Source organism: Plantibacter sp. CFBP 8804, assembly GCF_014841225.1.
In the GTDB taxonomy this organism is placed as follows: domain Bacteria; phylum Actinomycetota; class Actinomycetes; order Actinomycetales; family Microbacteriaceae; genus Plantibacter; species Plantibacter auratus.
Map to the genome: position 1 here is coordinate 108,628 of NZ_JACYTU010000007.1, position 55,890 is coordinate 164,517.

Sequence of the window (55,890 nt, forward strand, 5' to 3'; positions counted from 1 at the left end):
GGAGAACGCGAGGTGGAGTGGCGTCTCCAGCGTGTGGACGGTCGCCTTCGGCGTGGTGCCGATGCGGGTGCCGTCCTCGGCGAGCAGGACGACGAGTTCTTCGGGTACCGACATACGTCCATTCTCCCCGACGATCGGGGCGAACGCGAATGGACAGCTAGCGTACTAATCTCACCGCTCCGTGAAGTAGCCTCGTGATATGGAGACCCACCACGTCGTCGACGTGCCCTATCGACAACAGCATCAGGTCGAGGATGCCCTCGAGCGTTTCCTCGAACTGGCGAAGACGCAGGCGGTGTCGTTCGGCGGCGCCGGCTACCTGCGGCTCTGGGAGACCATCGAACGCAGCATGGCCGGCGGCAAGCGGTTCCGTCCTCGGATGGTCATGACGGCGTACGAGGCGCTGGGTGGCGAGGACATCGTCGCGGCCGCCCACGTCGCCGCCGCCTACGAGCTCCTGCACACCGCGCTGATCGTCCACGATGACGTGATCGACCGCGACTTCGTCCGGCGCGGCAGCCCCAACGTCTCCGGCAGCTACCGCGACATCGCGCAGACCGCGGGCATCCCGCTGCCGCTCGCCGAGCACCGCGGCATGTCCGTCGCCGTCATCGCGGGCGACCTCGCCCTGTCCGCGTCCTACCGTCTGATCGACCGCGCCGGGAGCGCCGACTCGGTCCGCACCCGCCTGCGCGAGATCCTCGACGACGCCATCTCCGCTTCGGCAGCCGGTGAGCTCGCCGACGTCGACTTCACGGTCGGCGGCGTCGTCCCGACGGTCGACGACATCATCCGCATGGAGCGCCTGAAGACCGCCTACTACTCGTTCGAGGCGCCACTGCAGTCGGGCGGCGTCCTGGCCGGTGCTCCGGAGGCGACGATCGACGCGCTCGGGGCCTTCGGACAGCAGATCGGCATCGCCTACCAGATCATCGACGACGTCCTCGGCGTCTTCGGCGACTCGAAGACGACCGGCAAGACGACGATCGGCGACCTCCGCGAGGGCAAGTTGACGGTCATGGTGGCGTTCGCGGCGGAGCAGCCCGAGTGGCACGCCGTCGAGCACCTCTTCGGCGACCCGGACCTCGACGAGGAGGGTGCCGCCGTCCTGCGCGACGTCCTCACGACGACGGGCGCCCGCCAGCACGCGACCCTGCTCGCCGGTGACTACGCCAACCGCGCCTGGGAGCAGCTGGCCTCGCCGAGCATCCCGGCGCAGCTCCGCGACGAGCTCCGCCCCATCGTCGCCACCGTGCTCGAGCGGTCGCGATGACCGCAGCAGGGGACGGGACCGGGCGACCGGCCGACGACGCCTCGGCAGTCGGCGACGCACGACAGCTCTACGACCGGGTCGCGCAGGAGACCGCCAGCATCGTCATCCGTCGGTACTCCACGTCCTTCGGTCTGGCGGCCAGACTGCTGGGTGGCGACATCCGCCAGGACGTCGAGAACGTGTACGCGCTCGTGCGCATCGCCGACGAGATCGTCGACGGCGTGGCCGCGGCAGCCGGGCTCGACCCCGAGCGGGTCCTCCGCATGCTCGACGCCCTCGAGCAGGACACCGAGGACGCGATGGAGACGGGGTACAGCAGCAACCTCGTCGTCCACGCCTTCGCCATCTCGGCGCGGTCCGCGGGCATCGAGGCCGACCTCACCCGTCCGTTCTTCGCGTCCATGCGCGCGGACCTCTCGCGCACCGTCCACACGCCGGAGACGTTCCGCGACTACGTGTACGGCTCCGCCGAGGTCGTCGGGCTCATGTGCCTGCGGATCTTCCTGCGCGGCCACGACGTCGACGACGCCCAGCGCGCCGCGTTCGTCGTCGGCGCCAGGAGTCTCGGTGCCGCCTTCCAGAAGGTCAACTTCCTCCGCGACCTCTCGGCCGACCACGACGAGCTCGGGCGCAGCTACTTCCCGGGTGTCGCCGTCGACGAGCTCACCGAGGCGCAGAAGCACAGCCTGCTCGACGACATCGAAGCCGATCTCGACCGCTCGGCAGCGGTCCTCGGGCGGCTGCCGAAATCGAGCCGTCGCGCGGTCGCGCTCGCCCAGGAGCTCTTCTCCGAACTCGCCCGGCGCATCCGGACGACGCCGGCCTCGGCACTCGTCCGCACGCGTGTCCGGGTGCCCGACCCGGTCAAGCTCCGCATCGCCGCCGGCGCGCTCGCCGGCCGCACACCAGCCACGACCGGCACCACCGCCTCCATCCCGACGATCGACGAGAGTTCGCAGTCATGACCACCTCCCACAACCGGACCGTCGTCATCGGCGGCGGCATCAGCGGTCTCGCCACCGCAGCCCTCCTCGCCCGCGACGGCCAGCGGGTCACGCTGCTCGAACGACGTGAGGTGCTCGGCGGCCGCGCCGGCACCTGGGAGCAGGACGGCTTCACCTTCGACACCGGCCCGAGCTGGTACCTCATGCCGGAGGTCTTCGACCACTTCTACCGGCTCCTCGGCACCTCCGCCGCCGAGCAGCTCGACCTCGGGCGACTCGACCCCGCCTACCGCGTCTACTCGGAGGGCCGCGACGGGCACCTCGACCTCGCCGCCGACCGGGCCGGCAACCTCGCGCTGTTCGAGTCGGTCGAGCCCGGTGCCGGCGCGAAGATGGACGAGTACCTCCGCAGCGCGAAGGAGACCTACGAGATCGCCATCCGGAGCTTCCTGTACACGACGTTCGAGTCGTACCGGACGCTCGCGAGCCGAGAGGTCCTCGCCCGGATGCCGAAGCTCGCGAAGCTCCTGACGGAGGACCTCGACACCCTCGCCGCGCGCACCGTCTCGGACGTCCGCCTGCAGCAGATCCTCGGCTACCCGGCCGTATTCCTCGGCTCCTCGCCCTTCGAGGCGCCGAGCATGTACCACCTCATGAGCTACCTCGACCTCGAGGACGGCGTGCTCTACCCGCAGGGCGGCTTCTCGCGGATCATCGACACGATCGCCGAGCTCGCCCGCGCCGAGGGTGTGGAGATCATCACGGGCGCCGAGGTCACCGGCATCACCACGATGGCCGCCGGCCGCCGAGCCAGGGTCGACGGCGTCAACTACCTCGACGCCGACGGTCGTCGGCAGCTGCTCCGCGCCGACCGCGTCGTGTCCGCCGCCGACCTGCACCACACCGAGACGACGCTGCTTCCCCGCGAACTCCAGACCTACCCGGCCGAGTACTGGGAGAAGCGCACCGCCGGTCCCGGAGCCGTGCTCGTCATGCTCGGCGTCCGTGGCGAGCTCCCGGAGCTCCTGCACCACAGCCTGTTCTTCACGGCCGACTGGCGCGACAACTTCGGCCGCATCTTCGGCGAGGAGACGAGCGTGCCCGACCCCGCGTCGCTGTACGTCTGCCGTCCGAGCGCGACCGATGCGGGCGTCGCACCGGACGGCCACGAGAACCTGTTCATCCTGGTGCCGGTCCCGGCCGATCCGTCCATCGGTGGCGGTGGAGACGCCCGGGTCGCGGAGATCGGCGACGCCGCCATCGCGCAGATCGCCGAGTGGGCCGGCGTCCCCGACCTCGCCGAGCGCATCGTGGTGCGTCGCGACGTCGGACCGGCCGACTTCGCGACCGACCTCAACGTCTGGAAGGGCACCGCCCTCGGGCCGGCGCACATCCTCTCGCAGAGCGCGATGTTCCGGAGCGGCAACGTCAGCAAGAAGGTCGACGGCCTGTTCTACACCGGTGGCTCCACCATCCCGGGCATCGGTCTGCCGATGTGCCTCATCAGCGCGGAGCTCGTCGTGAAGCGCATGCGCGGCGACATCACCACCGGCCCGATGGCGGAGCCGCTGCGCGCGCGCGCCGAGGCGACCGGCTGATGGGTCTGCTGTACCTGCTGGCGCTGCTCGTCTCGATCACCGGGATGGTCATGCTCGACCGGCGGTTCCGGCTGTTCTTCTGGGCCGACCGACGGCGGGCCGCGATCATCCTGCCGATCGGCGTCGTGTTCTTCCTCGTGTGGGACCTGCTCGGTATCGGCACCGGCATCTTCTTCCGTGGTGAGACCTCGTTCATGACCGGGCTGCAGGTCGCGCCCGAGCTGCCGATCGAGGAGGTCTTCTTCCTGACGCTGCTCTGCTACCTCACGATGAACCTGTTCGGTGCGGCGCGACACACGCTCGGCCGGGTGTCCCGCCGGACGACCGGCGCCGCCGAGGTGAGCGGACGATGACCTACTGGGCCCTCAACGCATGGTTCCTCACCGTCGTGGCGGTCGTCGCGCTGCTCGCGGTCGTGCGGCTCGATCGCCGTCGTGCAAGCGGACCGCGATCCACCGGTCTGACGGCGGGCACCTGGCTGCTCGCGGTGGGCGGTGGGCTCGTCGTCCTCCTGCTCATGACCGCGCTGTTCGACAACATCATGATCGGCATCGGGCTCGTCGGCTACGACCCCGCACTCATCTCCGGCGCCTTCATCGGCATCGCGCCCCTCGAGGACTTCGCCTACGCCATCGCCGCGGCCGTCCTGCTCCCGTCGCTCTGGGTGCTCCTCGAGCGCCGAACCCCTGCTCCCGTCTCCCCATCCCCGTCCCAGGAGGACCCGGCATGAACCGACTCGGCCAGCTCGTGCTGTCCTCCCGACCGCTGTCGTGGATCAACACCGCGTACCCGTTCGCAGCGGCGTACCTGCTGACCACGCGCGAGCTCGACCTCACCTTCTGGCTCGGGACGCTGTACTTCCTCATCCCGTACAACCTCGCGATGTACGGCATCAACGACGTCTTCGACTACGAGTCCGACCTGCGGAACCCGCGCAAGGGCGGCGTCGAGGGCGCGGTCCTGGACCGCCGGATGCACCGGCTGACGATCTTCGCGGCGATCGTGACGAACGTCCCGTTCCTCGTCTACCTCGTCGTCATCGGGTCGCCGCTGTCGTGGCTCGTCCTCGCGATCAGCGTGTTCGCGCTCATCGCATACAGCGCACCCGGCCTGCGGTTCAAGGAGCGGCCGTTCATCGACTCGCTCACCTCGAGCACGCACTTCGTGAGCCCGGCGGTCTACGGCCTCGTCCTCGCCGGTGCGGTCTTCACGCCCGCGCTCTGGGCGCTGCTCGTCGGCTACTTCCTCTGGGGGATCGCCAGCCACGCCTTCGGTGCGGTGCAGGACATCATCGCCGACCGGGAGGGCGGGATCGGCTCGATCGCGACGGTGATCGGTGCGGCGGCGACCGTCCGGTTCGCCTTCGTCGCCTACCTGGCCGGTGGAGCGCTCATGCTCGTGACCCCGTGGCCCATCCCGCTGGCCGGCCTGCTCGCGCTGCCCTACGCCGCGAGTGTGCTGCCGTTCTGGAACCTCCGCGAGGAGGACGCCGAGCGGGCCAACGCGGGCTGGAAGCGGTTCCTCCGCCTCAACTTCCTGACGGGCTTCCTCATCACGATGCTCATCATCTGGTACTGGTTCCTGACGTCCTGACCGGAACCCGCGACCCTGTCTCAGGAGTCCCCGGGCGCGCCGCCGAGGTCACTTGGCGCCACGCCCGGATCCTCCTGAGAACGGGTCGTCAGTCGAGAGTCAGAGCTCGAAGGAGAAGCCGAGGTCCTCGGGGTACTCGCCGAGCTCGGTGAGGCCGGTCGCCGCGCGCTGCAGGGCGGCGAGGGTCAGACCGAGGGTGCCGGGGCCGAAGCTGACGCGTGAGACGCCGAGTTCGGCAAGGCGCTTGAGCGGGACCGCGCCGGGGTAGCCGATGACGGAGATGCGTCCGTGCACCTGCTCGATCGCCTTGGCGACGAGCTCCTCCGTACCGAGTCCGAGGAAGAAGACGACGTCTGCACCGGCCTCGAGGTAGGCGTTGGCGCGCGCGACGGCCTCGTCCCACGCCTCGGGGTCGCCGGCGAGGGTGTCGACCCGGGCGTTGATGACGAGCGGGATGCCCGCGTCCTCGGCTCCGGCGCGAGCGGCGGCGACGCGTGCCGCAGCCTCCTCGATCGGGAACTGCGGGGCCTTCGCGGCACCGACGGAGTCCTCGAGGTTGATCCCGACGGCACCCGACTCGACGATGAGGCGGCGGACGTTCTCGCGAACACCGGCCGCGTCGGACGCGTACCCCTTCTCGAAGTCGATCGTCACCGGCAGGTCGACGGCGCCCACGATGATCTTCGCGGCGGCGATCGCCTCGTCGACATCGAGGCCGCCGCCGTCTTCGAGCCCACGGACGTTCGACACCGAGTGGCTCGCCGAGGCGAGGGCGACGACGCCGGGGGCCTCGGAGACGACCTTCGCGGTGATGGCGTCCCAGACGTTGGTGACGATGAGCGGGGAACCCGGCTCGTGGAGGGAGTTGAGGAGGACGGCTTTGGCATGCTGATCAGTCATGTCCGCAGTCTGCCAGCGGACGTCGGCCGCCCAGCCGACAAGCGTCGAGAATTCAGGGAACGTTCGGGTTGGCTGCGGTTCCCGGCTCCTGTGGGTCGCTCCCGTGACGCAAGACGATGGCGCTCCGTGCGTCATCCCACGCCGCCGGTGAACCGGGCGGGCAGGATGCCGTGCGTATCATTGGTGGCCGAAGGAAGGCGTTCCCATGACGAAACCGCCGACGGTCTACGACGTCGCGCACCACGCCGGCGTCTCCATCGCCACGGTCTCGCGGGTGCTCAGCCGCCCCGACGACGTGAAGCCGGCCACGCGAGACCGCGTGCTCGCCTCGGTCGGCGAACTCGGGTACGTCCCGAGTGGAGCCGCGCGGGGGCTCGCCGCACGCCGCACCGGCGTCATCGGCCTGTTCTTCCAGGGGCTCGACGCGATGGACGACCTCGGGGACATCGCCCTCGAGGGTGACGAGGCGGCGGCCGGGGGAGCGCGCATCGTCCGCGACATCCCGGAGCGGACCGACACGCGGACGCTCAACCTCTACTTCGACGAGGTGCTGCGCGGCTGCGAGCTGGAGTCCTGGCGGAGCGGGTTCGCGCTGCTCGTCGGTGTCGGACGCGGATCCACGGCGACGCAGACCGTGCGCGACATGGCGGGTCGGGTGGACGGCCTCATGGTGCTGGCCGGGAGCGCGAGCGAGGAGGAGCTCGCGCGCCTGTCACGTCACGTCCCGATCGTCGTGATGGCGGGGCCCCGGCGCGGCGACGACCTCGACCACGTCTCGGTGAGCAACGCCGAGGGGATGCGCACGCTCACGGCGCACCTCATCGACGACCTCGGCGCCCGAGAGCTCGAGTACGTGGCCGGAAGCCACGGCTCGCCCGACGATGCGGAGCGCTGGAGCGGGTTCCGCGCGGCCCTCGCGGACCGGTCGCTCGAGGCCCCCGAGGAGCCGACCCTCCGCGGCGACTTCACGCGGGAGGGTGGGCGACGGGTCGGTCGGGAGCTCTTCCGACGCGACGGGCTGCCGCGGGCCGTCGTGTGCGCAAACGACCAGATGGCGCTCGGCGTGATCGACGCCGCCAGGATCGCGGGGGTCGCGGTCCCGGACGAGCTCATCGTCACCGGATTCGACGGCATCGACGCCGGCCGCCTGTCCGCTCCGCGGCTCACGACGGTCCGGCAGCCGATGGAGACGCTCGGCCGGGTCTCCGTGCAGGCGCTCGCCCGTCGCCTCGCCGAGCCGAAGCTGCCCGCGATGTCCGTCCGACTCCCCGTCGAGGTCGTCCTCCGCGAGAGCTCCGAGTCGATCACGTCCTGATCATCGCCTCCCCTCGCGTTCACAATTCAGGAAGCCCGCGGCGTGCCGCGACGCGTCCGTCCGCCATGAGGCCGCCGCACCGAGGCTCTCCTGAATTGCGAACAGGAGCGGATGTCCGACACGGGTTGCGCCGGGCAATGTATGCGCTTACACTCAACCGGTACAGACTTCAGCAAGGACGGTGGCGATGACGCACACGACGCACGAGCGGACCAAGGTCCGCAGGCGCAGACGACTCGGAGCAGCGGCGATGATCGCCGCGGCGGCCTTGCTCGTCTCCGGCTGCAGCATCCAGATCAAAAGCGAGCCGGATCCCTCGATCCCCGCCGACACGATGCTGCTGGCCTCCGACAAGGGCACCCCGATGCTCGAGCGGAACTTCAACCCCTACCTCGTGAACAAGCGCTCGGCTTCGAGCTACATCTACGAGCCGCTCGTGATCATCAACGTGCTCGACGGCAAGGAGACGCCGTGGCTCGCCGAGAAGGTCGACCTCCCGGACGCCCGCACGATCGACTACACGATCCGCGACGGCGCCACCTGGTCCGACGGCGAGGCCTTCACCCCTGAGGACGTGAAGTTCACCTTCGACCTCATCAAGCAGTACCCGACGCTCGACCAGAAGGGCGCCTGGCAGCACATCGACACGATCGAGGTGAAGGGCCAGCACGTCATCATGCACCTGCTCGACGACGACGCCCCCGCGGCCGACATCGTCTCGCAGACGCTCATCGTCCCGGAGCACATCTGGAAGGACGTCAAGAGCCCCGACACCTGGCGGAACCCGAACCCGGTCGGTACCGGTCCGTACGTCCTCGGCAACTACACCTCGCAGCAGTACACGATGGACAAGAACGAGACCTACTGGCAGGCCGACAAGATCGAGGTCAACCACCTCGTGATCCCCGCGGCCACCGGCGAACTCGACATCGTCACGAAGGGCTTCGACTGGGCGTACTCGTTCCTGTCGAACGTCGAAGGCACCTGGGGTGCGGCCAACGACCACAACAAGTTCTGGTTCCCGCCGGGAGGCGTGATCGGGCTCGTGCCCAACATGGACGTCGCCCCGTTCGACAACGTCGACGTCCGCCGCGGCATCGCCCTGGCGCTCGACCGCGACAAGATCGCCGACGCAGCGACCGAGGGGTACCTCGGTGCCGCCGGTCAGTCGAGCCTCATGCTCCCCAACCAGGAGGACGAACTCGACCCGACCCTGCCGAACCAGGGCATGATCACGCAGGACACCGCCGGTGCCCTCGAGGCCTTCGCGGCCGCCGGGTACACCCAGCAGGGTGGCAAGCTCGTCGACGCGGCGGGCAAGCAGTTCAGCTTCTCGATCACGACCGCCAACGGCTACGCGGACTGGCTCCGCGCGGTCCAGGAGGTCCGCAAGGAGCTCGGCGCCCTCGGCATCGACGTGCAGATCAAGCAGCCGCAGCCGCCGGGGTACCAGCAGGCGATCCAGAGCGGCGCCTTCGAGGTCGCCATGGGTGGCATGGGCAACGGCATCATGTTCCAGGGCTTCAACAACAGCTTCAACAGTGAGTTCGCGAAGCCGATCGGCGAGACGACGTCCAGCAACTTCGGTCGCTACCGCAACCCACAGATGGACCAGCTGCTCGCCCAGTACAAGGAGACGACCGACGAGGCGACCCGTCTCGGGCTGAGTCACCAGATGCAGCAGATCGTCTACAGCGACTTCCCGGTCATCGGCATGTACTACGGCGGACTCTGGGGCCTCTACAACGACAAGAAGTTCACCGGCTGGCCCGATGCGGACAACCCCTACGCACCGCTGCAGACCTACGACCAGACCCCGCTCCTCGTGTTCACGCACCTCAAGCTCCGGAAGGACGGTGAGTGACCGTGTACATGGTGCGCAAACTCGGCCTCTTCGTCCTCACCCTGTGGGCGGCGGTCACGCTGAACTTCCTCCTGCCGCGGCTCATGCCCGGCTCCCCGACCGACGCCGCGATCGCGAAGCTCGCGCAGAACGGCCCGGTCTCCGCGGCCACGCGTGCGGCGATCGAGGCCCAACTCGGTGTCCCCGGCGGCAACCTCTGGGAGCAGTACGTCACCTACCTCCACCAGGTCGTCACGCTCGACTTCGGGGTCTCGTACACCTTCTTCCCGCAGTCGGTCGGCGAGCTCATCTGGCAGGCGTTCCCGTACACGATCATCCTGCTCGGGATCGTGACGATCGTCGCCTTCATCCTCGGCACCCTCATCGGGGTGCTCGCGGCCTGGCGGCGGAACACCTGGCTCGACGCCCTGCCGACGCTGAGCGGCACGTTCGCCAGCACGTTCCCGTACTTCTGGACCGCGCTGCTCCTGCTGTTCTTCGCCGGCTACGTCCTCCACTGGTTCCCGACCTCTGGCGCCTTCGGCCCGACGGCTTCGCCTGCCTTCACCTGGGACTTCATCGTCGACGTCGCGTACCACGCGGTGCTGCCGGCGCTGACGATCCTCGTGACGAGCCTCGGTGGCTGGATCATCGGCATGCGCAACGCGATGATCAACACCCTCGGTGACGACTACGTGACCTTCGCCGAGGCGAACGGTCTCCGTGGTCGCACGGTCGCCATCAAGTACGCGGCCCGCAACGCGATCCTCCCGAACCTCACCGGCTTCGGGCTCGCGCTCGGCGGCGTGGTCGGCGGCTCGATCCTCGTGGAGCAGGTGTTCGGGTACCCGGGCATCGGCTTCCTCCTGTTCAACGCGGTGATCGGACAGGACTACCCGCTCATGCAGGCGCTCTTCCTGCTCATCACCGTGAGCGTGCTCATCGCCAACTTCCTCGTCGACATCCTGTACGGCGTACTCGACCCAAGGACCCGCCGATGACCACCACACAGCACGTCAAGACACTGCAGTCCGACCAGGCCGTGCGTCCGCCGAGGAAGTTCGCCTTCGTCGGTCGATCGGCGGCGACGCTCTGGGCCAACTGGAAGTCCCGCCTCGGGCTGATCATCCTCGCATTCTTCATCCTGGTCGCGATCTTCGCCCCGGTGCTCGCACCGTACGGCGCGAGCCAGGACGGGTTCCCCCGGAACGCCGACTCGAGTCCCGAGCACTGGTTCGGGACGACGGCGGCGGGCGAGGACGTCCTCAGCCAGCTCATCTACGGCTCGCAGATCAGCGTCACGGTCGGTTTCATCGCCGGCATCCTGTCGACGATCGTCGCCGTGCTGATCGGCCTCAGCTGGGGATACATCAAGGGCTTCGGCGCCGAGGTCGTGAACTTCATCGTCAACCTGTTCCTCGTGGTGCCCGGCCTGCCGCTCATGATCGTCATCGCCGCGTACCTCCAGAACGGTGGGCTCGTGATGATCGTCGCGGTCATCGTCATCACCGGGTGGGCGTGGGGTGCCCGCGTGCTCCGCAGCCAGACGCAGTCGCTGCGTTCGCGTGACTTCGTGACCGCGGCCCGCTTCTCCGGCGACCGACCGTTCCGCATCGTGTTCAACGAGATCCTGCCGAACATGACGTCCCTCATCGCGGGTGGCTTCTTCGGCGCCGCGACGAGTGCGATCCTCGCGGAGGCCGGCCTCGAGTTCCTCGGCCTCGGCGACTCGTCGATCGTCAGCTGGGGCACCATCCTCTACTGGGCGCAGAACTCCAACGCCCTGCTCACCGGACAGTGGATCCTCCTCTTCGCCCCCGGTCTCTGCATCGCGCTCCTCGCGATGAGCCTCACCCTCATCAACTTCGGTGTCGACGCGATCAGCAACCCGCGCCTCCGTGAAGGGAAGTCACGATGAACGCCGTCAACCTCCAGGCCGAGAGCGCATCCGCGCCGGCAGCCGGGACCGGAGCGCTCCTCGAGGTCCGCGACCTGTCCGTCGTCTACGAGTCCGTCGGCGCCGCGCCGGTCCAGGCGGTCGACCACGTGTCGTTCTCCGTCGGTGCCGGTGAGTTCATCGGGCTCGTCGGCGAGTCCGGCTCCGGGAAGTCGACGCTCGGCTTCGCGGCCACCCGCTTGCAGAAGCCGCCGGCCCGCATCAACGGCGGGCAGATCCTCTTCGGTGGCAAGGACATCCGCGAGCTCGGCGACGAGGCGCTCCGCGAGCAGCGTCAGGGCGGGTTCGCCATGGTGCTGCAGTCGGGCATGAACGCACTCAACCCGGTCCGCACGATCCGCAACCACTTCGTCGACATCTTCAAGGCGCACGGGCACGTCTCCCGCGACCGCTGGGACGCCCGGATGGCCGAGCTGGTCGGCAAGGTCGGGCTGACGCCGCAGGTGCTCGCGCGCTTCCCCGGCGAGCTCTCCGGTGGCATGCGCCAGCGCGTGTCCATCGCGCTGGCCCTGTCGCTCGAGCCTCGCCTCATGGTGTTCGACGAGCCGACCACCGCGCTCGACGTCCTCGTGCAGCACGCGATCATGGACACGATCACCGAGCTGCAGCAGGCCGAGGGGTTCACCGCCATCCTGATCAGCCACGACCTCGGTGTCGTGCTCGAGGCGACCCAGCGTGTGCTCGTCATGCACGAGGGCCGCATCGTCGAGGACGCCCCGAGCCGCGACATCCTCGAGCGTCCGCAGGACCCGTACACGCGGATGCTGCTCAGCCACTACGCGGACCCACGCGCCGCGGTCGTCGAGCTGCCTGGCTTCCCCTCGCGGGCGAACCGGGGGACTGCTCCGGTGTCCGGCACCACGACGAGCGTCCCGACCGCGACGAGCGCGAGCTCCGAGTCGGGCAAGGCCTCGTCGCGCGCCGGTCGCTCGGCCGAGTCGGCGGTCATCGTCGACGCCGTCTCGAAGGTCTACCCGCCGCCGCGCCGCGGTGAGTCCGCGGTGACGGCCGTCGACGACGTGTCGTTCACGCTCGAACCCGGCCAGTCGCTCGCGCTCGTCGGGGCCTCGGGCTCCGGCAAGTCGACCATCGCGAAGCTCATCACGGGCATCGAGAAGCCGACGTCCGGTGCGGTCCGCTTCGGCGACCTCGACGTCGCCCAGCTGAACCGCAAGGGCATCCGGAACCTGCACAAGAACGTGCAGATGATCTTCCAGGACCCGTATGCGGCGCTCAACCCGCTGCACACGGTCGAGTACACGCTCACCCGGCCGGTGGTGAACTTCACCGGGCTGAAGGGTGACGCGGTGCGCAAGCGCGTGCTCGAACTCCTCGAGACGGTGGGCCTCTCGCCCGTCGAGCAGTTCGCGGCGAAGCTGCCCCACCAGCTCTCCGGTGGACAGCGGCAGCGCGTCGTGATCGCCCGGGCGCTCGCGAGCGACCCGCAGGTGCTCATCGCCGACGAGCCCGTCTCGATGCTCGACGTGTCGCTGCGTGCCGGTGTGCTCGCACTGCTCGAGGACCTGCGCGAGCAGTGGGGCGTCTCGATGCTCTACATCACGCACGACCTGCTGTCGGCGCGACTCGTGACCGACAACATCATGGTCCTCAACCAGGGTCGCGTCGTCGAACGAGGCGAGACCGCGCACGTCCTGCAGCACCCGCAGGATCCGTACACGATCCAGCTGCTCGACGCCGTCCCCAACCCGGCCCGCGCCAAGCGCTGACGCCCGTCCCGTCCCTGCGCCCACCCCTCCCGGTCCCTGCGCCCACCCCTCCCGGTCCCTGAGCTTGTCGAAGGGCCACACCCCAACATGAAACAGGAGCAACACCCGTGCTGACCTTCCCCGACGGCTTCCTCTGGGGCGCCGCCACCGCTGCCCACCAGATCGAGGGCAACAACATCAACAGCAACTGGTGGGTGCACGAGCACGAAGCCGGGACGAACATCGTCGAGCCCTCGGGCGACGCGATGGACAGCTATCACCGCTACCGCGAGGACATGCAGCTGCTCGCCGACGCCGGGCTCAACACCTACCGGTTCAGCATCGAGTGGGCGCGGATCGAGCCCGAGCGCGGCATCGTCTCGCGTGCCGAGGTCGACCACTACCGACGCATGGTCGACACCGCGCACGAGCTGGGACTCAACCCGGTCGTCACGCTCATGCACTTCACGGTGCCGCGCTGGTTCGAACGTGACGGGTTCTGGCGGGCGAAGGACGCCGCCGACCTCTTCGCGCGGTACACCGAGCTGACCCTGCCGATCATCGGCGAGGGCGTCGAGCACGTCTGCACCATCAACGAGCCGAACATCGCCGCGATGCTCGCCGGTGGTGAGGACGCGGCGAACCTCGTCGCGTACGGCCTGCCGAACCCGGACCTCTTCGTGGCCGACGCACTCCTCGAGTCGCACAAGCGCTCGCGCGAGGTGCTCTCGCAGGTGTCCGGCCTGAAGTCCGGCTGGACCATCGCGACGCAGGCGTTCCGGTCGAACGGTGAGCCGGGCTCCGACGAGATGCTGCGCGAGTACGGCTACCCGCGTGACGACTGGTACCTCGAGCAGTCCGCCGGTGACGACTTCCTCGGCGTCCAGGCGTACACGCGCACGTTCATCGGGCCGAAGGGTCCGCTGCCCGTCGAGGACGGCGTCGAGACGACGCTCACCGGTTGGGAGTTCTACCCGCCGGCCGCCGCCGAAGGTGTGCGGAGCGCCTGGGAGCTGTCGGGTGGGGTGCCGATCATGATCACCGAGAACGGCATCGCGACCTCAGACGACACCCGTCGGATCGACTACACGGACGGCGCCCTGCGCGAGCTGCACGCCTGCATCCAGGACGGGATCCAGCTCGAGGGGTACCTCCACTGGAGCGCGCTCGACAACTACGAGTGGGCGAGCGGCTTCCGGCCGACCTTCGGCCTCATCGCCGTCGACCGTGAGACCTTCGTGCGCACGCCGAAGCCGAGCCTCGCGTGGCTCGGGAACGTCGCGAAGGCGAACGGCCTCACGGAGTAGCGGAGGTTCGCAATTCAGGACGTCTCCGGCGTGTCCGTCCCCGGAACCCGCTGACGAGTCGCGCCACGCGACGGGTCTCCTGAGTTGTGAACGGAGGGACCGCAGGTTGTGTGTGTCCGCAATTCAGGACGCCTCCGGTGCGGCGCCTCCGATTGCGGTCCGGTTGGCCGCGACGCGCGGTACTGGTCCTGAGTTGTGNGGTCGGCTGGGGTCCGCATGGGCGGAAGACGCCGGCGGCCGGTCAGCGCTCGCTGCGAGGGCCGCGACCGAAGCGACCACGCGGGCCGTGTTCGTGCGCCGTGTGCTCGTCCCGGCCGAAGGCTCGGGCGATGCTCTCGAGGCTGGCGAGCGTCGTCGCGAGGTCCTCGGGCGAGACGGCGTCGGCGACGGTCTGGCGGACCGCGTCGACCTTGGTGCGGAGCGCGTCGTGCGCCTCGCGACCGGCGTCCGTCAGGGTGATGCCGTCGGCGTCGACGATGACCCAGCCGCGCGCGGCGAAGTCCATGACGATGTCCGGGGTCGAGCGACGAGGACCGCGGTGGTGGCCGTGGCCAGGGCCGAACGGTGCGCCGCCGGAACGGTGATCACGACCGAAGTCGGGACCGAACTTGCGGCCGCGGCCGAAGGCTCGGTCGTGAGCGGGGTGGCCGTGCTCGCGGCCGCTGGGACGCTCGGCAGAGTCGGCGTCAGCCGTCGCCTCGGCGGTGCGCTCGGGGTGACCGAAGCCGCGACCGGGGCCGAACCCGCCGCGGCGGCCGAACCGTTCGGGGCCGCGCGGTCCGCGGCGGTGTGGCGGGAGCGCGGCGTCGATCTCCTCGATGCTCGACGCGCCGGAGGCGATGAGCTCGAGCGTGCGCCAGCTGCGGCGGCCGAGGCCGTCCTCGGCGAGCACCTCGTGCATCGAGTGCTTGACCGCGTGATCGACGGTGCGGAGCCAGAAGCCGAGCGGGCGCTCGGCGGACTGGGTGGTGGACTGCTCTGGGTGAGTCGTTGGGGTGTTCATGGGTGGTCTCCTTATTTGCATGCTCTGTTACATGTAAATGTATAATGACATGTATGTCCGATGATCGTCAAGCGCAGCCCAGCGAACCCACAGCAACCGACCCGGTGGAGATGATCGAGCAGGCCCTCGTCCAGATCCGACGGGACCAGTCAGGTCGTCGCTTCGGCGGACGCGGTGGGCGCGGTGGGCCCGGTCATCACCACCACGATGAGCACGGGGGCGGTCATCGGCACGACGCCGACGGCAGCGCTGAGGACGAACGCGGGCGTGGGCGCGGTCCGGGCTTCGGACCCGGCTTCGGTGGGCCTTGGGGTCCTGGCGGTGGCGCCCGTCACCCGCGCGAGCAGGCGATCGCCCAGGCGGCTCGGTTCCGGATGCTGGACGCGCTCGCTCGTGACGAGGCGGCCGGTGGCATGGGGATCAGTGCGCTCGCGGAGTCGATCGGCGTCGACCAGCCCCGCGCGAGCCGGCTCGTGGCCGAAGCGACGAAGCGCGGCGAGGTCGCTCGCGCGGTCGACCCGAACGACGGTCGACGCAGCGTGCTGCAGCTGAGCGCCGCCGGCCGCGCGGTCCTGCAGGAGGCGCGCCGGGGTCGACGCGACGCGGTCACGACCGCGCTCTCGGGGTTCACGCCCGGGGAGGCGGCCCAGTTCGCCGCGTACCTCGAGCGCTTCGTCGCCGCGTGGCCTCGCCCCGACACCGACCGGTAGCTCGCCCGCCTGATCCTCGACTCCGGGTTCGCAATTCAGGAGCATCCCGGTGGGTCGAGCTGGATCATCCCCTCGGTGGCCGGACGCGCCAGCATGCGCCTGAGTTCTGCACAATCGGACCCGTCCGGTCCATGCGGTTCGCAATTCAGGAGGAGTCAGGCGTGTCGGTCTGGGGATGGCCGTCTCGCGGCAGAACCGCCAGGGCGCTCCTGAGTTGTGAACCGTGAGGCGGCATCGGGACCCCGCCCTCGCTACTCGGGGCGGAGGCGGAGCTCCTGCATCCCGCCGTCGACGGCGATCGAGGTGCCGGTCGTCGAGCCTGATCGCGGGCTCGCCAGGTAGGCGACGGCACCGGCGACCTCGGTCGCGGCGACGAGTCGGCCATGCGGTTGGCGTGCCTCGAGCGCGGCGCGCTCGGCGGCCGGGTCTGGCGCGCTGTCGAGCAGCCGGCCCACCCACGGGGTGTCGGCCGTGCCCGGGTTCACACAGTTGACCCGGATGCCCTCGCGCAGGTGGTCGGCGGCCATCGCTCGCGTCAAGGACAGCACGGCCCCCTTCGTCGCCGTGTAGAGCGCGCGCTGGGGGAGTCCCGCCGTCGCGGCGATCGACGCGGTGTTCACGATCGCGGCCGACGGCGACTCGCGCAGGTGCGGGAGGGCTGCGCGGGTCACGCGAGCCATGCCGACGACGTTGATGTCGAAGACGCGGTGCCACTCGTCGTCGTCGTTCGACTCGACGGTCCCCTGCGCGCCGATGCCGGCGTTGTTCACGACGATGTCGAGGCGGCCGAACCGTGCGACGACGGCGTCGATCGCCGCGCGGACCGACGCGTCGTCGGCGACGTTCGCCCGCACCGACAGGCGGGTGGCGGAGTCCTCGTCGGGCGAGGGGTTCAGGTCGAGGATCGCGACGCTCGCACCATCGGCGGCGAGACGTTCGACGATGGCGGCACCGATCCCCGAAGCGCCGCCGGTGACGATCGCGACGAGTCCGTCGAACTCGCCGGTGTCTGCGGCGCTCATGCGCGGGCTCCGAGTGCCTCGGCCGGCTTGGCAGCCGGCGCGATTCCAGGGACCGGGTCGACGAACCGCTGTCGCTGGCGGCCGAGGCCCTCGATCTCGACCTCGCAGACGTCGCCCGGTGCGAGGTAAGGGAACCGGCCGGAGAGTGCGACGCCCTCGGGTGTGCCGGTCAGGACCAGGTCGCCGGGTTCGAGCTGCAGGTACTGGCTCAGGTGCCAGATGACCGTGGCGACGTCGAAGATGAGGTCGGCCGTGCTCGAGTCCTGACGCGGTTCGCCGTTGACCCAGCTGCGGAGTCGCAGGGCGCCGGCGTCGACCTCGTCCGGCGTCACGAGCCACGGGCCGGTCGGGTTGAAGCCTGGAGCGCACTTGCCCTTCGACCACTGCCCGCCACTCGCCGCCATCTGGAAGTCACGCTCCGACACGTCGTTCGCGGTGACGAAGCCGGCGATGCGGCCGAGGGCGTAATCAGGGCTGTCGAGGTAGGAGGTGCGCTCGCCGATGACGACGCCGAGCTCGACCTCCCAGTCGGTCTTCGTGCTGCCTCGCGGGATGCGGACGTCGTCGTTCGGGCCGACGACCGTGTTGGGCGTCTTCAGGAACATGATCGGGATCTCGGGAGGGGCGGATCCTGACTCCGCCGCATGCGCCGCGTAGTTCATCCCGATGCAGACGACCGCACTCGGCCGGGCGATCGGAGCGCCGATCCGGAGCTCGTCGGCGCCGTCGAGGACGGGGAGCGCACCCGACTCGAGGGCGGCACGAACCTGATCGACGCCGCCGCCGGCGAGGAACGCTCCGTCGATGTCGGGGGTGATCGATCGGAGGTCGTAGGCGGTGTCGCCCGCGAACACGACGGGGGTCTCCCCGTCCACGGGGCCGAGTCTGGCGAAGCGCATGCTGGTCCTTCCGGTTCCGCCGGTGCCCGCGTGCGGACCCGGCTCCGTAGCCGATAACGTCTGAACTCTACCGCCCGATCCCGCCGTTGCAACAGGTGATTTGGTCCACGCTGAGCGCATTGACAGCCCAGACATCGGATGTCTAAGCTCGGTGGCACCAGCCCGAAGGAGCATGCCGACGTGAGTACCATCATCGGATTCGAGACGCACGACGTCCGGTTCCCGACCTCGACCACCCTCGACGGCTCGGACGCCATGAACCCCGACCCCGACTACTCCGCCGCCTACCTGCGGCTCGTGACGGACGCGGACGACGGCCACGAGGGCCACGGCTTCGTCTTCACGATCGGACGCGGCAACGACGTCGAGGTCGCAGCGATCCACGCCCTCCGGGAGCACCTCCTCGGTCGCGAGGTCGAGCCCGTGCTCGACGCCCTCGGCGCCTTCTGGCGCGAACTCGTCTACGACTCCCAGCTCCGGTGGCTCGGTCCCGAGAAGGGCGTCATGCACATGGCCATCGGTGCCGTCGTCAACGCGCTCTGGGACCTCAAGGCGAAACGCGCCGGCCTGCCGCTCTGGCGACTACTCGCCTCGATGACGCCGGAGGAGCTCGTCGAGCTCGTCGACTTCCGCTACCTGAGCGACGTCCTCACCCCGGATGACGCCCTCACGATCCTCCGACGCGCCGAACCGGGACGGGAGGCCAGGATCGAGGCCCTGCTCGCAGCCGGGTACCCTGCCTACACGACCACGCCCGGGTGGCTCGGCTACTCCGACGAGAAGCTCGACCGCCTGTGTCGCGAAGCGGTCGCTGACGGATTCACACAGGTCAAACTCAAGGTCGGCGGGAACGTGGAAGACGACGTCCGTCGCCTCGCCATCGCCCGGAACGCCGTGGGACCCGACATCCGGATCGCCGTCGACGCCAACCAGCGGTGGGACGTCGCGGAGGCGATCGACTGGATGTCGCGACTCGCCCCCTACGACATCGCCTGGATCGAGGAGCCGACGAGCCCCGACGACATCCTCGGCCACGCGGCGATCGCCCGCGGCGTCGCCCCGATCCCGGTCGCGACCGGCGAGCACATGGCCAACCGCATCATGTTCAAGCAGTTCCTGCAGGCCGACGCCCTCCAGGTGCTTCAGATCGACTCCACGCGGGTCGCCGGCGTGAACGAGAACATCACGATCCTCCTCCTGGCCGCGAAGTTCGGTGTCCCGGTCTGCCCGCACGCCGGTGGCGTCGGGCTGTGCGAAGCGGTGCAGCACCTCTCGATGTTCGACTTCATCGCCGTGTCCGGGAGCGAGGATGGACGCATGATCGAATTCGTCGACCACCTGCACGAGCACTTCGTCGAGCCCGTCGAGATCGTTGCCGGCCGATACCGCGCGCCGCTCGCCCCCGGCGGCGGTTCGGAGATGCTCGCGACGTCGATCGCCGAGTTCACCTTCCGGGGCGCCGGTGCCTGACCTGCTCGTCCCGCGGCTCGCGTACGGCGCCGCCAACCTCGGCAACCTCTACCGCGAGCTCAGCGATGAGGAGGCCTGGGCGATCCTCGATGCGGCCTGGGAACACGGCGTCCGCTTCTACGACACGGCTCCGCACTACGGCCTCGGTCTCTCCGAGCGTCGGCTCGGCGCCTTCCTGCGGACGAAACCGCGCGACGAGTACGTCCTGTCCACCAAGGTCGGCCGTCTCCTCGTGCCGAACCCCGCGGGGGAGGGTGCGCTCGACACCGACAACGACTTCGTCGTCCCGGCGACCGTGCGGCGCGAGTGGGACGCGAGCGAGGCCGGCGTGCGGCGCTCGCTCGACGAGTCCCTCGAACGACTCGGACTCGACCACGTCGACGTGCTCTACCTTCACGACCCGGAACGCAACGATCCGGAGTCCGGGATCTCCGAGGGGATACCGGCGCTCGCCGCACTCCGCGACGAAGGACTCGTCGGGGCGGTCGGGATCGGGTCGATGGACGTCGCCGCTCTGCTCGCCGCGGTGCGCACGGGCCTGACCGATCTCATCATGATCGCCGGTCGGTACACGCTCGCCGAGCAACCGGCGGCCGAGGAGGTGCTGCCAGCGTGCCTGGAACACGGCGTCGGTGTGGTCGCCGCCTCGGTGTTCAACTCCGGCCTGCTGGCCCGTGCCGTCCCCGACCGCGACGGACGCTACGAGTACGGTGCCGTCCCGCCGGAGGTGTTCGATCGCGCCGTCGACATCGCCGAGATCTGCCGTCGGTTCGAGGTCGAACTGCCGGCAGCCGCCCTCCAGTTCCCGCTCCGTCACCCCGCCGTGCGGACGGTCGCCGTCGGTGCCTCGCGGCCGGAGCAGATGATCCAGAACGTGGAGCGCTTCGAGGCGCCGATCCCCGAGACCTTCTGGACGGAGCTGCGCACCAGAGGGCTGCTCGGCTGATGCGGACGATCGACGCGCACCTCCATCTGTGGAATCGCGCCGACGGGTATCACTGGCTCGCTTCGGCCGACGAGTCGCTTCGCGAGGACTTCACGCCGGAGCGCGCGGCCGCGGAGCTGCGGGAGGCCGGCGTCGATGCGGCGATCCTCGTCCAGGCCGACGACACGGAGCTCGACACGATGTCCATGCTCAGCGCATCGGACGCTTTCAGCTGGGTGGCCGGCGTCGTCGGCTGGGTGCCGATCGACGACGCGAAGCGGGCTGAGGCCCTGCTCGACCGTTGGGGAGTGCATCCACGATTCCGCGGCGTTCGTCAGCTGCTGCACGACGATCCCCGGGACGGCCTGCTCCTGGCAGCACCCGCGCGCCGGTTGGCGGCGGTCCTCGCGGACCGGGGGCTTCCGCTCGACCTCCCGAACGCCTTCCCTCGGCTGCTCCGTGACGCCACCGGCCTCGCGCGGCTCGAGGAGGGGCTGACGATCGTCGTCGACCACCTCGCGAAGCCGCCGCGCGACGATGAGGCCTTCGAACGATGGGCGACCGAGCTGGCCGCGGCGGCGGCGTCACCGAACGTGGTCGCCAAGGTGTCGGGCCTCAATCGAGCCGGTCGGCCGTTCGTGGCGGCCGACGTGCGTCGGGCCTGGGACACCGCACTCGCCTGCTTCGGGCCCGAGCGGTTGATGCTCGGCGGCGACTGGCCGATGACCGTCACGAGCGGCGGGTACGGTGCGGTCTGGCACGAGCTGTTCGGTCTCGTCGATGAGTTGTCGCCGGCGGAACGCGATGCACTGCGTGGCGGGACGGCGACGCGCGTCTACCGGCTCGACCCCCGCGGGCCGGTCGGCGACGGACTGACATGATCGGGCAGACGGATGGACACGGAACCATGACGAGGAGGTCACCATGCTGACAGGGATCGACCCGGTGCTGAGCGGCGAACTGCTGCTGCACCTGGACGCGATGGGACATTCGGACGCGGTGGTGATCGCCGACGCGCACTTCCCCGCCGCCCGGCTCGGCGAACGCGTCGTCGTGCTGCCGACGCTGTCGACGCCGGAGGTCCTCCGAGCGGTGCGCACGGTGATCCCGCTCGACGACGAGCCCGTGCTCGACCTCATGACGAGTGCCGACGGTACGGTGCTCGACGTCCAGCGGGAACTCATCGCCGCCGCCGGCACGACCGAGGACGCCGTGCGCTTCGTCGACCGGTTCGCCTACTACGACGAGGCCGCCACGGCGTTCCTCATCATCCGCACGGGCGAGACCAGGAAGTACGGGAACGTCACCCTGCGGAAGGGGCTCGTGCTCCCGGGCGCCTGACCCGACCGCGGGCTGCGGTCGCTCACCAGCAGAGCGCGACGATCGCGGCACCGACGACGGCGTAGATCCCCGACAGGACCTGCCGACCGCGGGTGCGGGGTTCGACGGCTGTCTCGACCGTCGCCCCGTGCTCGTCGAGGGTCCGCTTCGGCTTGGGTGCGTGCCAGGGGAGTGTGTTCCAGCGGAGTGCTGCGCCTGCGAGTCCGAAGCCGACGATCGCGACGGCGAGGACCCACGCCCAGGACCAGACGCCGACCGGCGCGGCGAGGGCGCGGACGAGGGCGAGGATCACGATGCTGTCGACCGCGTCGACCACCAGTCGGTAGCGCTCGGTCGCCGCCCAGCGTCCCGTACTCCACGCGTGGACGACCTGGAGGGCGAGCACCCACGCGACGACGAGGGCGACGACGGCGGGGATCAGGATCTCGATCATCGTGCTGCTCCGATCTGCTCGAGGAGGGCGACGCCGGCCGCATCGACCGACTCCTGGGTCGCTGAGACGAGGACCACCGTGGTGCCGGTCGCCGGCACGACGCCGACGAAGGACGCGAAGCCGCCCGTGGCGCCGTTGTGCCACACGAGGTCCTCACCGTCGATCGCCTTCCGGTCGGTGATCCAGGCCCAGCCGATCTCGCGATCGCCGAACGCCGCTTGTGGGTCGAGCGCCTCGATGCCCGGCGCGCTGCCGTCGGCCAGTCGTTCCGCGAAGCGCGCGAGATCCTCCGTGTCCGAGCGGATGCCACCGGCGGGCCCGATCGCCGTACCGGTCCATGCGGCGGCCGTGCGTCCGCCGGCGGTCTCACCGAGGAGGTCGCGGTCGCCGAGCTCGGCCGCATCGCTCACGGGGCTGGTCGAGTCGAGCCCCATGGGACCGGTGATCCGTTCCTCGAGGAGGTCGGCGTAGCTGGTGCCGGCGGCCGAGCCGAGGGCTGCACCGAGGAGTTCGAAGCCGAGGTTGGAGTAGGTACCCTTCGGGGTGTCGAGGGATGCGGACCGCGCCTGCTCGAGTAGCTGGTCGAGGTCCTCGCCGTAGGGGTTCGCCGTCGTGAGCGCGAACCACGTCGAGGAGAGGATCGTCGAGAGGTCGATCGGCAGCCGGGGCAGGCCGGAGGTGTGGGTGGCGAGCTGCTCGAGGGTCACGTCCGCCGCGGGCGCGTCGCCCAGCTCGAGGAGCTCACCGAGCCTGGTGTCCGGGGTGACCTCGCCGCGCTCGATCGAGTCGGCGAGCAACAGTCCGGTGAAGGCCTTGCTCACCGATCCGATCTCGAACCGGGTGTTCGGCTGGGCGCCGATCGTCGCGGTGCGGGTGCCGTCCGGGGTGACGACGACGGCCAGCAGGGCCTTACGGTCGGGGCCGGCGAGCTCGCGGACGGTGGCCGCGAGTTCGGCGTCGCCGGTGGCTTCGGGGGGAAGCGTCGAGGGCCCTGGCCGGAAGGCGAGGCCGATCGCGAGGGCGACAGCGGTGCTGACGGCGGCGATGACCCAGACCCGTCTGGGTCGGGACGTGCTGCGTGGTGTGGCGGTCATGCGGGGTCCTTCCTGGGGTCCGTGGTCATTCCATGGCGGCGACGGCGACGAGCAGCGGGACGAGTCGCATGGGCGGGACCGCGACCCGTCCGCGGCCGGCTGGTTGCAGCCAGCCGGCGGCCGTCAGGACGCGGACGTGGTGGTAGACCTGGCCGGTCGTCCCGATGCCGTCGAGTTCGCCGAGGTCCGCGAGTGCGGAGGTGCCGTTGGCGACGGCCAGGAGCAGCTGCAGCCGGACGGGGGAGCCGATGGCTGCGAGTCGCGATGCCGCCGTCGCGAGTGGACCGGAGCCTGCTGATTCCACGGCGTCGGGGTCGTCGCCGAGCGCGAGGAGGTCGTCGGTCGCCCTGGCGTACTGCCACTGCACGGGTCCGCCGCCGGCGACGACCGATCCGGTGAAGAGGACCGCCCCGTGCTCGAGCTCGGCCGTCCGCAGTTCGAGCCCGCGGAGCGCCCAGAAGGTGTCGTCGGCATCGCCCGCCGCCGCTGCGGACGGAACGTCATCCGGTCGCTCGGTGGTCGTGTCGTCGTCGGCCGGTCGGGCGAACACGGCGGCTTCGAGACGCGCGAGACGTGCCTCGTGATCGCCGGGGTCGATGGTCGTCATGACCCAAGTGTACAAATATCGTAATTACGAAATCAAGCAGGTAGACCCACGGTCTGAGTGGTGGAGCCGTGCATCAGGCCCGCGAGCTGAGCCGCCCCTGCTTCGCGTGCACCGGGATCAGTAGTCCGAGGCCGATGAGCAGCACGAGTACGATCCCGAGGATCCCCCAGAACTGCGCCCCACCGAGCGTGACGAACAGTGCGAAGGCGGTCGGCGCGAGGAAGGACACGGCCCGGCCCGTCGTGGCGTAGAGGCCGAAGACCTCGCCCTCGCGGCCCTCCGGGATGATGCGCGCCAGGAACGAGCGGCTCGCCGACTGGGCGGGGCCGACGAACAGGCACAGCATGAGGCCGAAGATCCAGAAGATCGTCGCGCCGCCCTCGTGGAGGAAGAACACGGCGCTTCCCGCGATGACGAGGCCGATGAGCGACGCGACGATGACGGGTTTCGGCCCCACCTTGTCGTCGAGCAGGCCGATCGTGATCGTCGCGATCCCGGCGACGACGTTGGCGGCGATCGCGAAGATGATCACCTCGCCGGGTGAGAAGCCGAAGGTCCCCGCGGCCAGGACGCCACCGAAGGTGAAGACACCGGCGAGCCCGTCGCGGAACACGGCGCTCGCGAGCAGGAAGTAGAGCGTCTGTCGGCTGTCGCGCCAGAGTTCCGCGATGCTCTTGGCAAGGACGCCGTAGGAGGCGAAGAACCCGACGTGCGGCCGGGCGACGGCCTGGGGTGCGTGGTACTCGGGCACCGCGAACAGCACGGGCAGGGCGAAGATCCCGAACCATGCCGCAGACACGAGCATCGCGACGCGGACGTCCATGCCGTCTTCGCCGGTGACGCCGAAGAGTCCGACCTCGGGGGAGATGAAGCCGAAGTACACGATGAGCAGCAGCACGATGCCGCCGATGTACCCCATGCCCCAGCCGAGACCGGAGACCTTGCCGATGGAGGTGGGCGTCGACACCTGGGCGAGCATCGCGTTGTAGTTGACGCCGGCGAACTCGAACACGATGTTGCCGACCGCGAGGAGGACGAGGCCCAGCCAGAGGAAGTTCGGATCGGGGGCGACGAAGAAGAGGAGCGCGGTGATCGCGACGACGACGTAGGTGTTGAAGCCGAGCCAGAACTTCCGCCGCCCGGCGGAGTCCGACCGCTGGCCGACGACCGGCGCGAGGATCGCGATCAGCAGCCCGGCGGCGGCGAGCGCCCACCCGAGGGACGCCGACACTGCGGCCTCCTCGCCGAAGGAGTCGCTCGTCAGATAGACGGTGAACACGAAGGTGGTGACGACGGCGTTGAACGACGCCGAGCCCCAGTCCCACAGGCTCCACGCGAAGATGCGACCCTTCCGGCCCGCCTGCGCCTTCACTGCGGCGACCTGCGAGGTGTCGAGGTCGACGGTGGCCGCTGCGGCGTCGGGGGTGACGAGCGGTGGTGGCGGGAAGTTGCGGGGCCGGGATCCGAGACGCGGGGCCTCGTCGCCGTGCCCGCCTGTCCGGCCGGTGTCGTCGGTGCCACCTGGGGGAGTCGTGCTCATGGACTGAGGCTAGTGCCGCGTGGTGAACGGGCGGTAGCGCGGAGGCCCGGCGTTGCAGTCGACGACACCGAACTCTACATTTGATATTTCAAGGACATCGAGCGCAGCAGCCCCGATGCTCACGACCGACCTGAGCTGGTGGAGACACCGTGCCTGAACGACGAAAGACACTGCAACGATGAGCCTGGAAGCACGCGATCTCTCCTTCGGCTATTCGCCGCGTCGCCGCGACCCGGTCCACGTGTTGCGGGGGGTGAGTCTTTCTGTAGCCGCCGGTGAGTCGTTGGCGGTCGTCGGGCCCTCGGGATCCGGGAAGTCGACACTCCTGCACTGCCTATCTGGTCTCCGAGCTCCGACACGTGGAAGCGTCGTGGCGTTGGGGACGGAGCTGTCATCCCTGACCGAATGGGGTCGTTCCCGATTCCGGCGGCGGTCCGTCGGCTTCGTGTTCCAGGACTACAACCTGATCCCCTCCATCAACGTGCGGGACAACCTCGCGTTGCCAGCGCTCTTCGCCGGTCGCGCAGCCGGGCGTCAGGCGGTCGCAGATGTCGCCGCGGACATCGGAATGGCGTCGCGCCTCCGGCATCGCCCGGACGAGCTGTCAGGCGGTGAACGGCAGCGCGTCGCGATCGGCCGGGTGTTGCTGTCCCAGGCTGAATTGGTCTTCGCCGACGAACCCACCGGTGCACTCGACACGTCGTCAGGACGAGTCGTGCTCGACCTCCTGTTCGGATCGCTCGGTTCCGAACGCACGATGGTGATGGTGACTCATGACCTCGACGCTGCTGCGCGTGCGGATCGTGTGCTGGTCCTCTGTGACGGTTCCGTCCACGCCGAGCTGACGTCCGCCACCCCGGAAGCGCTCTTGTCCGCCATCGAAACGGCCCGCGCGGACAGTGTCCATACGTCCGTGGAAGCATGACGATGGCCGGTCTCGTTCTCCGCACACTCCAGCAGCAGTGGCGGGTGTGGATCTCCCTGCTCCTGTTCCTGGCACTCGCGAACGCGCTCCTTGTCAGCGTGGGAGTGCTCGTGGAGGTCGCCGATCGGCTGCCCGTCCGGGAACAGCGCATCGTCCGGAATCTGAGCACGCCGATGTACGGGATGGCCTCGCTCGCCGTCCTCGTCATCACCTCCAGCGCGGTCTCCTTGGCGGTGCAACTCCAGCGTCGACCGTTCGCGACTTGGAAGCTCGCGGGGATGTCGTCAGTGCGGATCGCCGGCGTCCTGGTATCGCAGCTGATCGTGCTCGGGACCGTGGGCGGAGCGCTCGGGCTGCCGCTGGCCCTATTGGTCGCGCCGCGGTTCACCGCCTGGGTCCTGCAGGCCAACGCGGTCACCGCGATCGTCGTTGCCCCGGCGAGCACGCTGGCGCTCCTGTCGACCTGGGCACTAATCATCGGCATCCTGTTGCTCGCCGGTCTGCGAGGCGTCGGCTCGATCCTCCGGGTACCGGCGGTCGACGCGGTCCTGAGCGCAGATGTCGTCCGCAGTCGCCCGACCGCGTTCAGGCTCGCGCTCAGCCTGGTCATCTCGGCGGCGGTCCTCGCAATGGCGGCCGGAATGGTCGGCTCGGCGAGCGGCGACGTGTCCAGTCGGCTCGGGCTCCTGGTCGGCCTCGCGATGCTCCTGTCGTTGCTGATCATCCCGCTGATCGCGCTGCACGTCTCGCGGGTCACTGCGCTGTTCCTCGCAGCGTGGACGTGGATCGTCCCACGTCGATGGTCGACCGCTTGGTACCTCGCGCGTCGCGGCTGCGCCTTCCGCTTGGACCGTGTAGGCGTCTCCCTCGTTCCGCTCTACGTCGCGGTCGCCCTCGCGAGTTCGATCTACACCGTGTTCGAGACCGCCGATTCCGCCAGGAGGGCGGCCGGGCTTGTGCCCGCCGGCGAGCACGGTATCAACCACTCCGGCGTCTGGACCATTCTCGGTCCGACGGTCGTCCTGGCGATCGCCGGCACCGCGACGGTCGTGGTGATGGCTGCTCGTGAGCGAACGCACGAGCGGGCGCTGCTGGCTGTGGGCGGCGTCAGTCACCGCTCGATCGTCGGGGCCGGCATCGTCGAAGCCTTCATGTATGCCGTGACCGCGACGTTTCTCGGGCTCCTGACGGCAGCGGCTGTCTCAGTGGTGGAGGCTGAGGCGTTCGGTCGCCTCGCAACGGGGGCGCGCCCCGTGCTCGCCGTCGTGCCAGGCCTCGCAGTCGGCGCTGCAGGTTTCTGTGTGCTGGCCGCCGCCCTCGCTTTGCCCGCGGCGCTGGAGCATCGTCGGTCGGCGGTGGACAGGCTCGCTCGCTGAAGGTTCGCTGGGATGCGGAACGGGCCCGGGAATAGCTTCGGGCACCCCGCGTTGGACTTGAGCGTACGACACTCAAGTTTGAATCCAGGAGGTTCACGTGCCCGAAGACTTCACCCAGGGCGGCGCAGCAGCAGACGGCGGATCGTCGTCGTTCGACGACTTCCTCGCCCGATACCTCGAGGGCGAGCGGGCGCGTTCGGCGCGGACCATCGACCTCAGCCGCTTCCTCACCGCGCGGACGCAGGAGATCCTGCAGCGCGCCGGCCGGTTCGCGCTCGAGCGCGGCCAGAACGAGCTCGACGCGCTGCACATCCTGCGCGTCATCGTGAGCGAGGAGCCCGCGAAGGACGCCGTCGCGCGCCTCGGCGTCGACCCGAAGGTCATCGCCAAGGCCGCCGAGCAGCGCCTGCCGCAGGCGTCCTCGCCGAGCGTCAAGGACCCGGCCATCACGCCGTCGGCCCAGCGCGCACTGTTCCACGCCTACCAGGTGGCCCGCGCCGCCGGATCGACGTACGTCGACCCCGAGCACCTCTTCTTCGCCCTCGTCATCAACCAGGACTCGCCAGCCGGTGAAGTCCTCGCCCGCGCCGGCGTCACGGCGGAGGCGCTGACCCAGGGCATGCGCCAGACCGTCGGCGACCCCGGCGTCGCCACCGACGACCAGGACGACCGCGATGCCGACGACCTCGACTCGGACACCCCGATGCTCGACCGTTTCGGCACCGACCTCACGGCGCTCGCCGCCGGCGGATCGCTCGACCCCGTCATCGGACGTTCGGAGGAGATCGAGCAGACCATCGAGATCCTCTCCCGACGCACGAAGAACAACCCCGTGCTCGTCGGCGAGGCCGGCGTCGGCAAGACCGCGGTCGTCGAGGGGCTCGCCCAGGCGATCGTCGACGGCGGCGTCCCGGAGCAGCTGCGCGGGAAGCGCGTCGTCTCACTCGACCTGCCGGCCATGGTCGCCGGAACCCGCTACCGCGGCGACTTCGAGGAGCGCCTCACCGGCCTGCTCGACGAGATCGCAGCCAACCGCTCCGAGCTGATCGTCTTCATCGACGAGGTCCACACCGTCGTCGGCGCCGGAGGTTCCGGCGAGGGCGGCATGGACGCCGGGAACATGCTCAAGCCGCGTCTCGCTCGCGGTGAGCTGCACCTCATCGGTGCGACCACGCTCCGTGAGTACCGCGGGATCGAGAAGGACCCGGCGCTCGAACGCCGCTTCCAGCCCGTGCGCGTCGGCGAGCCGTCGATCGAGGACGCCGTCCTCATCCTCGACGGTCTCCGTCCGGCGTACGAGGAGCACCACGACGTCCGCTTCACCGACGACGCCCTCCGCGCCGCCGTCGAGCTCTCGGCCCGCTACCTGCCCGACCGCGTCCTGCCCGACAAGGCCATCGACCTCGTCGACCAGGCCGGAGCCCGGCTGCGGTTGCGGCTCGGGAAGGCGGTCGACGTGAGCGCCCTCGTCGAGGAACTCGCGACACTCGAGGCGTCGAAGAACGCTGCCGTGTCGGCCGAGCACTACGAGGAGGCCTCGCGCATCCGCGATGAGATCACCGCCGTGCAGGCGAAGCTCGATGCCGCCTCCAACGGCCCCGGCGCGCGCACCGACCGCGACGCCGTCGTCGACGAGGCCCAGATCGCCGGCGTCGTGTCCCGCGCCACCGGCATCCCGGTCAGTCGGCTCACGGAGGGCGAGCGGGAACGTCTCGCCGGCCTCGAGGACGAACTGCACGCTCGCGTCATCGGCCAGCACGACGCCGTGACCGCGGTGTCGAAGGCCGTCCGTCGCAACCGCACGGGCATGGGGGATGCGAACCGACCCGTCGGCAGCTTCCTGTTCCTCGGCCCCACCGGCGTGGGTAAGACGGAGCTCGCGAAGGCGCTCGCCGGATCCCTCTTCGCTGACGAGCACTCGGTGATCCGCTTCGACATGAGCGAGTTCGGCGAACGCCACACGGTGTCGCGACTCGTCGGCGCCCCTCCCGGGTACGTCGGGTTCGACGAGGCGGGCCAGCTCACCGAGCGCGTGCGACGCAACCCGTACTCGATCGTGCTGTTCGACGAGATCGAGAAGGCGCACCCGGACGTGTTCAACCTACTCCTGCAGGTGCTCGACGACGGTCGCCTGACCGACGGTCAGGGGCGGACGATCGACTTCCGCAACACGGTCGTCGTCATGACGTCGAACCTCGGCTCCGAGTTCCTGGCCTCCCGGTCCGGTGCGATGGGCTTCGTGGCCGGCGGCGCCGACGACCCGACGGGCTTCGGCTCCGAGGAGGCGCTGCGTGCCCGGGTCATGGGCAAGCTGCGCGAGGCGATGCGTCCGGAGTTCCTCAACCGCATCGATGAGATCGTCCTCTTCCGCAAGCTCGACCAGCAGCAGCTGCAGGAGATCGTCGGGCTGATGCTCGGCCGCACGACCGAACGGTTGGCCGCGCGCGGTGCGTCACTCGAGACGACGCCCGAGGCGCTCGCGCTCCTCGCGGAGCTCGGCTACGAGCCGGAGTACGGCGCGCGCCCCCTGCGTCGCCTCATCCAGCGTGAGGTCGACGACCGCATCGCCGAGCTCGTCGTGAGTGGTGGGGTCGGCGACGGCTCGACCGTGCACGTCGACGCGGTCGGCGGGAAGATCGTCGTCACCGAGCGCTCCGTGGTGGTGGCGGAAGCCGCCTAAGCCGGGAGATGGATCGACAGGCTCAGGGACCGGACCTCCGGACCCTGGGCCTGTCGCCGTTCCGGCTGGCCGCCGCGCAGGCAAACTGGCCATCCGCTGGGAGTTGAGCCAGGCGGACTCAACTTTCTTGACGTCGAAACCGGGCCTCGGTAGCATTGAGTCATCGGGGCTCAAGTCTCGACGTCACACCAGCATCACCCCATCAACCAGCTCGGTGCCGAGCTCGTCGAGTCGGCCGGACGCCCACAGCATGCCGCCCGAGTCGACGAGTTCCGAACCGGCAGTCAACACAAGGAGAACCAACACATGGCACGTGCAGTAGGCATCGATCTCGGTACCACCAACTCGGTGGTCGCCGTCCTCGAAGGTGGAGAACCCACCGTCATCGCCAACGCCGAGGGCTTCCGCACCACCCCCTCCGTCGTCGCATTCACCAAGGACGGCGAGGTGCTCGTCGGTGAGACCGCGAAGCGCCAGGCCGTCACCAACGTCGACCGCACCATCGCGAGCGTCAAGCGCCACATGGGCACCGACTGGAAGTTCGACGTCGACGGCAAGAAGTACACGCCGCAGGAGCTGTCCGCCCGCATCCTCGCGAAGCTGAAGCGCGACGCCGAGCAGTACCTGGGCGACACGGTGACCGACGCGGTCATCACCGTCCCCGCCTACTTCAACGACGCCGAGCGTCAGGCCACGAAGGAGGCCGGTGAGGTCGCAGGCCTCAACGTGCTCCGCATCATCAACGAGCCGACCGCTGCAGCCCTCGCCTACGGCCTCGACCGCGGCAAGGAGGACGAGCTCATCCTCGTCTTCGACCTCGGTGGCGGTACCTTCGACGTCTCGCTGCTCGAGGTGGGCAAGGACGACGACTTCTCCACCATCCAGGTCCGCTCCACCTCCGGCGACAACCGCCTCGGTGGAGACGACTGGGACCAGCGCGTCGTCGACTACCTGATCAAGCGCTTCAAGGACTCGACCGGTGTCGACGTCTCGGGCGACAAGATCGCGAAGCAGCGCCTCAAGGAAGCCGCCGAGCAGGCGAAGAAGGAGCTCAGCTCCTCGATGTCGACCTCGATCCAGCTCCCGTACCTCTCCCTCACGGAGAACGGCCCGGCGAACCTCGACGAGACGCTCTCCCGCGCGAAGTTCGAGGAGCTCACGCAGGACCTGCTCGAGCGCACCCGCAAGCCGTTCAACGACGTCATCGCCGAGGCCGGCGTGAAGGTCTCCGACATCGCGCACGTCGTGCTCGTCGGTGGATCGACCCGTATGCCCGCCGTCGCCGAGCTCGTCAAGAAGCTCACCGGTGGTCAGGAGCCCAACAAGGGCGTCAACCCTGACGAGGTCGTCGCCGTCGGCGCCGCCCTCCAGGCCGGCGTGCTGAAGGGTGAGCGCAAGGACGTGCTGCTCATCGACGTCACCCCCCTGTCGCTCGGTATCGAGACCAAGGGTGGCATCATGACGAAGCTCATCGAGCGCAACACCGCGATCCCCACGAAGCGGAGCGAGACCTTCACCACGGCCGACGACAACCAGCCGTCCGTCGCGATCCAGGTCTTCCAGGGCGAGCGCGAGTTCACCCGCGACAACAAGAACCTCGGCACCTTCGAGCTGACCGGCATCGCGCCGGCTCCGCGCGGTGTGCCGCAGGTCGAGGTCACCTTCGACATCGACGCCAACGGCATCGTGCACGTGTCCGCCAAGGACAAGGGCACCGGCAAGGAGCAGTCGATGACCATCACCGGTGGCTCGTCCCTCGGCAAGGAGGACATCGAGCGCATGGTCCGCGAGGCCGAGGAGCACGCTGCAGACGACAAGGCCCGCCGCGAGCAGGCCGAGGTCCGCAACAGCGCCGAGCAGCTCGCCTACTCGATCGACAAGCTCATCAAGGAGAACGACGACAAGCTGCCCGAGGACGTCAAGACCGACGTCCAGGCCGATGTCGACGCCCTGAAGAGCGCGCTCGCCGGTGAGGACGAGGACGCGGTGAAGACCACGTTCGACAAGCTCAACGAGAGCCAGGTCAAGCTCGGCGAGGCGATCTACGCCCAGGCGCAGGCCTCCGAGTCCGCCGCAGGAACCGAGGCCCCGGCCGAGGAGGCGACCTCCGATGAGGACGTCGTCGACGCCGAGGTCGTCGAGGACGAAGACGACAAGGACAAGAAGTAACCATGACTGACGAGAACCAGAACCAGAACCAGGACGATCCCATCATCCGCGACAAGCGGCGGATCGACCCGGAGACCGGCGAGGTTCGTCAGCCTGGCACCGAGGGGGCTGACGCCGACGCGTCGGCCCCCTCGGGCGCACCTGCCGAATCCGCCGGCGCCGACGCACCGGCCGCCGACGACGAGCTGACCGTCGAGGACATCCTCAACGCGGCGCCCGAGGAGCCCGTGCAGGGCGGCGACCTCTCCCCGGCCGAGCAGCTCGCTGCAGAACGCCTCGGCGACCTGCAGCGCGTCACGGCCGAGTACGCGAACTACCGGAAGCGCACCGAAGCCGGCCGCGAGGTGGAGCGCGAGCGCACCACCGGCGAGGTCGCCAAAGTCCTGCTGCCGGTGCTCGACGACCTCGACCGCGCTGACAAGCACGGCGACCTCGAGGGCGACGCCCCCTTCACGCAGATCGCGGCTAAGCTCCGCGGTGCTGCCGAGAAGCTCGGGCTGAAGCCGTTCGGAGCGGTCGGCGAGACCTTCGACCCCAACGTGCACGAGGCCATCTTCCAACAGCCCACGCCGGGCGCCGAGGGCGAGACCGTCCTCGACGTCGTGGAGACCGGGTACCACCTGGGCTCCACCCTGCTGCGCGCCGCGAAGGTGGTCGTCGCGGTCCCGGCGAGCTAGCCATGGCGAGTCAGGACTGGTTCGACAAGGACTTCTACAAGGTCCTCGGCGTCAAGAAGGACGTGACGCCGGCGGAACTGAAGAAGGTCTACCGGAAGCTCGCCCGGCAGTACCACCCGGACTCCAACCCGGGTGATGCGAAGGCCGAGGCGAAGTTCAAGGAGATCAGCGAGGCCCACTCGGTCCTCGGCGACCCCGAGCAGCGCAAGGAGTACGACGCCGTTCGTGCCATGGGCGGTGGAGCACGCTTCACCGCCCCGGGTGCCGGTGGCGGCCAGGGCGGCTTCGAGGACGTCTTCGGGACGATGTTCGGTGGGGGCGGTGGTGGTGGCGGTCGCCAGAGCTACAGCTACCAGCAGGCGCCTCCCGGGTACGAGGACATCCTCGGCGGCATGTTCGGCCAGGGTGGCTTCGGCCAGACCTCCGGCGGTTTCCGCGGCTACGGCGGACCCACGCCGGGCCGCGACATCACCGCGCACACGACGATCGACTTCATCACGGCCACGCAGGGCGACACCATCTCCCTGCAGACCTCCGAGGGACGCACCATCAAGGTGAAGATCCCGGCGGGTGTGTCGGATGGACAGAAGATCCGCCTGCGCGGCAAGGGGCAGCCGAGTCCGGACGGCGGCGAACCCGGCGATATCGTGGTCACCGTGAGTGTCCGCAAGCATCCCGTGTTCGAACGCGACGGCCTGAACCTCCGCGTCACCGTGCCGGTCACCTTCGTGGAGGCCGCGCTCGGCGCCACGATCGAGGTTCCGACGCTCGGCGGCGACCCCGTCAAGCTGCGCGTCGCCCCCGGTACGCCGAGCGGCCGCGTCCTCCGCGTCAAGGGCCGCGGTGTCGCGACGACGAAGGGCACCGGCGACCTCTTAGCCGTCGTGCAGATCGTCGTCCCGGCGCATCTCGGCGGCGAGGCCAAGGAAGCACTCGAACGGTTCCACGAGCTGGAGCCGAAGGACAACCCCCGCGACGAGCTCATCGCTCGGGCGCGGGGCTAGCAGCCAGCAGCACACGGAAGGGCAGGGAGCATGGACGAGCATTCGCCGGTCTTCGCGATCGCGATGGCTGCCGAGCTCGCCGGCATGCACCCGCAGACCCTTCGGCAGTACGACCGGCTCGGGCTCGTGTCGCCGACGCGGACCGCGGGGAAGTCACGCAGGTACTCGATGCGCGACATCGCCCAGCTCCGTGAGGTGTCGAGGCTCAGTGCCGAGGGCGTCAGCCTCGAGGGCATCTCCCGCATCCTGACCCTGGAGAACGAGGTCAGCTCGCTCCAGGGTCGGGTGCGGGAGCTCGAGCACGCGCTCGCCAACGCCCTGCTGCGTACCCCGGGTAACCGGGTGTTCGCCGCCGGTATGGAGGGGAGCGTCGTCCCGATGCGGAGCGGTACCCGCACCCGCCGCCGGACCGAGGTCGTCGTCTGGCGGCCGTCGCTCTCCGAGTAGCCGACCACAGCGCACTCGTCGCCGTCATCCCGCGTGGATGACGACCACGGGTGCGCTGTCGTATGGGTGCGCGCCGCGTAGGGTTGGGGCATGAGCGCGCAGCCCGTGGTGACGAAGCCGGACCCGGCGCAGACCGCACCCGCGACGGCTCGGCGGCGGCGCGGCGCCCGGCTGACCGGACTGACCGCCTACCCGCTCATGTACTTCGGCGTCATCGCGGGCGTGCTTCCGCTGCTGACGCTCGTCGTGATCGGCGCCCCCATCCTCGTCGGCGTCCTGCTCGGTGCGGGCGAGGCCGAATGGGTCGACGGCTTCTCGCGCGTGTTCGGGTTCATCCTGCTCTTCCTGACACCGCCGTTCGGCGCCTGGGTGTGGGGGTACGTCGCGCTCGGGGTCGTCGCCTTCCTCGGTGGCATCGCCCTCAGCCTGCGGATCCTGCGACGTCACGGCGTGCGTCGCGCCGGAGCCGTCACGCACTGGGGCATGTGGGCCACCGTCCCGCTGCAGCTCATCTTCGCGGTCATCAGCCTCGTGATCGTGTTCGGTGCGATCGCGTCCGTCCGCGCCGAGGACGCCAGCGGCCTCGAGACCGTCCGTGCCTTCGGCCAGGGCGTCGCCATCGCCACGGTCGTCAACCTCCTCGTCTCCGCCGGGCTCGGCGTCCTCGTCTTCCCGGCCGTCCTGCGAGCCGTGAAGGCGGAGAAGCCGGCTCGACGCGCCCGTCGACGCGGCTGACCACTGGACGGTGTCGGTCCCCGGGAGCAGAATCGCTGCATCAGCCGGTCCAGGCTGTGTCGCCGCTCCAGAAGGGAAGCAGCCATGTCCACGCCGCCGATCGCCGTCGATCCGCCCTCCATGTACACGAGCCCCGCCTTCGCGCAGGGCATGATCCTCCCGGCCGGCCCGACGCTGTTCATCGGCGGGCAGAACGGCGTCGACGCCGAGGGCGCACTCCTCGACGGCCTCGGCCCGCAGACGGAACAGGCGCTCCGGAACGTCCTCACGGTGCTCGCCGAGGCCGGTTCCGGGCCCGAGCACGTCGCGAAGCTCACCATCTACCTCGCGCCAGGGATCGATCCGTCCGACGGCTATGCGGCGACCACGGCGGTCTGGGGTGGTCGCCGGACCGCGGTGACGGTCGTCTCCGTCGCCCCGGCACGTCCGGGAGCGCTCGTCGAGATCGACGCCGTGGCGGCGGTCCCCGCGTCCTGACCGCGCGAACCCGTGCGGACGACCCGCCGGTACGCTGAGGGGATGCCCGAGTTCTCCTTCGACGCGCTGCGCCGGTTCCCCGATCACGAGGCACCCAACCTCTTCGCCGTCGACGCGACCGACCGGCTCCTGCTCGACGAAGCGTCCGAGGCCCTGGCCGGGCGGGTGCCGACGCCCGGCGAGATCGTCGTCGTCGGCGACGCCTACGGGGCGCTGACCCTCGGCGCCATCGCGCTCCTGGGGGCGACCGACGTCCGGGTCCACCAGGACGCTGCCGTCGGAGAACGGGCCCTCGCGGCCAACGCCGAACGGCTCGGCGTCGACGGCGGCTTCCGCAACCTGCCGCTCGGCGAGGAGCTGTTCACGGGCGCATCACTCGTCCTCGTGCAACTCCCGAAGCACCTCGAAGCACTGCACGAGATCGCCGCCGCCGTGGCCCGTTGGAGCGCCGCAGACGTCCGCCTCCTGGCGGGTGGCCGGGTGAAACACCTGACGCCCGCGATGAACGAGGTCCTCGGTCGGAGCTTCTCGACCGTCACCGCGAGCCTCGCCCGGCAGAAGTCCCGGGTGCTCCGTGCGAGCGACCCGGTGACCGCCGCCGTCGAGGGAGCGCGTGACGAGGCTGACACCACGGCCCCGACCGCGCTGCGCACCGAGCACCATGCCGACATCGGCCTGACCATCGCCGCCGCCGGCGCGGCGTTCGCGGGCACGAAGCTCGACATCGGTACCCGCTTCCTGCTCGAGGCGCTGCCGGAGATCGCGCCCGACGCCCGGACGGCCATCGACCTCGGCTGCGGCACCGGCGTCCTCGCGGTGTCGCTCGCCATCGCCCGACCCGAGCTTGCAGTCATCGCGACCGACCAGTCCGCTGCAGCGGTCGCCTCGACCACCGCGACCATCGCGGCCAACGACGACGCCGACCGCCGGCTGGCCGAGCGCATCACGGTGCTCCGCGACGACGGCCTGTCGATGCAGCCGGACGCGTCAGCCGACCTCATCGTCCTGAACCCGCCCTTCCACAGCGGGACCACCGTCCACACGGGCGTCGCCCACGACCTGTTCGCCGAGGCCGCGCGTGTCCTGCAGCCGGGTGGCACCCTCGCCGTCGTGTGGAACTCGCACCTCGGCTACCGGGCTGCCCTCGAGCGGCTCGTCGGTCCGACGACGCAGTTCGCGCGCAACCAGAAGTTCACGGTGACGATCTCGCGCCCCCGGGCCGCCGGCGAGCCGCGTCCGTAACTCCTGCGGCTTGGACCACTCAGCGAGCAGCGGCCGCTCGAGCACCGGCATCGTCGACGGTCCGGACGGGCGTTGCAGGAGTTGTGGACGTCAGACGGCGTTCCAGAGGCGCTCGATGCGCTCGCGGAGCGCGGTCTCCTCCGGGGACTCGTCGGCGTACTCCGAGGCGTCGATCGTGATGGTGTCCGCGGCGTCGAACCACCAGGTCCCCGACTCACCGTCGACCCCGATGCTGGTCCACGTCCCCGGAGCGACGCCCGACTTGACCAGGCCGATGGCCGTCCCGAGCGTCGTGTCATCGCCCGCGTGGAGTTCGACCTGCAGGCGACCGACGCTGCTGTCGAAGGAGAGCAGCGAGCCCATTGCGGTCAACTGCTCGACCAGGGCGAACAGCACGGTCGCGTCCTCGCGAGCGCCACGCACGGAGAACGTGCCAGGGGAACCGCTCACGACGGGGCCGTCGATGCCGAGCGACTCGACGACCGATGCCTCCGGCAGGGCGTCGAGGACGTCGAGGGCGGTGCGCCCGGCGCCCGGGTCCGCGACGGTGATCCCGAGGCTGTCACTCGACGCCGCGATCGCGGTCACGCCGGGCACCGCGCCGAGAGCCTGGACGACCGGCAGCATGTCCGCCGACTGGACGCCGTCATCCCAGGTGACGATGCCGCCCTGGATCTCCACCGCGACATCCGCCGGAACCGCACCCGTCGCCACCGCGGTCGCGGCGGCCACGTCGTCGACGCTCGCGATGCGGAGGTCGATCGTGTCCGGGGTCAGCGTGGCGCCGATGACCTCGAACTGCTCGGCGACGGCCAGGTAGGCGGCGCGGGTCGTGCCGGGGTCGCCGCTGACCGTCGCATCGTCGTCAACGCCTGAGGACATGGAGAACCGCGCGTCCCCGTCCCAGTTGGGGAAGCCGGGGGGCGCATCGTCGGCATCGTCCTCGCCGGGTTCGGCCGGGTCGACACCGTCATCGCTGCGGCCGGTGACGACCGCGGCGGTGTAGGCGGGCGTCGCGTCGGCGGTCGCCCTGGCCAGGTCGTAGGCGGCGAGGAAGTCCTCTCCGGGACGCGCCACGAGGGTGAGCGAGGCCGCGCGCGCACCGTCGGTTCCAGCGGAGGCGAGCTGCAGCTCGCCGCCCGGCACGCCCTCGTCCTCGAGCGAGGCGAGCAGCTCCAGCTGGGTCGCGTTGTCGGCTCGTCGGTCCAGGACGGACAGGGTGAACCCGCGGACGGTGAGGTCGACGCCCTCCCACGTCGCTCCGCCGCTCCGCTTCGCCTGCTCGTTCAGGAATCCGCCGATGCGGTCCACGATCGCGCTCAGTCGATCGTCGGTGACGTCGTCGCCCAGGAGCACCGACGCCGATGCCGTTCCGCTCCACGGCAGGGTGTTGCTCCCGGTCGTGTCGACATCGGCCACCTCCGGGACATCGTCCAGGAGCTGCTCGAAGTCCCGTCCGGCGGCGGAAGCCGCGTTCACGTCGCCACAGCCCGAGAAGCCGAGGACGGCTGCCATGGCGAACAGCGCCGTGGCGACGGTCCGGATCGTGCGGTTCTGCGGCATGCGTCCACCCTAGGAGCCGCACGCCGCAGCCCGCGTCGGGGTGGTCCCGACGTCTCAGGTGCGGCGCCGAGTGTGCCCGTATGCTGGCCCGATGTCCGAGCCGTCCACCCCCGCAGACGGAGCACCTCGCGGCTCGCGCCGCCGAGATCAGCACGATCTCACCGCGGTCGAGCGCTGGATCGACGACCGGGCCAACCGGCTCCTGCGCGACGCCCCCGATGGCGGTGCGCGGGCGAAGGCCGTCGAGTTCCTCGTCTTCGGGGCGAAACAGGCGTGGGCGTGCATCTTCGGCGCAGCGATGCTCGCGGTCATCGTCGCCGCCCGCCTCTGGTACCCGGACGACGTCTGGCTCGCCCGGAACGACGCGCTCGTCGTCGCTGCCATCGTCATCCAGGTGGTCATGATCGTCACCAGGCTCGAGACGGGCCGCGAGCTCTGGGTGATCGTCCTGTTCCACGTCGTCGGGACGGGCATGGAACTCTTCAAGACCGGGGTCGGATCGTGGGAGTACGACGGCGGCGGGGTCCTGCACCTCGGTGCCGTGCCGTTGTACACCGGGTTCATGTACGCGGCCGTCGGGTCGTACATGGTCCGCGTGTACCGGCTCTTCGACCTCCGGTTCGACCGCTATCCACGGGTGTGGCTCACGACGATCATCGCCGCCGGCATCTACGTCAACTTCTTCAGCCAGCACTACGTTTTCGATCTGCGATGGGTGCTGCTCGCCGCCGTCCTCCTCGTGTTCGCACGGACGATGATGCACTTCCGCGTGTTCCGTCGGACGCACCGCATGCCCGTGCTGGTGGCGTTCCTGCTCGTGGCCTGCTTCATCTGGATCGCCGAGAACATCGGGACGATCACGGGCGCCTGGCTGTACCCGAATCAGGAGGACGGCTGGCAGCTCGTCCCGCTCACCAAGCTGGTGTCGTGGTTCCTCCTCATGATGATCTCGGTGGTGATGGTCACCTGGGTGTACCCGCCCAAGCGGCCCGATCGCCTCCCGACCTGAGCCGCCTACTGTCAACGGTTGCTGAAGGCGGTGCGCTCACCGGGTAGGGTTCGGGAGTGAGCGGCCCGAGCCCGGTGATCGCTCGTCCCCTTCCGGAGAGCAGCCATGGCCCAGCGTCAGCCCCAGGACCCACGCTTCCGTGATCGTGGCGGCGCTCGGCCGGTCCCCATGCAGTCGGGTCCCGTTCCGGCGGGCCAGGCCCGCCCTGCCCCGGCTCGACCTGCCGCCGCTCCACGGCCCGCATCACCGGCCGTCGGCATCTCCGTCCCGGCCGCGGCAGCCGCACCCCTGCCGCGGGCCAACCATCTCTTCGCCGGAGCGCAGTTCGCGTTCATCGCCTCGATCGTGATGCTCGGGCTGTACATCGGCCTGACGTCGACCTGGACCCTGCTGGAGCCGGACTTCCTCATCGGGCTCTCCCTGACCGCTGCGGCCACGTCCCTGCTCTTCGCCGTGCCGCCGTCAGGCAAGCTCCGTGGCCTGCTCGTGCTCGTTCCGACCATCGACATCCTCGCCGTCGGGTTCTTCCGCGACACCCTGCCGAACCTGCCGACGTCGGGTCTCCTCATCGTGATCCCGGTGCTCTGGCTCGCGGGTGGGTTCGGGGTCTCGGCACTGCCCGTACCGGTGTTCGGAGCGATCTTCGTCTCCCTGGTGCCGGTCGCGCGCGCCGGAGCGTGGCCGACGACGCCTGGCGGGTGGGGTGCGATCTGCATCCTGCCGGCCCTGGTCCTCATCATGACCGTCACCGTGCACCTGGCCGCGCGCCAGCTCCGCGCCCACGAGGGACGGGCGCGCATCGCGCTCGCCGCGGCGACGGAAGCGGCGGCCGTCGCGACGACGGTTTCGGAATCCGTCGACGCCGCCGTCGCCTTCTTCCGGCCCGACGGCACGGTGGCGCTCCGGAATGAGGCCACGTACGAGCAGGCCCGACTGGCGGGGTTCGACCCCAAGACCCGCGCCGGCGTCCACGTCTACGGACCGGACCGGAAGACCCGGCTGCGGCCCGACGAGCAGGTCATCAACCGGGCGCTGCGCGGAGAGAGCTTCCGCGGCGATCTGTACTGGGTGGGGGAGCCGGGCGACCAGCGCGCCATCATCGGGAACGCGCGACAGGTGCACACCGACGACGGCACGTTCGTCGGCACCATCACCGTCGGTCACGACGTGACCGACCTCGCGAACGCGGTGGCGCTGCGGGAAGCGTTCCTGATCGACGTGTCCCACGAACTCCGCACCCCGTTGACGTCGATCATCGGCTACCTCGACCTCCTCACCGAGGGACATGACCTGCGGCAGCTCGGGCTCGAGCGCGAGGTCTCGACGATCCAGCGCAACGCGGAGCAGTTGTACGCGATCATCGGCGACCTGCTCGCGGCGGGCGACGCCGAGATGCGGGTGCGGATCGCCCTCACCGACGTCGCCGACATCGCCCGGCAGAGCGTGGGAGCGATCCTGCCGCAGGCGTCGGAGGCCGGTGTCGTCGTCCGAGCCGAGGTCCCGCCGCACGTGGAGCTAGAGGGCGACGGTGGACGGCTCCGCCAGGTCCTCGACAACCTGCTGTCGAACGCGGTGAAGTACACCCCGCGAGGTGGGCGCGTCGTCGTGACCGTCGCAGTGGACGGTGAGACCTGCACCGTGAACGTCGCGGACACCGGCATCGGCATCTCACCGGACGCCCAGCGGCAGCTCTTCGACCGCTTCTTCCGGGCCAGGGAGGTCCGCGACGACGCGCGGCCCGGCGTCGGCCTCGGGCTGTCGATCGTGAAGTCCATCACCGAGGCGCATCATGGCTGGATCACCGTGTCCAGCCGCCCGGGCCGCGGCTCCACCTTCACCGTGACCCTGCCGCTCCGCCAGCCGCGGGCCGGCGCACCGTCCGCTTCCTGAGTCGGACCCCGGCAGGGAGGCGCTGCGGCACGCATCGTGGGAGGCTTGGAGGATGGCGCAGATCCTCGACCAGCCGATCGTCGACGAGGCGACCCTCACCATGCAGCCGTGGGTCACCATCGTGTGGAACGACCCGGTGAACCTCATGTCCTACGTCTCGCTCGTGTTCCGCAGCTACTTCGGCCACACCCACGAGGAGGCGGAGCGACTCATGCTCGCCGTGCACCACGAGGGCCGTGCGGTCGTCGCGACCGGCAACCGCGAGGAGATGGAGCGCCACGTCGAGGCCATGCACGGGTACGGGCTCTGGGCCTCGCTCGCGAAGGCCGACGCATGAGCGCCTTCGTCCGTCCGCCCGTCGGACCCGTCGTGCTCCGCCTCGACGAGCAGGAGACCTCGATCCTCGAGCAACTGGCGAGCCAGCTCGTCGACATGCTCGAGGACGCGACGCGTGCCGGGTTGGCGACCGCCGTGGAGCTCGACCCCGCCATGGCGCGACTGGTGCCGGAGGGGTACCGCGACGACCCCGAGGCCGCCGCGGAGTTCCGACGCTTCACCGCCGACGACCTCGTCGGCGGCAAGGTGACCGCGGCGCGGACCGTCCTGGCGGCGCTCACCGCCGACGCGTCCGACGCGGCTCAGCCGACGGACATCCCGGTCGGGCACGAGGACGGTGCAGCCGTGACCCTCGAGGGCGAGACGGCCTGGACCTGGCTGCGGTTCCTCAACGACACCCGGCTCACCATCGCGGCGCGACTCGGCATCGAGGAGGACGACGCGGAGCCGTTCGACCCGGCTCCGACGACCTCGGACGACGAGCAGGATCCGCAGCTCATGATGGCGATCTACGCCTGGCTCGGGTACCTGCAGGAGTCGATCGTCGCCGTCCTCGACGAAGCCTGAGTCGCGGCGCCGGACACCTGCGACCCGGGCGCCACGGGTAGCCTTGGTGACCATGCACATCCTCGTCTTCAGCGACCAGCACCCCGAGTCGTCCGGCGGGGCCCAGGTCTCGATCCGGCTGCAGCGGCGCTTCCTGGAGGCCGCGGGACACACCGTCACGGTGTGCTCGCCGCGGATGCACCAGGAGCACGACGACGACCCGCACTATCTCGACACCCCTTCGATCCCCATCACGCTCGACCTCGAGTACTCGATGACCGTGCCAGGCCGCCTCACCGACCGCTGGCTCGACGCACGTCTGGCCGAGCTGCCCCCGGTCGACGTCGTGCACGTGCAGGCCGACTTCTGGCAGGCGCTCACGGCCTACCGTTACGCCGAACGGCACGGGATCCCGGCCCTCCACACGATGCACAACCGCATGGACGTCGGCATCGAACAGACCATGCCGGCGCCGGGCCTCGTCGTCGGAGCCCTGTCGTGGTGGCAGCGCCGGGTCCTCCGGCCGCGGCTCTCGACCCTGCCGACCGGCGTCTGGTCCTACCTGCAGGAGTTCGCCAAGCGTGCGGCCGTCGTCATCGCGCCGTCGCACCACTTCGCGCGGGTCCTCCGTGAGCAGGGCGTGACCGCCCACGCCGAGGTCCTGTCGACGGGCGTCGACGACGCGGTGCTCGACGAGATCCTCGACGAACGCGCGACCACGCTCCACGTGCCGCACCGGCTGCCGTCGTTCGTGTGGATCGGCCGCTTCAGCCAGGAGAAGCGGCTCATGGAGTTCCTCGAGGCGGTCCGGCTCGCGGACGTCGACGCGGTGTTCCGCCTGTACGGGGCCGGACTCCTGCTCGCGAAGGCCCAGGCGTTCGTCGCACAACACGACCTCGCCGACCACGTCGTCTTCGCCGGTCGTGTCTCGTACCCCGACTCGCTGCGCGCGATCGCCGACGCCGACGCCCTCGTGCAGACGTCGATCGGGTTCGAGACGCAGGGCATGACCGTGTTCGAGGCGGCCGCACTCGGCACACCGTCGATCATCAGCGACCCGAACATCGCGGCGGAGCTCCCGGCCGACTCGATGTGGCAGCCGACGGACGGTGGGGTCGAGGCGCTCGCCGAAGCGATCCGCCGCGCCGTCGCCGACATCGAGGCGGGAACCGCACCGGTCGTCGCACCGGGCCTCGCCCGCACCCTGCGCCAGTCGACGCAGACCACCCGCCTCATCAGCCTGTACGAGGCAGCCCTGGCGCCGGAGGCCGCGCGCTAGCATCGGCTCATGCGCAGGACATCGAAGCAGCACCCCGGACCGGATGGCGGCGAACGCGTCCTGATCCTGTCGGCCGGGGTCGGGTCCGGACACAACAGCGCCGCCGCCGCCGTGGAACAGGCGTGTGCCGGGCGTCCCGACGTCACCGAGGTCGAGGTGCTGGACGTCCTGCAGGCGAGCACCTCCCTGTACCGCGACGTCCTCGGCAAGGGGTACTTCGTGCTCGTCGAGGAGACGCCCTGGCTCGTGGAGTGGGGCTACGACCTCAGCGACGCACCGTTCCGTCGTCGCGGCCCGCTCGACCCCTGGACACGGGCGAACGCGATGCCGGTGGTCAGCGCGATCAAACGCTTCAGACCCACCGCGATCATCTGCACCCACTTCCTCCCGGCCCAGTTGCTGGCCTCCCTCATCCTCCGCGGCGCCGTCGACGCCAGGACCGCGATCGTCACCACGGACTACGACTTCCAGGGGCTCTGGCTGACGAGCGCCTTCCACGCGCTCTTCCTCGCCCGGGAGGAGGGACGGGTCCAGCTGACGGCCCTCGGTCTCCCGCCCGACCGCGTCGTGGCTTCGGGGATCCCCATCGCCGCCCAGCCGAGCACCCCGGCCGAGCGCGACCCGGCAGCACCGCCCATGTTGCTCATCTCGGCCGGTGCGTCCGGCGGTGACTACGCGCTCGCGGTCGTCCGACAGACGCTGCACCTGCGGTCGCCGTTCACCGCGACGATCGTGTGCGGGCGGAACGAGGCACTGCGGCGGAGCGTCGAGGACCTCATCGCGCCCGGCGACGACCGCTACACCGTGCTCGGCTTCACCGACGAGATGCCGCGGCTCCTGCGCCGAGCCGACCTGTTCATCGGCAAGCCCGGAGGACTGTCGGCGTCGGAGTGCATGGCCGCCGGTCTGCCGATGGTCCTCGTGAACCCCATCCCCGGGCAGGAGGTCCGCAACGGCGACTACCTCATGGAGCAGGGTGCCGCCGTCCGGTGCAACACCGCGACGACGATCGGGTGGAAGATCGACGGAATCCTCGGCGAGCCGGGTCGTCTGGCGCGGATGCAGGCCGCGGCCCGACGGGTCGGTCGCCCCGACGCGGCCCGCGACGTCGTCGACCGGCTGCTCGACGGTCCGGCACGACCGTTCGTCGTGACCCGGGCGGCGCAGAAGACGATCTTCGACGCGAGCGCCCGGCGGGTGGTCGCGAGCGAGCTCGAGGGCGAGTCGGCCCTCGTGCGTCTCGTCGACCCGGCGGCGTCCAGCACGGTCGCGCTGCTCCGGGCCGGTGAGCTGGACGACCTGCAGCAGCGCTACACCGGGCCGGACGGCACCCTCGTGCTGCGACGCGACGACGCGGTGCTCTCCGTCCGGCGTGACTCGCAGCGCCTCCTCCGCGCCGTCCTCGGACGGGATGAGGAGCTCGCCGTGCGGGTCGAGGGTCTCGCCGACCTCGAGTCGGCCGGCCCGAGCTGATCGGGTCGGGTCAGCCGGCTGTGTCCGGCAGTCGGGCGGGGTCGTCGTCGAGGTCGCTGTCACCGTTCCGCAGCGGGGTCGCGTCCGCCCAGGTCGACGGGCTGTGCTGGGCGGCCTGCAGTGCCCAGTCGCCGGTGCGGGGTGACCAGCGGCGGGTGACCGGGTCGCGTTCGAGCGTCGGTGTCGGATCGAGGACGACCCGGACGACGCGTTCCTCGCCCGCCTGCAGGGTCACCTTCCGGAACCCGAGGAGCTGGGCGACCGGTCGCTCGAGTGCGGTGTCGGCGGCGTAGAGCTGGACGACGGTCGACCCCTCGCGGTGACCGGTGTTCGTCACAAAGACCTCGGCGGTCCCACCGGTGTCGTCGAACCGGTGCCCGAGCAGGCGGTGGTCGATCGTCGTGTACCCGAGGCCGAAGCCGAACGGGAAAGCCGGCGTGTGACCCTCCTCGTCCAACCGCCGCTGTCCCCAGCGGTCGTCGTACACGACGGCCTTCGCCTCGCGGTCGAAGGGCGGCAGGTGTGCGGGATCGGTCGGGATCACGAACGGCAGTCGCCCGCCGGGCTCGACCACACCGGTCAGGACGTCGGCGAGCGCTCGACCGCCCTCCATCCCGCCGTACCAGGCGAGGACGAGGGCCGGGACGCGGTCGCGCCAGGCTTCGGTGAGGATCGCGCTCCCGCCGACCAGCACGACGACCGTGCGCGGGTTGGCTGCGGCGACGGCCAGGATGAGGCGTTCGTCCGACGGCCGGAGCCGGAGCGAGGTGCGATCGCCGCCACGCACGAACCGCGACGCCAGGTGTGCAACGCCCGTGATCGCGCTGCGGAGTCGACCCGAGTCCAGGGCCGCCCCGAGGACGCCGACGTCGACGCCGCCGGTGACGACCGACTCGCCCTCGTCGTGCTGGTCGAAGCCGACGACGACGATGGCCGTGTCGGCTGCCGCCGCCGCAGCGACCGCGGCCCGCACGTTCCCGGCCGGGGTGGTCGTGATCTGCGTGTCGGGGAGTGCCTCACGGAGCCCTTGCAGCGGCGAGACGGTGGTCGGCGGACGGACGCGCGACGAGCCGTGGTCGCCGAGGTTCGCCCGGTCCGCGAGACGGCCGACCACCGCGATCCGACGGGTCGTCGCCGACAGGGGGAGGAGCGGTACGCCGTCGTCGACCGGGCGGTTGGCGAGGAGCACGATCGACTCCTCGGCGACGTGTCGGGCGAGCGCGCGGTGGGCCGAGCCGGCGACGACGTCCGCCGAGGGCTGCGGTTCGGTGCGGGTCGCGGCGTGCAGGAGGGTCGTCCGCAGGATGCGCCGGGCCGAGCGCAGAACGGTGGCGTGGTGGAGGGTGCCTGCCCGCAGGGCGGCGGGCAACTCGTGTGCCCGTCGCAGGCGGAGCGGCATCTCCACGTCCATCCCGGCTTCCAGGCTGCCGACCGCGTCATGGGTCCCGAAGACCCAGTCGCTCGTCACGAAGCCCGTGAAGCCCCACTCCTCCCGCAGCACCTCGGTGAGCAGCGGACGGTTGACGTCCATGTACTCGCCCCGCACCCGGTTGTACGCGCTCATGACCGAGTCCGCGCCGGCGTCGATCACGGCTTTGAAGTGCGGCAGGTAGACCTCGTGCAGTGCGTGGTCGTCCACCGAGACGTCGACCTCGAACCGCTCGTCCTCCATGGAGTTGAGCGCGAAGTGCTTCACGCACGCCATCGTGTGGACGCGGACGCCGCGGGTCATGGCCGACCCCATCCGGCCTGTCAGCACCGGGTCCTCGCCGTAGCATTCCTGTGCGCGGCCCCACGCGGGATGGCGGAGCAGGTTGACGCAGACGGACGCCGAGTAGTTCGCCCCGCGGATCCGTGTCTCCGCACCGATCGCCGCTCCCACCTGCTCCTCGAGCACCGGGTCCCAGGTGGCCGCCCGCGCCATCGTCACGGGGAACGCGGTGGACTCGCCGATGACGACACCGCGGGCGCCGTCACTGAACCGGATCCCGGGGATCCCGAGCCGGGGGACGGCTCCGGCCACGAACGGACGCCTGTGGAGCAGCACGGGGATCAGCGGGAGGAGTCGGCGCGGGGAGTCGCCGTCGAGCAGCCCCAGGAGCTCCGCGTCGGTGAGCCGCTCGATCAGTCGTTCGGCGCCGGCGTCGGCGTCGAGGCGTCCGGCGCGGATCTCCCGCACGACCTCGTCGTAGGTGTCGCCCTCGGGTGGTCCGCCTGCGCGGCGCTGCTTCGGCGGACGCGCGTTCCGGCGCCCGGTGACGATTCCCATGCTCTGCATTCTGCACCCTCGACCGGCGTGCTGAGCTCCGACGCCCGACCGCGCGATCCGCCGCACGGTGGAGGACACCTCGGCGGACGCCTGCGAGGATGGGACGATGTCGGGACACGAGGGGGAGTCGGTTGCCGCGATGCAGCCGCTGATCGAGGCGGACGGCGTCGGAGCGGTGATCGACGGGGAGACCCTGCTGGCGCCGACGGACATCCGGGTCGAGCCTGGGATGGTGCTCGCCGTCCGGGGCCGGAACGGATCGGGCAAGACGACCCTGTTGCGGATCCTCAGTGGACGGCTGCGCCCGTCGAGCGGGACGGCGACGATCGGCGGCCGGACCATCGACGACCGCGACCGCACGGTGCGTCGCTCCGTCTCAGCCCTCATCGGCACCCCGGCCTACGCGCCGGACCTGACGCTGCGCGAACACCTGCGATACATCTCGACGACGTGGGGTGTGACCGGCCAGGCGGCGGACGACGCCGCCGACGAGCTGCTCGCGGCCCTGCGCATCGACACGCTCGCGCGCCGCTTCGCCACCGAGCTGTCCTCGGGTCAGTCGCAGTTGTTCGCCCTGGCGACGGCGCTCGTCCGGCCTTTCGACGTCCTCGTGCTCGACGAACCGGAGCAGCGCCTCGACGCCGAGCGGCGTGGCCTCGTCGCCGACCGCATCCTGCTCGCGAAGGAGCGCGGGGCGGCGATCGTCTTCGCGAGCCACGACGCCGGTCTCGTCGAACGGGTCGCGGACGAGGCGATCACGGTCGAAGCCCCGTGAGCACCGGCACCGGGCGCATCTCGCGCGACGACCGTCGGATCCTCCGCGCCGGCCGGGCGGTGCTCGCCGCGCGCGACGGGCGTCCGCGGGTCGCCGACGTCGCGTTCGTCGTCTATGCCGCGCTGCTCGTCGCACTCATCGTGGGCGCACCGCTCGTGCGGTTCGCAGTCCTCGGACTGATCGAGCCGGATGCCGCGGGCGTCGTGGCGGCCGTCCGGCCCGGGATGGTCGCGCTGCTCTCGGCGATCGCGACGATCGTCGTCGTGCTCGGTGGTCGGACGAGGGGACCGGTCGTGCCGAGGCCCGCGGCGGTGCAGTTCCTCGCCGATTCGCCACTGCCGCGTCGACTCACGCTGCGTCGTCCCTTCGTCACCTCCGCGCTCGCACTCGCGGGGCTCTCGGTCCTCGTGGCCGGGGTGGTCGGCTTGTCGCGACTCCTGGTGCCGGGGGAGCGGGCGACCGTCTCGGTGGGTGTGGTCGCCGACACGGCCTCGGTGATCGGCATGACCGGACCGACCGTGCCCGCCGCCGTGGTGGCCTTCGTGATCGGTGCCGTGGGCTTCTCGCTGCTCCTCGCGGTGGCGTGGTTGCTCGGTCAGCACGGTTCGCGACGGACGGTCGCCGCCGTTGTCATCGTCGCCGGTGCAGGCGGGGTGCTCGGTCTCCTCGTCCCTGGCATGCTGCTCCTTTCGCCGTGGGGATGGCTGGGGCTCCTCTGGTCGCCGGTGGCCGGTGGCATCGAGGCCATGGTGCTCGGCAGCGCGCTCGCGACGGGGGACTGGGCGGGGCTCTTCACCTGGGGTGGCGGCGGTGGCTGGTTCGCGTCGGTGGGGGTGCCGGTGTCGTGGTGGCCGGCTGTCGCGCTCGTCGTGCTCGGTGCTGTCTCCCTCCTGCTCGTCCCGAGGGCGCTGGACGGACTGCGGAGCGGACCCCTCCTCGACCAGGCGCTGCGCTGGCAGCGGGTCGGGATGATGCTGCAGAGCGGTGACGCCTCGGGTGCCGTCGGCGGGCTGCGAGCCTCCCCGACGAGCGGTCGCCGTGTCCCGCTGCGGATGACCGGGCCGTTCTGGCTCGTCGTCCTCCGGCGGTCGATCGTCGGAGCTCGGCGGACACCCGGGCGGGTCGCCCTCGGTTCCCTCGTCCTGGCGGCGTCCGGCGCGTCGGTCGGTCTCTCCTTCGGGCTCCCGGACGGTGTGCGGTGGATGCTCGCCGTCCCCGCGGCGTTCCTCGCCTTCCTCGCGGCGGGTGTCTGGTGCGACGCGGTGCGACACGGGGTCGAGAGCGCGGGGACGCCCACGCTCTACGGTCGGAGCCCCCGCTCGCTCGTCCTCGCCGGAGCCGTCGCCCCGCTGCTGGCCGCGGTCGTGATCGGAGGGATCGGTGCCCTGCTCGGGGTGCTCGCCTCCGCGGCACCGGGCGGGATGACCCTCCTCCAGCCGCTCGGGTGGTGGCTGCTGCTCGCGGTGTGGATCATCGTGCTCCGGACGTTCGACGCGGCGAAGGGACCACTGCCGATCCTGCTGCTCATGCCCGTCCCGACACCGTTCGGCGACGCATCCTCGCTGAACGTCCTGCTCTGGCAGTCGGACGCCGTCCTGCTGGCGCTCCTCGTCGGTGGTGGGTTGACCGCGCTGGCGCCGGTGGCGCCCGGTGCGGCCGTCGTCCTGCTCGTCGGGGTGCTCGTGATCGTCGCGGCGTTGGGGTTCGCGCGGTTGCGGAAGCTGTCCCGGCCGGCCTGAGCGTCGGGGCGCTCAGCGTGAGAGCCGGAGAACAGCGCGAGAGCCGGACGGAAGACGCGATTCCGTCCGGCTCTCGCGCGGATCTCCTGCTGTGGTGCTGGTGGGCTGGACCCTACTTCGCGACCTTGGCGGCGGCCTCGGCGAGCTTCGGGACGAGCTGCTCGAGGACGACGGGGATGCTCAGCACGGACGCCGCGCTGTAGGCCTGCGTGAGCTCGTCGGCGGGGTCGAGGACGATCGCGCGACCGTCCTGCACCACGGGGAGGCTCGCGAGCAGCGGGTCGGCGGTGGTGTCCGCTGCGCTGAACCCGATCGGGAGGAGGACGGCGACGTCGGCGTCGAACGCCGACACCTGCTCGGCGGAGACCGCCGCGTAGAAACCGGAGGCCTCGAGGTCGAGGACGGCCGGGTTCTGCTGGAAGCCGAGGTCGGCGAGGATGTCGAAGCGACCGTCGCCCTCGAGGTAAGCGCCGTAGGCGTCGCCGAACTTCGTCGCGGCGACGGTGGTGAGCCCGGCGAACTCCTGGTGGAGGTCGGCGGCCTCGTTGATCGACTGCTTCGTGGCGGAGACGAGTGCGTCGCCCTCCTGGGTCTTGCCGAGCGCGGCGGCGACCTGCTCGAGCTGGACGTCCCACGGGGTCGCGAACGCGGCGGTCCCCTTGGGTGCGAAGACGGTCGGTGCGATCTCCGAGAGTCGCTCGTACTGCTTCTCGTCGCCGGCGGAACGGGTGTTGAGGATCAGGTCGGGTTCGAGCGCCTGGATCTGCTCGTAGTTGACCGTGTCGCCGCTGTCCTCGATGATCTCGGGGGTGACGTCGCCGAACAGGTCGGTGGCCCACGGGCCGACGGCCTTGTTGTCGGCGCCGAAGGACTGCCAGTCGTACACGCCGACAGGCACCACGCCGAGGGAGAGCGCCATCTCCGCGTCGGACCAGCCGAGGGCGACGACGGTGAGGTCGCCGGCGGGCTCCGGGACGGTCACCTCGCCGAACATCGTGTCGACGGTGCCGAGCGTGCCGGTGGAGGCGTCGTCGGTGGAGGACCCGGCGGTGCAGCCGGCGAGGGCGAGGCCGGTGACCGCGAGGGCGGCGACGGCGGTGAGGGTGCGGGGCATGCGGCGCATGTTCTGCTTTCCGTTGAAGACGTGGGGTATGAGGTAAGCCTAAGCTTCCCAAGTCACGTCCCGGTAACGCTTGTGCTTCGGCCAGCGCGGTGCGCTGACGTGAGCGCGGGTCACCGACGTGAGCGCGCCCCTCCGGAGACCCGCGCTCACGTCCCCCGGGGTGCGCTCACGCCAGCGCACCGCCCTGGCACGCGGGCCAATTGCGCGACATATGTCCGTGTAGGCATATCTGCTCTGTGGATAACCCTGGGCGGGAGTCTGGGCGCGCTTAGCGTCGAGGGATGCCACGGACCTCGCGCTCTCGCTCTGTCTCCACGATCGTTCTCACGGCGGGACTGCTCGCCCTCACCGCATGCACCGGACCTGAACCCGCGCCGCCTCCGAAGAGTTCGCCGCCGGTCTTCGAGAACGAGGAACAGGCGCTGGCGGCCGGCGCTGAGGCTTACGAGAGCTACTTGGGCGTGTGGAACCAGGTCGTCGCAGACGGCGGAGCCGATCCTGCTCGCATCGATGAGGTGACGACCGGAGAGCTCCGAACATTCGAGAACGAGAGCCTGTCCAAGCTCCAGCAGCTCGGATGGACCTTCTCCGGCGCGGCTTCGCTGGAGGTGTTCACGATCAGCGACTGGTACTCGAAACCTGACGCAGCGGGCGTCCTGATCGTCGGATCCGCCTGCGTGGACATGACTGGCTTGCAGGCAATGGATGGGGCAGGGGAATCGGTCATCAAGCCTGAACGCCCAGCCAAGCGCACGTGGTCAGTTCATATTGCTCCGGGTGCTGCTGATCAACGGCCCTACGTGCTGGCGAAGCACGAAGTCATCAAGGAGGGATCCTCATGCGAAGAGTAGGTACTGCGCTGGCCCTCGGGCTCCTGCTTGTGGGTGGCGTCGGGTTGGCGTCCGCCGCCGTCGCCGCCAGCTGCGATGCTGGCGGGGCAATTTCGGGCGCTTGCATCGGCAACGGCTCGGTCGACATCGGCGGCAGCGTCGAACGCCCTGGCACCGGCGGTGGTTCCGGTGGCGGGACGGGCGGAGACAGCGGGGGTGGCGGCTCGGCCGAGCTTCCGCCCGGTGTGACCGACGGGCCCAACGGTGAGCGAACGGTCTGCAGCCTCATGCGGCCGGACGAGTGCTACACCTTCACCCCCGGCGACCTCGGCACCGACCTCGAAGCAGCACCGGCGGCCCCCGTCACGATCCGCGACGTCGCCAGCTTCGCCCCCGCCGCCCCCACCGTCACGACCGAGCCCGCCGCCTGGGGTGTCCGCGGGCTCCACACCAACGTCATCGCAGCTGCTTCCGGCCACACCCGCACCGGTACCCTGTTGGGCCAGGTCGCAGAGGTGAACTTCATCCCCGTCGGATTCACCTTCGACTACGGCGACGGCGACACGACCACCACCCGAACCGGCGGATCCTCGTGGGCTGCCCTCGGACTCGCGGAGTTCTCCAAGACCCCGACCAGCCACCGCTACACAAGCGTTGGAACGAAGACCATCACCGCGGAGGTCGAGTACGCCGCCGAGTATCGCATCGGCGACAGTGGCTGGCTTCCCGTCGTCGGAACCCTGTCGATCCCGACCGAAGAACCCCACACGGTCCAGATCGTGCGGAACTCGACCGTCGGCGTCGACAAACCCTGTCGCCCCGGCACACCCGCCATCGGCTGCTGACACCGGCACGCGTCCACCTCGTGAGCGCGCCCCGCAGGCGTGAGCGCACCCCTCCGGAGACCCGCGCTCACGTCAGCGGGGCGCGCCCACGCCTGCAAGCCCGCGCTCACGCCAGCGCACCGCGCTGACGCCGGCCAGAACCACGGGTCAGTGCGCGCCCATCAGCGGGATGACGAGCGGCGTGTGCGATTCGGGGTCGTCGATGATCCGGCAGCGGAGCCCGAAGACCTCCTCGACGAGCTCGGCCGTCACGATGTCCGCCGGCGCACCCTGCGCGACCACGTGTCCGTCCCGCATCGCGATCAGGTGCGTCGCGTACCGTGCCGCCTGGTTGAGATCGTGCAGGACCGCGACGAGGGTGCGGCCACCCTCCTGGTTGAGCCGGGTGAAGAGGTCGAGCAGCTCCACCTGATGCGTGATATCGAGGAAGGTCGTCGGCTCGTCGAGCAGCAGCAACGGCGTCTCCTGAGCGAGGGCCATCGCCACCCACACTCGCTGGCGCTGGCCGCCCGACAGTTCGTCGACGAGGCGACCGGACAGCTCGGTGACGTTCGTCGCCTCCATCGCCGCGAGCACCGCCGCCTCATCGGCCGCCGACCAGCGTCGGAGGATCGACTGGTGCGGGTACCGGCCACGCGACACGAGGTCGATCACCGAGATGCCGTCGGGCGCGATGGACGTCTGCGGCAGCAGCCCGATGCGCTTCGCGACCTCCTTCGACGGGTAGCGCGTGATCTCCTGGCCGTCGAGCACGACGTGTCCCTGGGTCGGCTTCAGCAGCCGGGCGAGGGCACGCAGGAGCGTCGACTTGCCGCAGGCGTTCGGCCCGACGATGACCGTGAACGAGTCGTCGGGGATCGCGATGTCCAGCTCGTGGATGATGGTCCGCTGGTCGTAGCCGACGCGAAGGCCGGATCCGGCGAGTCTGGTGGTGGGGCTGTCGGTCTTCATGTCAGCGCTTTCCCGCCTGCGTGATGAGCAGTGCGATGAGGTAGATGCCACCGAGGGTCACGGTCACCGCACCGACCGGCAGGGCGGCCGGGGCGATGATCCGCTGGGCCACGACGTCGCTCACGAGGAGCAACGCCGCGCCCATGGCGGCCGAGGGGACGAGGGTGATGCCGGCGGACCTGGTCAGCCGCCGGGCGAGTTGGGGTGCGGCGAGGGCGACGAAGATGATGGGGCCGGCGACCGCGGTGACGGTCGCGGTGAGGGCGACGCCGATCACGAGCAGCAGCAGCCGCGTGCGTTCGACCGGGATACCGAGGGCGCTCGCGATGTCGTCGCCGAACTCCAGCATGCCGAGTCGGCGGGACATGAGCGCGAGGAGGGGGACGAGGACCGCGACCGCGATCGTCACGGGCACGACGTCCTGCCACCCGAGGTCGGCGAGCGAACCCATGCCCCAACTGGCAGCGGCGATGGCGGCATTGAGGTCCGCCCGCAGCTGCAGGTAGTCGTTGAACGCGTTGAGGACGGCGCTGATCGCGATGCCGATCACGATGAGCCGGAAGCCCTGGACGCCCCGCGACCATGCGAGGAGGTAGACGACGAGGGCCGTCGCGAGCCCGCCGATCAACGCCCCGGAGACCATCGCCGCATAGTTCCCGCCGACGACGAGGGTGACGATGAGCGCGCCGGTGAACGCACCGGAGTTGAACCCGATGATGTCGGGGCTGCCGAGCGGGTTCCGGGTGATCGACTGGAAGATCGCGCCGGAGAGCCCGAGCGCGACCCCGCCCACGACGGCGATCACGACCCGCGGCAGACGCCACTCCAACACGATGCGGAGGACGCTCTCCGAGCCCGTGCCGGTGAACGCTGCGAGCAGTTTGTCGAGCGGGATGCGGTACTCGCCCTGGGTGAGTGCGAAGGCGCCGACCCCCACGACGACGGCGACCAGGGCGCCGACGACGATCAGCTCACGCCGGTGGACCACCCAGCTGACCCGACCGATCCGCACGGTGCGCCGACCCGGTTCGGCGACCGCGGTCACAGCCCCTGCGCCTTCGAACGGCGGATGAGCACGATGAGGAGCGGGGCACCCACGAACGCCGTGACGATCCCGACCGGCATCTCGCCGGGGACGGCGACCCGCCCGACGAGGTCGGACAGCAGGAAGATGATCGGCGCGAACACCATCGTGAACGGCAGCACCCAGCGCTGGTCCGGTCCGACGATGGCCCGGGCGAGGTAGGGCGACATGAGTCCGAGGAAGGCGATCGGTCCGGCCGCCGCGGTGGCCGAACCGCACAACAGGGTGATCGCGACGACCGAGAGCACCCGCGTCCGGAGCACCTTCGTGCCGAGTGAGGTCGCGAGGTCGTCTCCGAGGGCGACGGCGTTGAGTGACCGGGAGACGACGAGGGCGAGCAGGACCCCGACGATGAGGAACGGCAGCACCCCGAGGAACACGTCCATCTGGCGGTTCTGCAGCGAGCCGGCCTGCCAGAAGCGGATCTTGTCGAAGATGTCGGGGTTGCGGATCGTGATGGCGAAGGTCACCCCCTGGAGCGCGGCAGAGAGCGCGACGCCGGCGAGGACGAGGCGGACCGGGGTCGCCCCGGCGCGGCCCCGGGAGCCGATCACGTACACGATGACGGAAGCAAGGCCAGCGCCGGCGAAGGACCACCACACGTAGGAGCTCAGGTCGGCGGTGCCGGCGATGGCGACGGCGAGCACGACCGCGATGTACGCCCCGGCGTTGACGCCGAGGATGCCGGGGTCGGCGAGCGGGTTCCGCGTGACGGCCTGCATCATCGCTCCGGCGAGGCCGAGCGCCGCACCGACGCCGATGGCCAGGAGCATGCGCGGCACCCGGAACCCGGTGACGAGGATTGTGTTGGTGTCGTCGCCGCCCTGTGACAGCGCCCGCCAGACCTCGGCGGCACTGATCGTCCCCGAGCCGATGAAGAGGCTTCCCGCGGCGATGGCGGCGAGCACGACGAGCGCGGCGACGAGCAGGAGCCAGCGCGAGGCGGTCGATCGGGCGATGCCGGTC

52 protein-coding genes (2 of these 52 cut by a window edge) are annotated in these 55,890 nt (G+C 70.2%); 37 read left to right on the forward strand and 15 right to left on the reverse strand.

Annotated elements, in window-relative coordinates:
• A protein-coding gene (gene idi / locus IFU11_RS13715; RefSeq protein WP_079704925.1) for an isopentenyl-diphosphate Delta-isomerase crosses the window boundary here: on the reverse strand, positions 1-114 show its 5' end (the start). The gene continues 432 nt to the left of window position 1, outside the view; 114 of the gene's 546 nt are visible here — the first part of the coding sequence; the start codon lies at positions 112-114; its stop codon lies beyond the left edge, outside the window.
• An 85-nt stretch (positions 115-199) separates the two neighbouring features.
• Here idi and IFU11_RS13720 point away from each other — a divergent pair, with 85 nt between their 5' ends.
• From IFU11_RS13720 to IFU11_RS13745, 6 genes are read left to right on the forward strand one after another with little or no spacing between them, the layout of a single operon-like run.
• Positions 200-1,273, forward strand: a complete 1,074-nt coding sequence (locus IFU11_RS13720) for a polyprenyl synthetase family protein (RefSeq protein WP_079001229.1) — start codon at positions 200-202, stop codon at positions 1,271-1,273.
• Positions 1,270-2,238 (forward strand): phytoene/squalene synthase family protein, encoded by a 969-nt coding sequence (locus tag IFU11_RS13725; protein WP_079704927.1) that lies wholly within the window; start codon positions 1,270-1,272, stop codon positions 2,236-2,238. The genes IFU11_RS13720 and IFU11_RS13725 overlap by 4 nt, the downstream gene beginning before the upstream one ends.
• Positions 2,235-3,815, forward strand: coding sequence for a phytoene desaturase family protein (gene crtI, locus IFU11_RS13730; protein ID WP_192004433.1), 1,581 nt, complete (start codon positions 2,235-2,237; stop codon positions 3,813-3,815). Before IFU11_RS13725 ends, crtI begins: the two co-directional genes overlap by 4 nt.
• Positions 3,815-4,168, forward strand: coding sequence for a lycopene cyclase domain-containing protein (locus tag IFU11_RS13735; RefSeq protein ID WP_159877475.1), 354 nt, complete (start codon positions 3,815-3,817; stop codon positions 4,166-4,168). Before crtI ends, IFU11_RS13735 begins: the two co-directional genes overlap by 1 nt.
• Complete coding sequence (locus IFU11_RS13740) at positions 4,165-4,545, forward strand: lycopene cyclase (protein WP_192019291.1); 381 nt, start codon at positions 4,165-4,167, stop codon at positions 4,543-4,545. The genes IFU11_RS13735 and IFU11_RS13740 overlap by 4 nt, the downstream gene beginning before the upstream one ends.
• Positions 4,542-5,408, forward strand: a complete 867-nt coding sequence (locus IFU11_RS13745; RefSeq protein ID WP_064297137.1) for a prenyltransferase — start codon at positions 4,542-4,544, stop codon at positions 5,406-5,408. The genes IFU11_RS13740 and IFU11_RS13745 overlap by 4 nt, the downstream gene beginning before the upstream one ends.
• A gap of 99 nt (positions 5,409-5,507) precedes the next feature.
• Here the strand turns inward: IFU11_RS13745 and IFU11_RS13750 are convergent, their stop codons facing one another.
• Complete coding sequence (locus IFU11_RS13750; RefSeq protein WP_064297138.1) at positions 5,508-6,308, reverse strand: isocitrate lyase/PEP mutase family protein; 801 nt, start codon at positions 6,306-6,308, stop codon at positions 5,508-5,510.
• 205 nt (positions 6,309-6,513) lie between these two features.
• Here IFU11_RS13750 and IFU11_RS13755 point away from each other — a divergent pair, with 205 nt between their 5' ends.
• The 6 genes from IFU11_RS13755 to IFU11_RS13780 all read left to right on the forward strand — a co-directional run bounded on the left by IFU11_RS13755 (position 6,514) and on the right by IFU11_RS13780 (position 14,436).
• A complete protein-coding gene (locus IFU11_RS13755; protein ID WP_192019292.1) occupies positions 6,514-7,623 on the forward strand; it encodes a LacI family DNA-binding transcriptional regulator in 1,110 nt (369 codons plus the stop codon).
• Between the two features lie 187 nt (positions 7,624-7,810).
• Positions 7,811-9,487: an ABC transporter substrate-binding protein gene (locus tag IFU11_RS13760; RefSeq protein WP_086473023.1), complete on the forward strand. Its 1,677-nt coding sequence runs from the start codon at positions 7,811-7,813 to the stop codon at positions 9,485-9,487.
• A gap of 8 nt (positions 9,488-9,495) precedes the next feature.
• The gene (locus IFU11_RS13765) at positions 9,496-10,467 is read left to right on the forward strand and encodes an ABC transporter permease (RefSeq protein ID WP_085512196.1); all 972 of its coding nucleotides are present in this window, start codon (positions 9,496-9,498) and stop codon (positions 10,465-10,467) included.
• Positions 10,464-11,384, forward strand: a complete 921-nt coding sequence (locus IFU11_RS13770; RefSeq protein WP_137242417.1) for an ABC transporter permease — start codon at positions 10,464-10,466, stop codon at positions 11,382-11,384. Before IFU11_RS13765 ends, IFU11_RS13770 begins: the two co-directional genes overlap by 4 nt.
• Complete coding sequence (locus IFU11_RS13775) at positions 11,381-13,150, forward strand: ABC transporter ATP-binding protein (protein WP_071261828.1); 1,770 nt, start codon at positions 11,381-11,383, stop codon at positions 13,148-13,150. The genes IFU11_RS13770 and IFU11_RS13775 overlap by 4 nt, the downstream gene beginning before the upstream one ends.
• A gap of 107 nt (positions 13,151-13,257) precedes the next feature.
• Positions 13,258-14,436 (forward strand): glycoside hydrolase family 1 protein, encoded by a 1,179-nt coding sequence (locus IFU11_RS13780; protein WP_192019293.1) that lies wholly within the window; start codon positions 13,258-13,260, stop codon positions 14,434-14,436.
• A 241-nt stretch (positions 14,437-14,677) separates the two neighbouring features.
• Here IFU11_RS13780 and IFU11_RS13785 read toward each other — a convergent pair whose 3' ends face one another.
• Positions 14,678-15,439 carry a hypothetical protein gene (locus IFU11_RS13785; RefSeq protein WP_192019294.1) on the reverse strand — a complete coding sequence of 254 codons (762 nt, stop codon included), beginning with the start codon at positions 15,437-15,439 and terminating at the stop codon, positions 14,678-14,680.
• Between the two features lie 53 nt (positions 15,440-15,492).
• Here IFU11_RS13785 and IFU11_RS13790 point away from each other — a divergent pair, with 53 nt between their 5' ends.
• Positions 15,493-16,149 carry a MarR family winged helix-turn-helix transcriptional regulator gene (locus IFU11_RS13790; protein ID WP_244631800.1) on the forward strand — a complete coding sequence of 219 codons (657 nt, stop codon included), beginning with the start codon at positions 15,493-15,495 and terminating at the stop codon, positions 16,147-16,149.
• A 251-nt stretch (positions 16,150-16,400) separates the two neighbouring features.
• Here the strand turns inward: IFU11_RS13790 and IFU11_RS13795 are convergent, their stop codons facing one another.
• Positions 16,401-17,171: an SDR family NAD(P)-dependent oxidoreductase gene (locus tag IFU11_RS13795; RefSeq protein WP_192019295.1), complete on the reverse strand. Its 771-nt coding sequence runs from the start codon at positions 17,169-17,171 to the stop codon at positions 16,401-16,403.
• Complete coding sequence (locus IFU11_RS13800) at positions 17,168-18,070, reverse strand: fumarylacetoacetate hydrolase family protein (RefSeq protein ID WP_137242412.1); 903 nt, start codon at positions 18,068-18,070, stop codon at positions 17,168-17,170. The genes IFU11_RS13795 and IFU11_RS13800 overlap by 4 nt, the downstream gene beginning before the upstream one ends.
• Before the next feature lie 180 nt (positions 18,071-18,250).
• On the opposite strand from IFU11_RS13800, the gene IFU11_RS13805 reads away from it, so the two are divergent.
• From IFU11_RS13805 to IFU11_RS13820, 4 genes are read left to right on the forward strand one after another with little or no spacing between them, the layout of a single operon-like run.
• The gene (locus IFU11_RS13805; protein ID WP_192019296.1) at positions 18,251-19,540 is read left to right on the forward strand and encodes an L-fuconate dehydratase; all 1,290 of its coding nucleotides are present in this window, start codon (positions 18,251-18,253) and stop codon (positions 19,538-19,540) included.
• The gene (locus IFU11_RS13810) at positions 19,533-20,486 is read left to right on the forward strand and encodes an aldo/keto reductase (protein WP_192019297.1); all 954 of its coding nucleotides are present in this window, start codon (positions 19,533-19,535) and stop codon (positions 20,484-20,486) included. The genes IFU11_RS13805 and IFU11_RS13810 overlap by 8 nt, the downstream gene beginning before the upstream one ends.
• Entirely contained in the window at positions 20,486-21,346 is an 861-nt protein-coding gene (locus tag IFU11_RS13815) for an amidohydrolase family protein (protein WP_192019298.1), read from the forward strand. The genes IFU11_RS13810 and IFU11_RS13815 overlap by 1 nt, the downstream gene beginning before the upstream one ends.
• A 43-nt stretch (positions 21,347-21,389) precedes the next feature.
• A complete protein-coding gene (locus IFU11_RS13820) occupies positions 21,390-21,806 on the forward strand; it encodes an RbsD/FucU family protein (RefSeq protein WP_085511960.1) in 417 nt (138 codons plus the stop codon).
• 22 nt (positions 21,807-21,828) lie between these two features.
• Here IFU11_RS13820 and IFU11_RS13825 read toward each other — a convergent pair whose 3' ends face one another.
• The 4 genes from IFU11_RS13825 to IFU11_RS13840 form a co-directional block, all read right to left on the reverse strand.
• Positions 21,829-22,239 (reverse strand): hypothetical protein, encoded by a 411-nt coding sequence (locus IFU11_RS13825; RefSeq protein WP_192019299.1) that lies wholly within the window; start codon positions 22,237-22,239, stop codon positions 21,829-21,831.
• Positions 22,236-23,333: a serine hydrolase domain-containing protein gene (locus tag IFU11_RS13830; RefSeq protein ID WP_192019300.1), complete on the reverse strand. Its 1,098-nt coding sequence runs from the start codon at positions 23,331-23,333 to the stop codon at positions 22,236-22,238. Before IFU11_RS13830 ends, IFU11_RS13825 begins: the two co-directional genes overlap by 4 nt.
• 25 nt (positions 23,334-23,358) lie before the next feature.
• Positions 23,359-23,940, reverse strand: coding sequence for an ArsR family transcriptional regulator (locus IFU11_RS13835; RefSeq protein ID WP_192019301.1), 582 nt, complete (start codon positions 23,938-23,940; stop codon positions 23,359-23,361).
• A gap of 73 nt (positions 23,941-24,013) precedes the next feature.
• Positions 24,014-25,480 carry an MFS transporter gene (locus tag IFU11_RS13840; protein ID WP_192019302.1) on the reverse strand — a complete coding sequence of 489 codons (1,467 nt, stop codon included), beginning with the start codon at positions 25,478-25,480 and terminating at the stop codon, positions 24,014-24,016.
• A 178-nt stretch (positions 25,481-25,658) separates the two neighbouring features.
• Here IFU11_RS13840 and IFU11_RS13845 point away from each other — a divergent pair, with 178 nt between their 5' ends.
• The 10 genes from IFU11_RS13845 to IFU11_RS13890 all read left to right on the forward strand — a co-directional run bounded on the left by IFU11_RS13845 (position 25,659) and on the right by IFU11_RS13890 (position 37,212).
• Positions 25,659-26,405, forward strand: coding sequence for an ABC transporter ATP-binding protein (locus IFU11_RS13845; RefSeq protein ID WP_191940400.1), 747 nt, complete (start codon positions 25,659-25,661; stop codon positions 26,403-26,405).
• A 2-nt stretch (positions 26,406-26,407) separates the two neighbouring features.
• Positions 26,408-27,781, forward strand: a complete 1,374-nt coding sequence (locus IFU11_RS13850; protein WP_192019303.1) for an FtsX-like permease family protein — start codon at positions 26,408-26,410, stop codon at positions 27,779-27,781.
• Positions 27,782-27,878: 97 nt separating this feature from the next.
• Positions 27,879-30,461, forward strand: a complete 2,583-nt coding sequence (locus IFU11_RS13855; RefSeq protein ID WP_192019304.1) for an ATP-dependent Clp protease ATP-binding subunit — start codon at positions 27,879-27,881, stop codon at positions 30,459-30,461.
• A gap of 306 nt (positions 30,462-30,767) precedes the next feature.
• Positions 30,768-32,630 carry a molecular chaperone DnaK gene (dnaK, locus tag IFU11_RS13860; protein WP_192019305.1) on the forward strand — a complete coding sequence of 621 codons (1,863 nt, stop codon included), beginning with the start codon at positions 30,768-30,770 and terminating at the stop codon, positions 32,628-32,630.
• 2 nt (positions 32,631-32,632) lie between these two features.
• Positions 32,633-33,307 (forward strand): nucleotide exchange factor GrpE, encoded by a 675-nt coding sequence (locus IFU11_RS13865; protein ID WP_192019306.1) that lies wholly within the window; start codon positions 32,633-32,635, stop codon positions 33,305-33,307.
• A gap of 2 nt (positions 33,308-33,309) precedes the next feature.
• A complete protein-coding gene (locus IFU11_RS13870) occupies positions 33,310-34,311 on the forward strand; it encodes a DnaJ C-terminal domain-containing protein (RefSeq protein ID WP_079704948.1) in 1,002 nt (333 codons plus the stop codon).
• Positions 34,312-34,341: 30 nt separating this feature from the next.
• Positions 34,342-34,758, forward strand: coding sequence for a heat shock protein transcriptional repressor HspR (locus IFU11_RS13875; protein WP_064297156.1), 417 nt, complete (start codon positions 34,342-34,344; stop codon positions 34,756-34,758).
• Between the two features lie 90 nt (positions 34,759-34,848).
• Positions 34,849-35,493: a hypothetical protein gene (locus IFU11_RS13880; protein WP_191940405.1), complete on the forward strand. Its 645-nt coding sequence runs from the start codon at positions 34,849-34,851 to the stop codon at positions 35,491-35,493.
• Positions 35,494-35,577: 84 nt separating this feature from the next.
• Entirely contained in the window at positions 35,578-35,970 is a 393-nt protein-coding gene (locus IFU11_RS13885) for a RidA family protein (RefSeq protein WP_192019307.1), read from the forward strand.
• 42 nt (positions 35,971-36,012) lie between these two features.
• A complete protein-coding gene (locus IFU11_RS13890; protein ID WP_192019308.1) occupies positions 36,013-37,212 on the forward strand; it encodes a class I SAM-dependent methyltransferase in 1,200 nt (399 codons plus the stop codon).
• A 90-nt stretch (positions 37,213-37,302) separates the two neighbouring features.
• Here the strand turns inward: IFU11_RS13890 and IFU11_RS13895 are convergent, their stop codons facing one another.
• On the reverse strand, positions 37,303-38,775 hold the full coding sequence (locus tag IFU11_RS13895) for a hypothetical protein (protein WP_192019309.1): 1,473 nt from the start codon (positions 38,773-38,775) through the stop codon (positions 37,303-37,305).
• Positions 38,776-38,866: 91 nt separating this feature from the next.
• On the opposite strand from IFU11_RS13895, the gene IFU11_RS13900 reads away from it, so the two are divergent.
• The 6 genes from IFU11_RS13900 (at position 38,867) to IFU11_RS13925 (ending at position 45,308) form a co-directional block, all read left to right on the forward strand.
• The gene (locus IFU11_RS13900) at positions 38,867-39,784 is read left to right on the forward strand and encodes a DUF817 domain-containing protein (protein ID WP_192019310.1); all 918 of its coding nucleotides are present in this window, start codon (positions 38,867-38,869) and stop codon (positions 39,782-39,784) included.
• A 168-nt stretch (positions 39,785-39,952) separates the two neighbouring features.
• Positions 39,953-41,674 carry a sensor histidine kinase gene (locus IFU11_RS13905; RefSeq protein WP_192019311.1) on the forward strand — a complete coding sequence of 574 codons (1,722 nt, stop codon included), beginning with the start codon at positions 39,953-39,955 and terminating at the stop codon, positions 41,672-41,674.
• Positions 41,675-41,726: 52 nt separating this feature from the next.
• Positions 41,727-42,011: an ATP-dependent Clp protease adapter ClpS gene (clpS, locus tag IFU11_RS13910; protein ID WP_191940411.1), complete on the forward strand. Its 285-nt coding sequence runs from the start codon at positions 41,727-41,729 to the stop codon at positions 42,009-42,011.
• On the forward strand, positions 42,008-42,577 hold the full coding sequence (locus IFU11_RS13915) for a DUF2017 family protein (RefSeq protein ID WP_192019312.1): 570 nt from the start codon (positions 42,008-42,010) through the stop codon (positions 42,575-42,577). The genes clpS and IFU11_RS13915 overlap by 4 nt, the downstream gene beginning before the upstream one ends.
• Positions 42,578-42,629: 52 nt before the next feature.
• Positions 42,630-43,835, forward strand: a complete 1,206-nt coding sequence (locus IFU11_RS13920; protein WP_192019313.1) for a glycosyltransferase — start codon at positions 42,630-42,632, stop codon at positions 43,833-43,835.
• Between the two features lie 9 nt (positions 43,836-43,844).
• Complete coding sequence (locus tag IFU11_RS13925; RefSeq protein ID WP_079704961.1) at positions 43,845-45,308, forward strand: MGDG synthase family glycosyltransferase; 1,464 nt, start codon at positions 43,845-43,847, stop codon at positions 45,306-45,308.
• A 10-nt stretch (positions 45,309-45,318) separates the two neighbouring features.
• Here IFU11_RS13925 and IFU11_RS13930 read toward each other — a convergent pair whose 3' ends face one another.
• Complete coding sequence (locus IFU11_RS13930) at positions 45,319-47,577, reverse strand: beta-glucosidase family protein (protein WP_192019314.1); 2,259 nt, start codon at positions 47,575-47,577, stop codon at positions 45,319-45,321.
• Positions 47,578-47,683: 106 nt separating this feature from the next.
• Between IFU11_RS13930 and IFU11_RS13935 the strand changes: the two genes are divergently transcribed.
• The gene (locus IFU11_RS13935) at positions 47,684-48,352 is read left to right on the forward strand and encodes an ABC transporter ATP-binding protein (RefSeq protein WP_244631801.1); all 669 of its coding nucleotides are present in this window, start codon (positions 47,684-47,686) and stop codon (positions 48,350-48,352) included.
• The gene (locus IFU11_RS13940) at positions 48,349-50,091 is read left to right on the forward strand and encodes a hypothetical protein (RefSeq protein WP_192019315.1); all 1,743 of its coding nucleotides are present in this window, start codon (positions 48,349-48,351) and stop codon (positions 50,089-50,091) included. The genes IFU11_RS13935 and IFU11_RS13940 overlap by 4 nt, the downstream gene beginning before the upstream one ends.
• 112 nt (positions 50,092-50,203) lie before the next feature.
• On the opposite strand, the gene IFU11_RS13945 is transcribed toward IFU11_RS13940, so the two are convergent.
• Positions 50,204-51,205: an ABC transporter substrate-binding protein gene (locus IFU11_RS13945; protein WP_244631802.1), complete on the reverse strand. Its 1,002-nt coding sequence runs from the start codon at positions 51,203-51,205 to the stop codon at positions 50,204-50,206.
• 290 nt (positions 51,206-51,495) lie between these two features.
• On the opposite strand from IFU11_RS13945, the gene IFU11_RS13950 reads away from it, so the two are divergent.
• The gene (locus IFU11_RS13950) at positions 51,496-52,065 is read left to right on the forward strand and encodes a hypothetical protein (RefSeq protein ID WP_137242396.1); all 570 of its coding nucleotides are present in this window, start codon (positions 51,496-51,498) and stop codon (positions 52,063-52,065) included.
• On the forward strand, positions 52,053-52,889 hold the full coding sequence (locus IFU11_RS13955) for a hypothetical protein (RefSeq protein WP_192019317.1): 837 nt from the start codon (positions 52,053-52,055) through the stop codon (positions 52,887-52,889). Before IFU11_RS13950 ends, IFU11_RS13955 begins: the two co-directional genes overlap by 13 nt.
• Positions 52,890-53,036: 147 nt before the next feature.
• Here the strand turns inward: IFU11_RS13955 and IFU11_RS13960 are convergent, their stop codons facing one another.
• The 3 genes in view from IFU11_RS13960 to IFU11_RS13970 are tightly spaced (at most 1 nt apart) and all read right to left on the reverse strand, a layout consistent with a single transcriptional unit that may run on beyond the window.
• Positions 53,037-53,840: an ABC transporter ATP-binding protein gene (locus IFU11_RS13960; protein ID WP_192019318.1), complete on the reverse strand. Its 804-nt coding sequence runs from the start codon at positions 53,838-53,840 to the stop codon at positions 53,037-53,039.
• A 1-nt stretch (position 53,841) separates the two neighbouring features.
• Positions 53,842-54,885, reverse strand: coding sequence for a FecCD family ABC transporter permease (locus tag IFU11_RS13965; protein ID WP_192019319.1), 1,044 nt, complete (start codon positions 54,883-54,885; stop codon positions 53,842-53,844).
• On the reverse strand, positions 54,882-55,890 hold the 3' portion of the coding sequence (locus IFU11_RS13970) for an iron chelate uptake ABC transporter family permease subunit (protein WP_229940477.1). The gene runs 62 nt beyond the window's last position; 1,009 of the gene's 1,071 nt are visible here — the last part of the coding sequence; the start codon falls outside the window, past its right edge; its stop codon occupies positions 54,882-54,884. Before IFU11_RS13970 ends, IFU11_RS13965 begins: the two co-directional genes overlap by 4 nt.

Excerpts from the sequence above, each read along its gene's own strand:
- IFU11_RS13720 (WP_079001229.1), top strand. The coding sequence starts at position 200 with ATGGAGACCCACCACGTCGTCGACGTGCCCTATCGACAACAGCATCAG.
- IFU11_RS13725 (WP_079704927.1), top strand. The coding sequence starts at position 1,270 with ATGACCGCAGCAGGGGACGGGACCGGGCGACCGGCCGACGACGCCTCG.
- crtI (WP_192004433.1), top strand. The coding sequence starts at position 2,235 with ATGACCACCTCCCACAACCGGACCGTCGTCATCGGCGGCGGCATCAGC.
- IFU11_RS13735 (WP_159877475.1), top strand. The coding sequence starts at position 3,815 with ATGGGTCTGCTGTACCTGCTGGCGCTGCTCGTCTCGATCACCGGGATG.
- IFU11_RS13740 (WP_192019291.1), top strand. The coding sequence starts at position 4,165 with ATGACCTACTGGGCCCTCAACGCATGGTTCCTCACCGTCGTGGCGGTC.
- IFU11_RS13745 (WP_064297137.1), top strand. The coding sequence starts at position 4,542 with ATGAACCGACTCGGCCAGCTCGTGCTGTCCTCCCGACCGCTGTCGTGG.
- IFU11_RS13750 (WP_064297138.1), bottom strand. The coding sequence starts at position 6,308 with ATGACTGATCAGCATGCCAAAGCCGTCCTCCTCAACTCCCTCCACGAG.
- IFU11_RS13755 (WP_192019292.1), top strand. The coding sequence starts at position 6,514 with ATGACGAAACCGCCGACGGTCTACGACGTCGCGCACCACGCCGGCGTC.
- IFU11_RS13760 (WP_086473023.1), top strand. The coding sequence starts at position 7,811 with ATGACGCACACGACGCACGAGCGGACCAAGGTCCGCAGGCGCAGACGA.
- IFU11_RS13765 (WP_085512196.1), top strand. The coding sequence starts at position 9,496 with ATGGTGCGCAAACTCGGCCTCTTCGTCCTCACCCTGTGGGCGGCGGTC.
- IFU11_RS13770 (WP_137242417.1), top strand. The coding sequence starts at position 10,464 with ATGACCACCACACAGCACGTCAAGACACTGCAGTCCGACCAGGCCGTG.
- IFU11_RS13775 (WP_071261828.1), top strand. The coding sequence starts at position 11,381 with ATGAACGCCGTCAACCTCCAGGCCGAGAGCGCATCCGCGCCGGCAGCC.
- IFU11_RS13785 (WP_192019294.1), bottom strand. The coding sequence starts at position 15,439 with ATGAACACCCCAACGACTCACCCAGAGCAGTCCACCACCCAGTCCGCC.
- IFU11_RS13790 (WP_244631800.1), top strand. The coding sequence starts at position 15,493 with ATGTCCGATGATCGTCAAGCGCAGCCCAGCGAACCCACAGCAACCGAC.
- IFU11_RS13795 (WP_192019295.1), bottom strand. The coding sequence starts at position 17,171 with ATGAGCGCCGCAGACACCGGCGAGTTCGACGGACTCGTCGCGATCGTC.
- IFU11_RS13800 (WP_137242412.1), bottom strand. The coding sequence starts at position 18,070 with ATGCGCTTCGCCAGACTCGGCCCCGTGGACGGGGAGACCCCCGTCGTG.
- IFU11_RS13815 (WP_192019298.1), top strand. The coding sequence starts at position 20,486 with ATGCGGACGATCGACGCGCACCTCCATCTGTGGAATCGCGCCGACGGG.
- IFU11_RS13820 (WP_085511960.1), top strand. The coding sequence starts at position 21,390 with ATGCTGACAGGGATCGACCCGGTGCTGAGCGGCGAACTGCTGCTGCAC.
- IFU11_RS13825 (WP_192019299.1), bottom strand. The coding sequence starts at position 22,239 with ATGATCGAGATCCTGATCCCCGCCGTCGTCGCCCTCGTCGTCGCGTGG.
- IFU11_RS13830 (WP_192019300.1), bottom strand. The coding sequence starts at position 23,333 with ATGACCGCCACACCACGCAGCACGTCCCGACCCAGACGGGTCTGGGTC.
- IFU11_RS13835 (WP_192019301.1), bottom strand. The coding sequence starts at position 23,940 with ATGACGACCATCGACCCCGGCGATCACGAGGCACGTCTCGCGCGTCTC.
- IFU11_RS13840 (WP_192019302.1), bottom strand. The coding sequence starts at position 25,480 with ATGAGCACGACTCCCCCAGGTGGCACCGACGACACCGGCCGGACAGGC.
- IFU11_RS13845 (WP_191940400.1), top strand. The coding sequence starts at position 25,659 with ATGAGCCTGGAAGCACGCGATCTCTCCTTCGGCTATTCGCCGCGTCGC.
- IFU11_RS13850 (WP_192019303.1), top strand. The coding sequence starts at position 26,408 with ATGGCCGGTCTCGTTCTCCGCACACTCCAGCAGCAGTGGCGGGTGTGG.
- dnaK (WP_192019305.1), top strand. The coding sequence starts at position 30,768 with ATGGCACGTGCAGTAGGCATCGATCTCGGTACCACCAACTCGGTGGTC.
- IFU11_RS13865 (WP_192019306.1), top strand. The coding sequence starts at position 32,633 with ATGACTGACGAGAACCAGAACCAGAACCAGGACGATCCCATCATCCGC.
- IFU11_RS13870 (WP_079704948.1), top strand. The coding sequence starts at position 33,310 with ATGGCGAGTCAGGACTGGTTCGACAAGGACTTCTACAAGGTCCTCGGC.
- IFU11_RS13875 (WP_064297156.1), top strand. The coding sequence starts at position 34,342 with ATGGACGAGCATTCGCCGGTCTTCGCGATCGCGATGGCTGCCGAGCTC.
- IFU11_RS13880 (WP_191940405.1), top strand. The coding sequence starts at position 34,849 with ATGAGCGCGCAGCCCGTGGTGACGAAGCCGGACCCGGCGCAGACCGCA.
- IFU11_RS13885 (WP_192019307.1), top strand. The coding sequence starts at position 35,578 with ATGTCCACGCCGCCGATCGCCGTCGATCCGCCCTCCATGTACACGAGC.
- IFU11_RS13890 (WP_192019308.1), top strand. The coding sequence starts at position 36,013 with ATGCCCGAGTTCTCCTTCGACGCGCTGCGCCGGTTCCCCGATCACGAG.
- IFU11_RS13895 (WP_192019309.1), bottom strand. The coding sequence starts at position 38,775 with ATGCCGCAGAACCGCACGATCCGGACCGTCGCCACGGCGCTGTTCGCC.
- IFU11_RS13900 (WP_192019310.1), top strand. The coding sequence starts at position 38,867 with ATGTCCGAGCCGTCCACCCCCGCAGACGGAGCACCTCGCGGCTCGCGC.
- IFU11_RS13905 (WP_192019311.1), top strand. The coding sequence starts at position 39,953 with ATGCAGTCGGGTCCCGTTCCGGCGGGCCAGGCCCGCCCTGCCCCGGCT.
- clpS (WP_191940411.1), top strand. The coding sequence starts at position 41,727 with ATGGCGCAGATCCTCGACCAGCCGATCGTCGACGAGGCGACCCTCACC.
- IFU11_RS13915 (WP_192019312.1), top strand. The coding sequence starts at position 42,008 with ATGAGCGCCTTCGTCCGTCCGCCCGTCGGACCCGTCGTGCTCCGCCTC.
- IFU11_RS13920 (WP_192019313.1), top strand. The coding sequence starts at position 42,630 with ATGCACATCCTCGTCTTCAGCGACCAGCACCCCGAGTCGTCCGGCGGG.
- IFU11_RS13925 (WP_079704961.1), top strand. The coding sequence starts at position 43,845 with ATGCGCAGGACATCGAAGCAGCACCCCGGACCGGATGGCGGCGAACGC.
- IFU11_RS13930 (WP_192019314.1), bottom strand. The coding sequence starts at position 47,577 with ATGGGAATCGTCACCGGGCGCCGGAACGCGCGTCCGCCGAAGCAGCGC.
- IFU11_RS13935 (WP_244631801.1), top strand. The coding sequence starts at position 47,684 with ATGTCGGGACACGAGGGGGAGTCGGTTGCCGCGATGCAGCCGCTGATC.
- IFU11_RS13945 (WP_244631802.1), bottom strand. The coding sequence starts at position 51,205 with ATGCCCCGCACCCTCACCGCCGTCGCCGCCCTCGCGGTCACCGGCCTC.
- IFU11_RS13950 (WP_137242396.1), top strand. The coding sequence starts at position 51,496 with ATGCCACGGACCTCGCGCTCTCGCTCTGTCTCCACGATCGTTCTCACG.
- IFU11_RS13955 (WP_192019317.1), top strand. The coding sequence starts at position 52,053 with ATGCGAAGAGTAGGTACTGCGCTGGCCCTCGGGCTCCTGCTTGTGGGT.
- IFU11_RS13960 (WP_192019318.1), bottom strand. The coding sequence starts at position 53,840 with ATGAAGACCGACAGCCCCACCACCAGACTCGCCGGATCCGGCCTTCGC.